Source organism: Achromobacter sp. 10T422, assembly GCF_056394065.1.
Window position 1 is genome coordinate 343,090 of sequence record NZ_JBFTHD010000008.1, and the last position, 57,671, is coordinate 400,760.

Consider the following 57,671-nt stretch of genomic DNA (forward strand, 5'->3'; position numbering starts at 1 on the left):
CTTTGTTCGGCAGCTGCGACACAGGAAGCGGTGGTGACGCTGACGTCTGCCAGGGCGCTACGCGCGTTGTCAACATCACGTCTGTTAGCGGGTGCACGGTCACAACCGAGACGCGCTTGAGTGGCCAGCTCATCGATGTTGGCAACTACGGCATCTGCAACTAACTAGGGAGAACCAATATGCGACCCCTCCGACACCTGCTCCTCCTCCTGGCGTTGGCACTCGCGCCGGTCATCACGCCGGCGTACGCCGCTGGAGCGCCCAGTGTCGACGTCGGTGACGTCCTGGAAGGCGACAAGCGCCTGGCATGCGAAGCCATTCTTTGCTTGTCCAGCGGCACCCGGCCCAGCGAGTGCGCGCCGTCCCTGTCGCGATACTTCGGCATCAACATGAAGAAGCTATCCGACACGCTGGAAGCCCGACGCGATTTTCTATCGTTATGCCCCGCATCAGAAGACTCCAAGGAGATGAGCGACTTGGTCCGCGCCATTTCACAAGGTGCAGGCCGATGCGACGCCGCTGCGCTGAACGTCGCACTTCAGACATGGCGCGGCGGCAACGACGACGGTGGCGCGATCATCAGCAACAAGCGGCCGGGCTACTGCAACGTGTACGCGGCGCATGAATACACAGCTTTTGACGATGGTCTACCGCTTTACGTTGGCACCCCCGTTGACGGGGGCTACTGGGTAGAGCCACGGGACTATGAGCGCGAACTAGCCAAGTATCAAAAGGCACTTGCCGAGCGCAAAGAGCGTGAACAAAGCGGCAAGGGCCCGGGCTTTGGCATGGTGGGGAATTGACGCATGGACTTTCCCACCCTCGCCCGGCAATGCGCGCCTGACGTGCATATCAGTACGCTGAGCGCTGTAGTGCGACACGAGTCAGCCTTCAACCCGCTCGCCATTGGTGTCAACGCCAAACCGCATGTAAGCATCCGCCCGAAGTCCAAGGAGGAAGCAATCCAGGCGGTGCGCGATCTGATGGCTAAAGGCGTGGATTTCGACGTCGGCTACGGCCAGATCAATGTGCGGAACTGGAAGTGGCTCGGTGTCACACCCGAGAGCATCTTCGACCCGTGCGTCAACCTTGCATCTGCCCAGCGCGTCCTCGTCGATTGCTACAAGCGAGCCGCCAAGCTGCACGGCCCCGGACAGAACGCGCTGTATGCGGCATTCAGCTGCTACAACACGGGCAACCTGACCTCGGGCTTCAGGAATGGGTATGTCGGCAAGGTCATCGCCGGCGCTGGCCTGGCTGTACCGGCCATCGTGAAGGAGGGCGGCGCGCCCGCCAATGCTGACACCAAGACGCGTAGCCCCCCGCGTCCGAAGCCGTCCAAACCCGATGCCTTTCAGAAGCCCCGCGACGACGCTTTTGTGGCGCCCCGCAAAGACGCATTCGAACCGCGCCCAGATGCCACATTCGGCAGGCCGATCCCAACGCCGTCCTCGCGCCTGCCGGCGCAGTAGAAGCGCACCCCTCGCCAGTGTTTAGCAGCTAAACACCGGCCCTCTCATCTACCTCAACGAATGCCGCCCCGCTCATCAGCCGGGTGGCATCACCCATTGGAGTTTCAAATGACCGCAGCATCCAATATCTCCCCTGGCGACTCGCAGCCCAAGAGCTGCCGCACGCTTGTCGCCCTGGCATACGCGACCCTTGCATTGCTCCTCCTGCTGCAACCGGAACTGGCGATGGCGCAGTTCGAGAAGGCCACCACTACCGTGCAGAAGATCAAAGACTGGCTGTGGCTCATCATCCCCGTCATCGGCCTTATTTCCGCCGGCATTATCGGCATCCTTTATTCGTTCGACGTGATTCGCAAGGAAACCGCCTATCAGTGGGCAGTGGGTATCGTCTTTTCCGGTGCCATCGCTGGCGGCATCATTAAGCTGGTCTTCGGTTGATGGCCACCTCGCCCAAGCAAAAGGCCAAAGCCCCAGCTGCAGCCGCCCCAGTCGCGGTGGGGTCAGAAGTGCCGCCCAACCGCTTCCCCCTTTTCAAGGGTGCCACCCGCGTCGCCACCGTCCCCGGGGGAGTGCCCACACGGGCATTTGCTGGACTGGTCTTTGTGACCGTCACCGCCGCTTCATTCACGCTGTGGGGCTGGCTGCTCTTTCCCGTCCTTTATCCGGTGATGGCCATTCTGAGCCGCCATGATGACCGCGCCTTCTGGATCTGGGAGCTTTGGGTCAAGACCAAGTTCTTGGCTAAGAACAAGCGCTTTTGGGGTGCGATATCCCTCACGCCAACACCCTACAGCCGGCGGCGCCCATGGGCCCGCTGGCTCGGAGTTCACGACCGATGAAACAACAATCCATCGTGACGTTGCCGGCGTATGAGCCGCCGGTCAGCACGTACGTTCCCTACTCGCACCACGTCACGCCCACCATCATCGCAACCCGCGACTGGGAGTACCTCTCGGTCTGGCGCATCGACGGGCGCACCTTTCAAGGCTACAGCGATGAGGAGCACTACCGCTGGGTCGAGGAGCTCAACAACGTGTTCCGGGGGTTCCCAACGGGATTCGGGATCTGGTCGCACCTTGTCCGTCGCAGGGTGTTCGAGTATCCCGAAAGCGACTATCCGGACCAGTTCTCCCGCGATCACGATGCCGCGTATCGCAAGGTCTTCGCCGGTAAGCCGCCGATGATCAATGAGATGTACTTGACCGTGCTGACACGGGCGCAGATCGATCCCGCCCTGCGCTTGCTGTCCAACTTTGAAAAGCGAACGGCGCGCTCGGCGCTTGCGTGGCAGAACCAGGCGATCGAAGAGCTCGATGACGTCAACCGCAAACTTCGCGGATCGCTCAAGCTCTATTCACCGGAGCTGCTAACCATTGTCGAGCGGGAGTCTCCGCACGACATGAGCGGCGAGGAGGCTCCGCGCCGGAAATCGCGGTTCTCGGAACCAGCCGAATTCCTCGGCTTTCTGCTCAACGGCAAGATGCAGCCGGTGCCGCTGGTGAACGCGCGCCTGTACAACTATCTGCCCACCAGTCGTCAGTTCTTCTCCACGCACGGCGAACTCGCCGAGATGCGGGGGCCTGACTGGACACGCCGCTACGTGATGCTGGAACTTCGGGAGTACTCCAACAACACCAAAGCCGGCCACCTGAACTGCCTGCTCAACCAGCCGCACGAGTTTGTGCTGTCGCAGTCCTTTGGCGCGATGTCAAAGCCCGATGGGCTGAAGGCGCTGTCACGCCAAATCAAGTGGCTGGAAGACTCTGGCGACTACTCCGCGTCCCAGATCGAAGATCTGAAGAAGGCCCGCGACGAACTGGCCGCAGGCCGCTTCGTCATGGGTGACCACCACGCCACTATCCAGGTGTTCGGCGATGACAGCGAGGGGGCCCTTCGGGCGGCCGCGAGTATCAGCGGCGCGCTGGCTGACGAAGAAATCATCGGTCGTCTGTGTGATCGCTCATCCTTGGCCGCGTGGGCCGCCCAGTTCCCGGGCAACTGGAAATGGCGCCCTCGCCCGGCGCCAATCACCTCGCTGAATTTCCTGAGCTTCTCCTCGATGCACAACTACCTCTTCGGAAAGCCGGCAGGCAATCCGTGGGGGCCGGCGGTCACGATGCTGAAGACGACGGGCGGCACGCCTTACTACTTGAACTTTCACGCCTCGCTTCAGGACGTTGACGAAACCGGCAAACGCCGCCTCGGGAACACGTCCATCATCGGCCAGTCCGGCGCCGGCAAGACGGTCCTCTTGGGTCATCTCATCACCCAGGCGCGCAAGTTCGACTACACGGGCATCGTGTTCGACAAGGATCGCGGCATGCAGGTGACCGTCATGGCGATGGGCGGCAAGTATTTCCCGCTGCGCCTGGGCGTGAAAACCGGCTGGAACTTCCTGCAACTGCCTGACACCGCTTCAAACGTCGCGTTCATGGCCAGCATGACGAAGCTGTTGGGGGCAAACGGGGACGAGGAGGCCAGTCCCTCCGAGCAGAAGCAAATCGCCATGGCCGTCAACCAGCTTGTGAAGCACATCGACCTGGAGGATCGATGCCTGTCCAACCTGGTTAATTTTCTCCCCGCCGCGCCTGCACCTGAAGGTCAGCTGAGCCTGAAAGAGCGCCTCAAACGCTGGTGCGCGGGCGGCGAGTATGGCTGGTTGTTCGACAACCCCAAAGACGAACTTGACCTGGCGGCTAACAACCTCTTTGGCTTTGACTTGACGGGTTCCTCGAACAAGGCCCCGTCCGTGACGCAGCAATAACGTACTTGCTTTATCGAACGGACCAGATGATGGACGGGCGCCGAATCGCCCTTTTCTTTGACGAAGTTCAGCACCCTCTGAAAGTGCCGTACTTCCAGGCGTCGATGCAGGACGCCAGCCGCACGGTCCGCAAGAAAAATGGTGTCCTCGTCTTCGCTACGCAGGAGCCCGCCGCGATCCTGGAGAACCCAGTAGGTCGCTCGCTTATTCAACAGTCCGCGACCGCCATGTTTCTCGAGAATCCCAAGGCCACTGCAGAGGACTACGTCGACGGATTCAAGCTGTCCCCCGCTGTCTTCAAGATGGTCAAGGATCTGCCGCCGTTCAGCCGCCAGTTTGTCGTCAAGCAAAACGAGTCTGCCGTCACGGCCGAACTGGACCTCGCCTCATGTCCCGAAGCGCTGCTGGTGTTCTCCGGATCCGAAGACCTGGCCGAAATTGCAGAGGCGGCAGTTGCCAAGCATGGTGACGACCCCGCCCTCTGGCTGCCCCACTACCTCAAGCTCGCCCAAGAGGCGACAAGGAGCTGAAAATGTCCCAGACGCACACCCCCAACCACCGCCCGAGCCACCGCTGGCGCGTGCGGTTCACCGCAACCCTGGCCGCAGTGCTTTTCTCCAACACCATGGCGCCCGCCAATGCCAGCGGCATTCCGGTAGTGGATGCGGCAAGCATCGCCGACCGGGCCATCAAGCACGTCGAAACGCTGGCCAAGTATGCCGAGCAGATTGCTGTCCTCAGGGATCAGCTTGAGAGCCAAAAGCGTCAGTTGGAAGCCCTAACCGGGACACGGAACCTGGGCGACATTCTGAACAACCCCGCGATTCGCGATGCACTGCCGGCAGACGCACGGGATATTCTTCGCGCCTCCAATGGCGGGCTGGGCGGGATCTCGGACGCTGTGGAGCGCATTGAGCGCGAGGAACGGTTAACTGGCAACTACGAACAGGACAAAAAGAACCTGGACGCCCGGGCCGAAAAAATCGCCGTTCGCAGTCAGGCGATGATGGAGCAGACCCAGAAGGCGATGACTGCGCGCGTCAAGCAGGTGGACCAGCTGCAGGCCAAGATCAATCAGGCCCAAGATCCGAAGGCCATCGCTGACCTGCAGGCCCGGCTACTCGTCGAGCAGGCGAACATCCAGGCGGACCAAACCCGGGCCGACATGCTCACCCGCCAGATTGAAGCTGAGCAAGCCCTAATGGAGCAGCAAGCCGAAAAGCTGGCCGATAGCTCTTTCAGCCTTGGCGCAATCCGCGCGCCGCTTCCTGGAGCGAGATAATGGCCACCACCGCGGTCAGTCTGGCCAGTCTTGGCGGGATCGCGAACTGGATCGACCAGTCGGTGACTAAGATGCTAACGAGCGTCATCACGCCAATGGTCGCGTCCGTCACCGCCAAGCTATTGCCGTTCGTGTCCGTTTCTCTGTCCGTCGCGCTGGTCTGGTACGGGTGGCTCATCTGCTCGGGCGCCATTCAAACTCCGGTCCTCCACGCATGTCGGCGTGTAGTCAACATAGCGATCATCGTGAGCATCGCCAGCGCAAATGGGCTGTACCAACAGCAGATTGTCGGCATCATGCTGGACTTACCTACCTCCGTGGCTAAGGTGTTCACGGGCACCGTCAAAACTCCATCCGAAATGATGGACGACGCGGCGAACAATGGCGCAGAGATCGGCACACGGTTGCAGGAGCGCGCACCAAGCGGTCTCAAGAAAATAGCGCAGGCTTTCGTATTCGTCGTGGTCTCCGTAATCATTACGATCGTCTCGGCAGTTATGAGCGCAATCGGGATGCTCGTCTTGATTACGGTGAAGGTCGGCATGGGGCTGGTCGTTGTACTAGGGCCGTTCTGCATCCTAGCTTTGCTTTTTGACGTCACGAAAGAGTTCTTCAAATCCTGGCTGCGGCAAGCCCTCTACTACTCGATATATGCAGGCCTATTTATGGTCGTATTCATGTTCATCATGGGCATGTTCGGCATGCTGCAACAAGGACTGATTGATCTCACGAAGGCGGATCAGATAAACATCTTCTCCATGCTCACCGCGATCGTGTTTTTCATGATGTGTTCCAAATACATGCTCGAACAGGTCTCCACCGTAGCGGCAAAGGTCACGGGCGGCGGTGGCGGCGGAATTTCCGTTCCCTTCCTCGGCAAGATCGGATAAGATTGATCAATAAATGCGCAAAGAGAGACTGAATCCATGCCTCCGATCACACCGCTGGGTAAACCGCTATCCCAAAATCCATTGATGAACTCGAGCGTGCCGCTTTCGCCCGCGTCGACAGTGGCCGGCGACCAGCCGATCTCTGCTTTTCAATGGGTTAGCCTGTTCAAAGCGGCATGGACCTGGATCGTCAGGCCTCTTTGGTACATCTGCTTTAAATGGCCCGCAATGATGGTCCTGCCTTCTGCCGCTTCGCGAGCCGGGCGGGAGGAAAGACTCAATAAGTTTTGGAAGGACCATAATCAACAGATGGACGACGAGTGGCGGCGTGAATACAACGACAGCCTAGATCGGGACCGCAACCGATAGGTTCAGTAGACGGTTCACTCCAGCACCAAATAGAAGTTCTCCAAGGCACAGCACTCGCTGTGCCTTTCTTATTCCGTCCCGCAGCTAGCCGGGCACGTCTGATCTAAATCCCCCATCTCTACGGAGAATCGATGAAGCACGCCATTCTGGCCGCGCTCGCCGCGGCACGCACTTTCACGTCCGTACGAAACGTGCGGCCCCATCACCTCGCTCGGCAATTGGAGGACCGACATGTCCTTTGAAGACCCGAAGCTTTCGCTTCAGCAAGAGCTGGATCGAAACCGGAGCCTAGATCAGGACTTCCTGACGGAGATCCTTTCCTCCAGATCGAAAGCATGGCGCGTGGCAGTTGGCGCATTCGTGCTGGCGTTCCTGGCGGTCGGCGCCCTGGCCTCACTGTTGCTGAGCTACACGCCCCAGCCACCTTATGTCGTGCGGGTCAACGATGCGACCGGCGAGGTGGAGAACGTATCCCAGCTCGGCGACGCACAGGAGGACTATGGCCCTCGGATCGCGCGCTACTTCGTCACTCAGTACGTGTTGTCTTGCGAAGGCTACGACTGGCGCACCCTGCAAAACATGTACGACCGCTGCGGACTGTTCAGCTCGCCGGACGTGCAACAGCAGTACCACGCCAAGTTTGAAGACGACCCCAGGACCGGCCGGGAAGCCCTGGACAAGAAGTATGGGGAGCACACACGCCTGGTCATCAACGTGCGGTCGATCACTCCGGGACCCAACCAGACCGCCACGGTCCGGTTTACGCGCAGCGAGATGGGCCCCCAGCGCTCACCTAACACTGAGCAGTTCATCGCCACCATCGCCTACAGGTTTGTCAACGCGCCGATGTCAGAAAGCGTGATCCGTGACAACCCGTTGGGCTTTCAAGTCATTTCCTACTCGACCGCTGTCGAAACGCTGAGGTAATCGTCATGCAAAAAGCACAGATCAACGAACTCGCCCGCCGCCTCGAAGATGCAGGGCGCATGAGCAACGCAGAGCGCACGGCACTGTTGCGCGACATCGAACGGTACGCGAAGAGCGATCTCTACGGCGCCGCGCGCCTCTGCAAGGACCATCTTCACAAGGACGCGAACCTTCGTCTTCCCACGCCTGTCTTGGCTGCCGATCGTATCGGCAAGCACTTTGAAGAGCGCATCCGCGAAGCGCGTCGGCCCGTGGAGCTGTACGGCGAGCAGGACCGGCAAATCCGTCAGCCGGAAGATGGGCGCGAGTACAAGGGTCCGATCGTAGGCACAACGCCAAACTGCTTGATCCAGCGTGACAACGAAACGGGGGACCTCATCGTCCATGCCCGCAACACGCTGAACCGATCCTTTGAGATGAGCGGAAAGGAAGAGGCGCTCGCCATCAGCTACCCCTTCAAGGCGGTAGGCGGCGTGGGCCTGGTGCGYGACGCTGACCACGACAAGCAGGCGGGGATGGGGATGGACCATCAACGTACGCACGAGTCGGCGCGCCAACGTGAAAGCAACCTCGAGATGGGACACGCCCGATGAACATCCGCTTCAGGCCTTTGGCCGTGGCGGTGCTGTCGGTCGTGCTTTGCGCGGCCTCAGCGCCTGCCTGGTCGCTTGACCGACCTGCAGCTTCGCCCAAGGATCAGCGAATCCGCTGGACGGACTATGACGCCGCCGACGTCATTCAGGTCGATACAACGCTTGGTGTGGCCACTCAAGTCCAACTGAACGATGATGAGGACTACGTGACGCACGCCTTTGGCGATTCGGCGGCGTACGACTTCCAGCAAGTGGGCAAGCACCTCTTGCTCAAGCCCATCGTCGAGCAAGCCGACACCAACCTCCTTTACATCACCACCAAGCGAAACTACTCGTTCCTGCTGAAGTATGAAAAGGCGCGTAAGAGCGGCGGCGTCTTTCGCGTGGTACTGCGCTATCCCGAACTGGAGCAGGCAAAATCTGCGGCCCAGGAGGAGCGCGACCGCGTGCAGCGCGATCTGGCCACTGCCGACGTCGCGATCAACTGGCAGGCCTATTCGATGAGCGGCGACACCAGCCTGGCGCCGGTCGCCGCATGGGATGACGGCGCGCAGACATGGCTTCGGTTTGCTCCTGGCCAGGATCTGCCTGCGATCTATTTCGTAGACGCGGACGGCCAGGAGGTGATTGTGAACCGGAATATGGAGGACGAGCAGACCGTTGTGCTCCACCGGGTCGCCAAGCGCTGGCACTTGCGTATGGGCAACCAGGTCTTGGCCGTTCACAACGACGGACCGCCTGTTGCACGCAGCCTGGCCACCGGAACCGTCTCGCCGCAGGTCGAGCGTGTCGTTCGTGAGGAAACTGCGCCATGAGACTTTTCAAAAGGCGAAAAAAACCCGGTCAAACTATTGACGCTGTGGCTGAGATCGAGGAATACCGGGCGCATATCGAAGGCCGCGGCCGCCCGGACCTTTCGGGCACTGCCAAGCCCATGCAACAGGGGGCCAAAGCCTTCATGTGGCTCATCACGTTGATGGCGTTGATGGTGATCGCCACGATGGGTTGGCGAGCATTCAATACGCCTGCCGCCGAAGAGGCCGCACCGGCGATGCAAGCCAAGATCGAGAACGTGCTTCCCGGTCTGAAGCTCCGCCCCGATCCACCACCACCCCCGCCAGCCCCGCCAGAGCCGCCTGAATCGGCGCCCAAGGTGCCCGGGCCGGAAGGCAAGGCGGAGCAGAAAGGCACGCTTTCAAACCTGGCAGAGACCGTTGCTGTCGATGCTGTCACACAACGACGCCTTAGCAGCGGGCTGCGAAACAGCAAGGGAGAGGGGGGCCAGTCCTCTGCTCAGCAAAGCTCATCCCAGCCGGAGCCTCGCGAAGCGGACAGCGGCCCGATGGCCGGCAAGCTCACCCCTATGAAGCTCTCCGCTTCTCGGGCTGGCCTGGTTGGCAATCGAGACATGTTGATCACGCAAGGATCAATGATCGATTGTGTGCAGGAAACCAAGCTCGTGACTGCGCAGGCGGGCATGCTCAGCTGCTTTGCGCCGCACGATATCCGCTCAACCAGCGGCCGCGTGGTCCTGATCGACAAGGGGACGCGATTCATCGGCTATCAGCAAGGTGTATTGGCACAAGGCCAGCCGCGTGTCGGCGTAGTGTGGTCACGTCTCGAAACTCCCAAGGGCGTCGTCATCCAGCTAGATTCTCCGGGCACGGGCCCCCTGGGTGAGGCAGGCTTGGATGGCTTCATCGACACGCACTTCGCTGAGCGATTCGGCGGGGCCATCATGGTCAGCTTGATCAGCGATTTGGGTACGTGGGCAACCTCGCGTGGCAGCAGCGACAACAGCCAGGTCCAGTTCAATACCACGGGCGAGGCGGCCACAAACGCAGTAACCACCGTGCTCGACAACACCATCAACATCCCGCCGACGCTTTACCGCAACCAGGGCGGCCGGCTGGGAATTTATGTCGCTCGAGATCTGGACTTCAGCTCGGTCTACACGCTCAGATCCGTCGCTCGGTAGCAGCGCGGTCGCGCGGCGCTAATGACGCCTCGCGCACAGACACCTCTTACTCGACCAAGCGCCTGGCCCCCTGACCATTCGGTAGCGGGGCCAGCGTTCATTGACTAGGCATCCCATGAAAGATTCTCACAACGCATCGCCCATCGACTCGGGCGGTCGTGACACCGCGTTACGCCAGATGATGCGACCCATCTCCGGCTACATGGCAGATGACGCCGTACGCGAGATCACCATTACGCGGCCTGGCGTGATTTTTACGCGCTCTCACGGGCAATGGCACGAACGCCATGATCCGAAGCTGACGTTCAGCTTCCTGGAAGCGCTGGTGTCGGCCATGGCCAGCTATAACAACGTCAACTTCAGCCCCATCATGTCGCTGCTGTTGCCCGACGGTGAGCGCGCACAGGTGGCCCAGCCGCCGGCCGTGATCGACGGCACGCTTTCGATCAACATTCGCAAGCACAGCAGCGTCGTGAAGACCTTGGACGAGCTGGCCGCCGAAGGAGCCTTTGCTAACTGGGTCGATGTGAGCGGCCCCATGGGTAGCGCCGGCAATCTGACCGAGCCCGACAAGGAATTGCTCGACCTCATGAAGGCAGGGGACATCCTTCAGTTTCTTCGACGCGCAGTCATTCAATGCCGCAACATCATTGTCGCGGGCAAGACCGGCTCAGGAAAGACAACGTTCGCACGCAGTCTCATCGACTGTGTGCCGTTCCTCGAACGCCTGCTGACCATCGAAGACGTGCACGAACTCTTTCTGCCCAACCATCCCAATCGTGTGCACATGATCTACGGCAAAGGTGCTGGCCGGATGTCGGCCACAGAGTGCATCGAAGCCGCCATGCGCAGCTCGCCCGATCGGATCTTCCTATCCGAACTGCGCGGTCCCGAAGCATGGGATTACCTAAACGCGCTCAACACGGGCCATCCTGGGTCCGTCACGACCACGCACGCCAACAGTGCGCGCGATACGTTCGAACGCGTTGCCCTGCTCGTCAAGCAGTCGGCAGCGGGAAACCAGATGGAAGTCGACACCATTCGGCGCTACCTGTTTTCCACGCTGGATATCTCGCTGTACTTCGCCGACTACAAGCTGACGCAGGTCTATTTCAACCCCGGGCGCGTGCAATGAATGCGCGTGTAGACGTCGAACTTCCGTTCATATCGCCGGTAGGACTGCCGGGTGTTCTGCGGCTCAGGCACGAATGCAGGAAGGGGAAAACCGCACTTCTTTCCATGGAGTGCCGTGACACGCTTGGCGGGCCGACGGGATCCGCATCCCTTACCGCTGCCGACATGCGCCAGCTTGTAGACGGTTTGATGGACGCGATCCACGCCATCGAGCGACAAGAGCGGCTGTAAATCCAACTCTGGCGTTGAGGCGCAGTTTTGCAGACGGGCAGATTCCGCTTGCCTGCACTGTGGCCCTTGAATCAAGTCGGACGAGCGTTCCACAGGCGATCCCTTTACCACCCTCTTTCACCTAGCGAGCGCTTTGCTCGCAGTCGGGAAAATCCATGTTGAAAAAATTCGAACCTTCCCTCCTATTTTGGCTTGGCGGGCCCGCCGTTGGCCTTCTGCTTATATTCGTCATCGGGACAGCGAGCGGTATGCCGATGATCGAATTTGGCATATCCGCCGGTGTTTTCGCGCTCTTTGTGTATTTCACAGCGGCGCGCTATGACCGCCAACTGCAGGGGCGAATTGCTGACCCGCAGCCCTGGATCTGGCAGGTCTCGGTGAATGACATTTCGATTGGCGCGATCACGGATGCGGATTACGCCGCCATCCTGCGCAAAGTCTTGCGCGATGGCAACATGGCGCTTGACCATCTGGTGTCGTGCTTGAGATGGACGATTGCCCTCGCCGCGAAGATGTTCTTCGTCTTTCCCGTGGTGGTCTTCTGGCTACTCGCGCTTCTTGCAATGATCATCCCTGATGAAGCGATGCCGTTTCTGACGAAGCTATATGTTGAGTGGAACGAACATGCCATGAAGAGCGTAATGCTGACGAACATTGTCGGCGTCATCGGCATGCTCAGCTTTTTCTTGGCTTTCCTTTCCATGCCCGCGCGAGCGCTGTCCAGCTACAAGCAGGCCACCGGCCGCTTGCTACGCCTGCACTTCAACACGCCTGCCGATGGCGATGTATACGTCAGTCGGTTTCCCCGGGGGTGCAGTGATGCTATCGGCAAATGAGCAAGGTCGGGCTGTCATTGACACCAAGGTGACAGTCCGCCGCTTCAAAGGCGCGCTGCGGTCTCACGACGAAGCTGCTTGCCTGGGTGTTATTGATACACGAATTCGTGGCTTGGTCGAAGCGTTCAATGTACCTGGCGTTGTCGCGAGCATCAGCAGCTGTGAAGGGCACCGCTACCTCGGCCTACCGATTCGCCGGCCGCCATTTGTGTCGTTTTTTACGACACCATCGATTGCCGCGCGATTCGCCGCCCATATTCGTCGCGACCAAGAGGGTTCGACAGCCCTGCATTACTACTGGAAGGTGTCTGGGACGTTCAACACGGAAAACATTCTGCTGTTCACCCTTGATAGCCCGGTGAAATTCTACTGGCGACGAAAACTGGATGCGGATATCGCCCGCCTTAGTTCATGGGCCGAGGAGATCTTCCAACCGGGTCCATTCCAGTAGCCTCGAAATATCGGGTGAACCCACGACGCCATCCAGCAAGCGTGCCGCCCCGCCGGGTGGCGCGTGGACCCTCTTCCTCTTAAGTCATTCCAGCGCGCTCGCCCATGTCCAGGCTTGCGCCGCCGTCGGTGGGCCATTTCTGCCGTCCCGACGCCAATTCCTCCCGGAGACTTCCATGACCCGAGCGAACCGCAAACGCGGCGCGCAGGAAGCACGCACCCGCATGGCTTACAAGATCATGCAAAGCGTCTTCGACCGCTGCAGCGCCGAAGGCCTCAGCGCCGAACAAACCCACCAGGCCATCAAGGACGCCTACCCCTGGGGCGAGCGCCGAGCGTGGCCCTACAAGGCGTGGCTAATGGCCCGCCGCGAGTTCTATGAAGCACACGGCCTGCCCTTGCGCGCACGCCGCACCATCGCTGAATCACTGGAGACGAACTCGTGACCGGCACGCTGTACCAGCAAGACCCATTACCCGGCAATAACTCGCAGCAACGCAAGGGGCGAACATGAGCGTCGAAGCATCCAAATGGGCCAGAATGGCCGACGTCCAGAAATCCTCATCCAAGCTCGTGTTGCTGAACCTGGCACAGCTCGTTCGTTACGATGCCGACCACTGGACGGTTTTCGCATCGATCGACTACCTGGCCAAGGTCACGCATCTGAATCGCAAAACGGTCATCGAAGCCCTCGGCCGCCTTCGCGACTTGGGCGCGATCCAGGACACAGGGCGACGTGCAGGCGACAACCGCAGCAGCATCATTTATCGCTTGTGCCCGAATGCGGTCCCCCTGATCGAACTCGCGACCTCCGGCGCCGTCGCCGGCGGCGAATCGCAGGCAGCGCAGCAGGATCTCGCGCTGCAGGACGGCTCTGAGCTTGAGGATGGAAATGCGCCACCGGCAGCTCCGGCCGGCGACAGCGGGACGACTGCCGACCAACGCTGGCCGTCTGAGCAGGATGGACCCGCGGTCGACGAATCTCTGTATCTTCCCAAGGGGCACGCACCTTCGCAGCACTGCGGCGGGACGGACGGGAGTATTCATTCAGCGGGCGCATCAACCGAAGCAACGGGGGCTGGCTTCGCAGCTGCATGCCTTCCCACTTCCCCTGCCGCAGAGCACAGGCCTGCCAGCAAGGCGCCCAGGGGAGCCAAGCGAAAGGGCCGAAAGCGCCCGCCCGAAGCGCGCGGTGCCGGCGCCGGCCCCACCAGCCTTCCAGCAACATGGGCCCTGCCGGAGCGGTGGCGAAGTTGGACGCAGCAGCAGCGGCCGCTCTGGACGCACGAGAAGATCGACGCCACGGCCGCCACCTTCAGCGCCTACATGCGGTCCAGGCCCGGGGAGCTGGGCATGTCGCCCGATTGGTTCGAGTCATGGCGGCTCTGGGTTTTCCGGGAACGTGACGCCGGAGAGACGGCGGGCATGGCCTGGCAGAACAGTTGGACCGGCATCGTGGCCACGGGCAAGAAGCTAGGCGTTGAACAGGCTCCGAACGAGCCGCCGCCCCATTTCAAGGCGCGCGTATTCCTCGCCGCCGGACTCGTGCCGTCTCATTAAAAGTTGTCCACAGCCTGGACCCATATCGGGACCAGTCCCAGTTTTGGGCCTAGCCCGAAAAGTATTTTTGCCCGTCCCAATATGTACGTTCGCCAGTACCGAAAACGGCTTTTTGCCAGTACCGAAAACGGTACCCAATAGGTATATATAGGTTTTATAGGTTTTAGAGAGAGTCGCGCGCGAGGCGCTGGCTCGTCGCGAACGCCGATCCGCCTACCCTCCGGTCGCTACGCTCCCTCCGCCCCGCCGCCTGCGGCGCCGGCCTGAACCCCTTAGCTTCAGTCCCCCTCCCCGCCGGCGCAATGCGCCGCCAGGCGGGGGAAACGCATCCCCCCGGGCGTCGCGGGCCGTTGGCCTCGCCCCGCCCCGAGCGCCACGACCTGCCTGCTGAACACCGTCAACGCCACACCACCGCTGCAGCCCTCCGAGGCTGCGCCGGTGTCTGCCGTGCGGGAGAAAAGGTCCGTCCCCTTCCCGGCGAATCCGCCGGGTGGGGATCGGCAGGCCCCAAAAGCGCGGGGGCTGCTGCCCCCCTGGCCGGCCGCCTGGCGGCGTCCGCGCTTCCGACCCCCCGGGGAACCGCAACGGTTCCCCCGCGCCCGCTCACGGGCGCGGCTCCCCCTCCTTCAACCCCACGGTTCTCCAGCAGGAGGGACACCACCGCCAGCGTCAACTTAACCCCACGACAGTGCGCGGCCTGGACCGTTTCGCACCATCACACACCCGAGGAAATCTCATGAAAATCTCCGACTGGAAAACCAAAGTCCAGGCGCTATTTCGCCCTGGCCGGCACGATCACGCGCCCGCTTCAAACGGCCCGCGTACCCTCGCCGCCAGCGCCGACCGCAAGCCGGTCGAAATCACGGTCATCAGCACCGGCGAGCGATTCGTCCATGCCCCCTCGCTCGAGGACGCCGTCGTCGATCCGCGCAACTTGTCGCCCGACCCGTATCACGACGACCTCGAACGCGCCGCGGCCGAGGGGCTCAAGCGCTGGGACGGAAAGTCCGTGCGCGACATCGACACGGAGCGCTTCTACGACCATTCGCATCTCGAGACGCACACGGCGCTGCAGGCCAGCGTGCCCGAGCAGGCGCGCGCGGAGTTCTGGAACCCGGCGCCGAAAGAGCCGGCCTATCGTTCCAGCATCACCGTGCTTGCGGTCGACCAGCTGGGCGAGGCGCTCGTCAAGGAGTACGTGGTCGATGACTCTCGCAATGCCGAAGGGTGGTCCTATTCCGTCATGTCTGCCGACCGTGCGGCCCAGCTCCTCCATGAGTACGGGGCGGCCGCAGAGCTGACGCTCGACGTTGCAGATGCCCTTTGGGACGGCTCGCTTCCCGTGCAGCCCGCAGCAACCGGCGCGACCTATCGCGGCCCGATACTCTCGATACGGGGCGAGAACGCGTATCAGATCGTTGGTGATGAGATCGCAATTGAACACAAGCTCGGGGCGCTGGCCATTCAGAACCCTCATCACTACGTGGGCCAGGAAGTCGAAATTAGCTATCCCTGCGGCACGGTAGGCCTCCTACGCCAGGTCGACACCCTTGCACTCGAAGCGACGGTTTTACAGAAGCCGGGCGCTGAAAAGTCCGCAGGCGCCTTCGAGCGCTAGGCAAGCCCCCTGAACACCAGCAACGGTGTAGCGATTCATCATGGAAAAGAAAAACACATCGCAGTACGGCGTTCAGCCCACCACAGTTCAGCGGCTAAACAACTTGGGGACCTCGAGCCGAAAGGCCCGGATTCGGGCATTGCTGCCGACGCTGGATGCGTTGCAAAGACAGGGCGTTCCGTATAGCGAGATGGCGGAGGCTCTCGCCATGGAAGGGCACGCGCTGAAAGCCGAGTCTGTCCGGCAGGCCCTTCTCCGTTGGCGGAAGCGTCAGGTCGGCCCGCCATCCTCCAACCAGGTCCCGACGAGCCCTCTATCGCAACATGACTCCGGCGCGACGCCGCCCTCCAATCCCCCTGCACATCCCGCAGTCCCGCCAACGATTACAAGCAAGGCCGACCTTGTGCGGCTTCGCAAAACCTCAGATCACATTGATCTCAATGAACTGGCCGAACTCGGCCGAAGAAAATAGGAACTCTCGTATGAAGATCGCAACCGTCAACTATTCCGGTTCTGTGGGCAAAACCATCACGACCAGCCACCTGCTGGCGCCCCGCATCCCGGACGCCGAGATCATCGCCGTTGAATCGACCAACGAAAGCGCAGCCGATCTGGGGCTGGATGTCGAACAGATGCGTGGCGGGCAATTCGGCCGCCTCTTTCGCAAGCTGCTCATGGCAGAAGCTGCAATCGTCGACGTCGGCGCCTCCAACATCGAGGACTTTCTGGCCGAGCTGGTGAAGTACGACCAGGCCCACCTGGAAATTGATTACTACGTGCTACCCGTTGTCGCTTCGGGCAAGGCGCAGCGCGAAACCATCAAAACAATCGAGATGCTCGCGCAGATGGGAGTGCCGGCAGAACGCCTGCGGGTACTTTTCAATCGCGTTGATTCGGATGTGCACGAGGAATTCGCCGCGATCTTTGGTTACGCACGTCGTTCGAATGACTTTCTGGCCAATCCGGAAGCAGCGATCTTTGAGAACGAGGTGTTCGATCTGCTGGCCAACAAGCGCACCACGATCAGGGAGATCCTTGCCGATMCGCGCAACTACCGTCAGGAGCTGCGCGAAGCTGATCGAAACGACCAGAAGCTCGTCAGCCATCTCAGCGACATGCACGCCCTGCAATCACTGGCGAGGCCCGTCGACATGCAGCTGGACAGGGCATTCGGCGCCCTCTTCATGTAGGGAGGCACTATGACCGCGATTCCGCCCGAAAGCCCGGCCACTTCCTCCGTCATTCCCCGCAGCAGAATGGAGCTTCTGTACCGCGACATGTTGCAGGAAAGCGCGCAGCTCGTCGTTCTGATCGAGCAGCTGACCGTCCGGCAACAAGAAATCGCGGAAACGATGCAGGCGGTTCCGGCCATGGTGCGTCAAGCTGGCTTGGACGCGGCTGCGCACGCGAGCGGCAACGCGGCGCGTGCTCTGCTAGAAGCAAGCCGGACGCTCGGAAAATCGGCCACAGACGCCCGTATCGCAACGCGCGTTGCAACTCGAGCATTGCCCGCGGCCGCGTGGCGAGCTGGCGTGCTTTGCGGCGTATGCGCGCTCGTCGGAAGCGGGATCGGCGGCGCGTTGGTGGCCCTCGCTCTTCGCTAGTAGCCCTCGCAGGCCCAATCTCCAAGGCGCCCCGGGGCGCCTTAATCATCTTCCAAAAGGACTTCATGGCACCCGACATACGCCGGCGAATCATCAAATTCGTCCTCTTATTCCTGCCCCTTTCTGCCTGGCTTCTCACTGCCAAGATCATGTCAGGCATTCCGCTCTCGCACGTTACCTGGCTAGTCCTGTCGCATTGGGTCATATCGACGCCGGACTACCCCGCTCTGATCGCGGCGCCGAGCATCGGCTTCGTTCTGGCCCTGGCACTCTCGCTCACGCTCAAAAAATACTCGACCAAAGAAGGCTTTGACGGCGCGGGGTACAAGAAGCACATACGCGGCACCGAGGCGGTGCCGATTAGAAAGCTCCAGAAGGTTTGCACAGAGCGAGACAGGCAGCAGATCGATGTGGCCGGCGTCCCGATGCCGACTAGCATTGAGAACCTCCACATCCTTCTGAACGGCGCGACAGGCAGCGGCAAGTCTGTCCTCCTACGAAACCTCGTCTATTCAGCCCTCCGCCGGAGCGATCGCATGGTCGTAGTCGATCCAAACGGCGACCTCTACGGCAAGTTCGGCCGTGAAAGCGATGTGCTGCTCAACCCATACGACCAGCGTACCGAGGGGTGGTCGTTCTTCAACGAAGTCCGCGCTGATTACGACTGGAAGCGGTTGGCGCTGTCAATTGTCCCGCTTGGCAAGGACGCTAACGCTGAAGAGTGGAACGGCTACGCTCGTCTTCTTTTGCGAGAGACTGCTCGCAAGCTCAACGAGCTGGGAACGCCTTCAATCGACGAGCTTTTCCGATGGACCACTATCGCCTCGGACAAGGACCTGCGCACCTTTCTGTCTGGCACGCTGGCTGAATCGCTATTTGCCGGCTCCTCCGAGGCCAGCAAAGCCCTGACCAGTGCCCGCTTTGTCCTTTCCAAATACTTGGCAGAACACGTCACCATGCCCGCTGGCCAGTTCAGCATCCGCGACTGGATGGAAGACGGCCACGGCAGCCTTTACATCACTTGGCGCGAGGACATGAAGGAGGCGATGAAGCCCCTCATCTCCGCCTTCGTTGACGTCTTCTGCTCGGCGCTGCTCTCGTTGCCGGAAGACCAGGCTAGACGCTGGTGGCTCGTAATCGATGAGTTGGGCTCGATGGAAAAGATGGCCAGCCTCGAGGACTTCCTTACCAAGGGTCGCAAGAATGGCGGGCGCGCACTGGCCGGCCTGCAGTCCGTATCGCAGATGGACGATATTTTTGGAGAGAAGATGTCGCAGACATTGCGGGCTAGCTTTCGCTCGCTGGTGGTGCTCGGCGGATCAAAGACCGACTTTGAAACGGCCGAGATTATGTCCAAGTCACTGGGCGAGCACGAGGTATTGCGGCCCGACTACTCCGACAGCCGAAACCCCGGAAAGACGGCCAACACGACCGAGCGCATGGAGCGAAAGATCGAACGTGTCGTGACGGCCGCTCAGGTTCAAACATTGCCTGATCTCACTGGTTGGGTCGCATTCGCCGGCGATCGGCCAATCGCGAAATTCCTCCTTAAGCCGAGGAATTTCGCCATTCGCAACGCACCTTTCGTGGAAGCGAAGCGAGCCGGTGCGCGGAGCATGGCCAATGCTCCCACCGACGGTCCCCAACCTTGGACCGCGGTGGATCTGCCCGAAGATCCGACCATGGCCGCATAACCATTTCACGCCGGACCGTCACCTTGCATGGCGGTCTGCGCGTACTGGAAATCTAATGATCTCTTTGAAATCGATCCATCGGAGCGCTGCCACAAAGGCCTCGCATTACTACGCCGACCAGAAGGACGATTACTACAGCCGCGACGGGACCGCCGCCCAGTGGCAAGGCAAGGCGGCTGACGCGCTCGGATTGACCGGCGCCATTCAGCAGGAGGAATTTCTGCGCGCGCTGCGCGGTGACTTCGGCCCTGACGTCAAACTATCCCGCTCGATCAGGATGGATGCTGAGGCGCGTGCGGCACTGGATATGACGTTTTCACCGCCCAAGAGCGTCAGCATCCAGGCGCTGGCTGGCAAGGATCCATCAGTCATCGAGGCGCACGACCACGCGGTGAGCAAGGCGCTGGAATTTCTGGAACAAGAGCTACTGCGCGCGCGCCAGACGGAGCACAGAATAACCACGACGGAGCTGACGGGCAACGCGGCTATCGCGAAGTTTCGGCACGAGACGGCCAGGCCCACCGATGGTGCCTATTCGGATCCCCAGCTGCACACCCACGCGCTGTTGATGAACCTCACCCAACGGGCCGATGGGCGCTGGGTCGCCATATCGAACGATGAAATTTATCGATTGAAGTCCATGGTGGAATCGGTGTATCACGCCGAGCTGGCCAGCAGGCTGGAGAAGTCCGGCCATCAAATTCGCTACGAGGGCAAGAGCTTCGAACTCGCGCATATCTCTCGGGACCACATCGAAGGGTTCTCCAAGCGTTCGCAGGACATCAATGCCGAACTGGCGGCATTGGGTGAAACTCGCGAATCTGCGAGCAGAGCGCTCAAGCAAACTATCGCCCTCAAAACTCGCTTGGACAAGGCACCCGAAATTTCTCGCGAAGAGCTTCAGCGTGACTGGGAACGACAGGCGACTGAACTCGGCATTGATTTCAATGGAGCAAAGCAACCACTGGAAAAGGAAGCCGGATTGGAAAGCGGCAAGCCACCCCGTCAGGAATTGACGCTGGAGGCGGCTGCTCTGATTGCCGACGAGTGTCTCCGGTGGGCGATCAAGCACCACACTGAACGCGAATCCGTGATGGACGGAAAGGAGATGCTCAAGACCGCGCTGCACCGTTCGCATGGCATGGGGATAAAGCTGGGCGATCTCAGATCGGCCGTCAAGCGCTCACTTGATAAAGGCCATCTGATCCTTGGGACGATTCAGTACCGGCACGCGAAGGACAAAGACGGCGCCGGGAAATCACGATCGGACTTGATCGCCGCCCTCATCGTCGGTGGCATGAGCAAAAAACACGCGGAAGATAAAATCCGCATATCGATTGCTCGAGGCGAGCTTGTTCCGGCCGGCGCCAAGTACACCACCCAGGTGGCTCGGGAGCGCGAAAAGCGAATCCTTCAGATCGAGCGCGAAGGGCGTGACCAGGTCGCGCCAATCTTGGATATTCAAGCAGCCCAAAGCGCTATGGCTGGCCGCTCACTCAAGCCTGGCCAGCTGGCGGCCGCCAATCTGATCCTCAGCACGCCACACCGGTTCATCGGCGTCCAAGGCCTGGCGGGAACCGGAAAGTCGCACATGCTGGCTCAGGTCAAGGAGGCCGCTGAAGCCGCGGGCTTCAAGGTCCAGGCCGTGGCGTCCTACGGCAAGCAKATCGAAGCCCTGCGGGAACTCGGAATGGAATCCAGGACCGTAGCGTCTGTTCTGGAGGCACGTCAGAAAGACCGCTTCAAACTCGATCCGAAAACCGTCCTGGTCATCGATGAGGCGGGCGTGGTCCCTGCCCGCCTCATGGAACGCCTGATGAAAATGGCGGAGGCTGACGACGCACGCATCGTCATGCTGGGCGACACGGGCCAAACCAAGGCCATCGAGGCTGGCCGCCCGTTTCACCAGTTGCAGGTCGCTGGCATGGCCACGGCCCTAATGGGCGACATCATTCGGCAGAAATCGCCCGAATTGAAGGCTGCGGTGGAACTGGCGGCAAAGGGTCAGGCCTCGGCCTCCCTTGGCGTGTTAGATCAGAAGCTGAAAGCCGTGCACACCATCAAGGACGACGGCGAACGATACGACGCGATAGCGACGCGATACGCAACGCTGAACGACGATGAGCGGCGGGAGACGCTTATCGTGACCGGGACGAACGATTCTCGGAATGCGCTGAACGAGGCCACTCACCAGGCGCTCGGACTGGGCGGCCGCGGCTTTGAATTCAAGATGCTGACCCGACGGGACACGACGCAGGCAGAACGGCGCGTGGCCAAGTACTTCATCGCTGGGGATATTGTGCAGCCGGAGCGGGATTACAAAACCGGGAATTTGCGGCAGGGCGAGATGTACCGCGTTATTGGCACGCTTGCCGGAAAGCCCAATGACCTAGTCGTCGAGCATATGGGAAGTAAGGTCCGGACCACCTTCAATCCTGCCCGCGCCGCCAAGCTGTCAGTCTACGAACCGGTCAAGGCAGAATTATCCGCCGGCGATTGGGTTCGGGCGACGAGGCACAACGCGGCTCTCGATTTGGCTAACGGTGATCGGTTTGAAGTGCTCGCCGTCACGCCCACAACGGTCACCATCGGCGGCAACGGACGCCGAATCACGATGAACGCGGCAACAGCGCCGCTGCATCTAGATCGGGCCTATGCGTCCACGAGCCACAGCGCGCAGGGACTTACATGCGATCGCGCGCTGATTAACTCTGAGAGTTTTAGCCGCACCACGCAGCGCGACGTCTACTACGTGGCGATTTCGCGGGCGCGGTTTCACACGGAAATCTACACCGAGAATGCCGCAAAGCTGTCCGGCGCCGTGAACCGGCTGGAGGAGAAAACGGCCGCACTCGATATCGGTCTGGAATCCACACGCCCTTGGCGGCCGCAAAAAGACGCGCCAGCCAAGGAACTCAATTCTTGAAGAAACTACATCGCTACAACTCTCAAGGAGGATTTATGAGCCAGGATGTGAGGCTGGACAAGTTGTGCTCTGATTTAGGCATTCCGCCGTTGACACCAGACGTCCGCGATAGTCGGCTTCCGGCCAAGAGCGGTCGTTCATGCACCAGATGAACGGCGACCGTCCATGGGTCAAGCGAAGCATGCCGATCAGTCGCGCTAGCGCTCATCCACACGGGTTTGAGTATCCGCTGGTGGATCCCAGTAAACGAACTACTTCCCAACGTCTTCGCCCCTTCGGCTTCACGTATTCATGCCAAGCGGAGCTCGATACGAGGTGGCACGCCACTTGCTACGTCCCTCCATGCGCTGGGAGTGCGAAAATGGCTATCAAACGGTTCTATGCGTTAGTCAGACAAACGGTGACGAACTGGCTGGACGACTACGCACCCAGCATGGGTGCCGCCATCGCGTTCTACACGGTTTTCTCGCTGGCGCCACTACTTATTATCGTGATCGGAATCGCAGGGTTCTTTTGGGGCCGCGAAGCCGCGCAGGGACAGTTGTTAGCCCAAGTCAGCGCCTTGGTCGGCGCTGAGGGCGGGAAGGCGGTAGAAAGTGTCGTATTGGGTGCGCAAGAGCCCGCGCAGGGCATTGCTGCCACCGTTATCAGCCTCGTGATGTTGGCAGTCGGGGCGACGACAGCCTTTTCGGAACTACAGAGCGCGCTGGACCGCATCTGGAAGGTCAACCCCAAGAAGCTGTCCGGCATTTGGGCCCTGATCCGCGCGCGTCTTCTTTCCTTTGGCCTGATTTTGACATTGGCGTTTTTATTGGTCGTCTCGCTTGTCGTCAGCACAGTGCTGGCAGCACTGGGCAGTTGGCTGGGCGGCGACATCCCCGGCTGGGGGATGCTGCTCCAAGCGGTTAACGCAGCAATTACGCTGGGCATCCTCACCCTGCTTTTTGGGATGATCTACCGGTTTATGCCTCAAGTCTCAGTCGCTTGGCGAGACGTTTGGGCAGGGGCGTTTGTCACCGCCGTTATGTTCGAAATCGGGAAGTTTCTGATCGGCCTGTACATGGCTAAGGCGTCCGTCGCCTCCTCGTACGCTGCGGCGGGATCCCTGGTGATCGTGCTGATCTGGGTTTATTACGCGGCCCAGGTATTTCTGTTGGGTGCCGAATTTACCCGCGCTTATGCCGAAGCGCATGGATCCCGCCGAGACCGTAGCCCTGCTTCGCCTACCAGAAGCGATGCGCGAACCTAGCTCACCGGTTGCCTTGCAAACGGACAAGAGCCGCAAGGGTCAGGCGGAGCCTGTCCAACGTTTGTCTATTAGTGCTGGTCCAAGGGCCGAGCGCAGCGAGTCAAATGGTCGCTCAGCGGCCGTCCACATATCCACGGGTTCGAGTTACACGTCTTCTCCACAGTTCTCAGCGAGGCCGGGATCATCATGACGCGACTTCGCTTCCGGCCAAGATCGGACCTTTCGGAATTTATTCTGATGCCCGGCCGGAACTGAAAGCGAAGGATCAATTCGATCATCGCCTTAACTCTCGGACCTGTCGACATTCGCGCAGAAGTGGGGCGCAACGACGTAAGCGGCGTATCTCGAAAGCTGTTCTCCGCCAGAGCCTGCACCCGGAACCTTAAAAACTACCAAGTGAAGGCGTGCCGCGCACGTTTCAACAAAAGAGAACACGGGCGAAGAGTTATCGGTTGCGACACCTCTCTTTGCCCCAACTGCAAGATGGTTGAGTATCTGAAGTCTGATCGATTATCGGACCTGTCGTGCATCGACGCGGCAATCCGCAACCCTGGGGGGCCGCCCTAGTGCAATTGTTCTTGGTGGGTCACATCACCTTGACGATTTGTGGTGGACTCCAAGTTCCTTTCCCCGGAGGCAGGATGGAAGGCGAGTCTGTCCTAGGCCAGTAGAGGCGCATTACCAAGTACATGAGATCGTTCGGTGCTGGCAGCCAGTTGTTCTCCTTGTCCGCGCCGGGAGACGCTTTCTGAAGGTAGAGCGTCAGCGAACCATCCGCTTCTTTCGTCATGCTGGAGAGCATGGGCGAGTTAATGAGATAACGATCAATCGAGTTTTCAATTAGCAATTGCGTCTTGCCGTCGTACATGGTCACCGACCAGAAAGCATTGACTGGCGGCAGTTGTCCGTCGCGAAAGGTAATGGTGTAGTTGTGTTTACTACCGTCAAGCGGTTCGCCATTGGGCAAGGTCGTGGTCAGGGGGTACGTGGCTTCCTCGGCATCGTTGGCATATATGCCCGCCTGCGCCACAGCCGCTCGCTTCAGCCAGTCTCCGTGGTAGAAGGCCCTGTCGCCGCCAGCCCCCACGATGTTCCAGCCGTTGACTTTCGTGCCCAGATCCTTGATAGCATTTTCGACCTTGGCGTGCCCATCCTGTATGCCCTGAGCGACGGCGCTCTTTTGTTCAGCGGACAGCTCCTCGAAGCTGAACTTCTTGTCCGCGCCAATGCCCAGAAGAGCAAGCTTCGCACGGATCGCCACTTCGTCCGGTGCGGCCGGGCTGAATTGCAAGGCGAAACCCAGGTACGTGAAAAAGTCTGTCTTTGCCAGATCGTTGTTGATCCTTGGAAAGGCGATCGCAGGCGCGGCAGGAGGTGCCGGCTGCTTAAGATATGCAGAAAGCGGCTGTGCTTTGTAGCCCGATTGAATAGCTTCGACGTTGGGCATGTCGGTCGGGTTGAACAGTTGGGTCCGGAAGACCGCGAAAGGGAGCTGCGTTGCGGAACGAAAGACCTTCCTTACACTTGGTGGAATGTCGCCGTTCCAGTTGGGGCCAGCGATCATGTAGTCGCCAGCCTCATCCCCAGTGGAACGGCTTCCGATGTAGCCGAAATTGTAGGTGTTGCCGTCAATAAGTTGCACMGAGTAGTACCGAGGCATTTTCACCGCAGGCACTGATAACACAATCGGCTCGCTGCGCAAGTCCATGAACATCATGGAATAGGGCGTGTCGCTGTTCGGCGAGATGATGGCGGTGTCCTTGTAATTGGCGACATGGTGCAGGCTGCGAATCTGGTTAAACGGTGCCTTGTACTGGCTTGAGTTCCTGTCGACGGCGTACTCGTACATGATCGCGTAGTTCATCACAATAGGCAGACCGTAGATGTACCCTTCTTCCGCTATTGCCCGCGTTTCGGAGGGGCTGATTTCCGCGCAGGCATAGGAGGATGTGAAGGACGCAATCACCAGCATCGCGTGACAAAGTGCTTTCGGTAGTTTGATGTCCATGAAGCTCTATTCCCTTTATTAAGTTTAATTGGGTGGATCGGCTCACCACTGACTAACGACAGGATGAGTCGAGGCCAATCACGACTTCATAACTGAAGGTGCACCCGGCTTCATGTGAACCTCCCCGCGAGGTGATGCCACGGAACAGCCACCGGGCCCAGAATTCCCCTCTAAGTTGGAGGCGCACGCCCGCTATGCGTAGGGGAACGACCTATTTGCACGGCTCGTCGGAATCCCTATAAGTGCTTCGTGACTTCATGCGGCTAATCACATGGCACGGACCGAGTCTGAAAAGCATCTTTTTAAAAGCGGATGGTCAAGCCAGCCATTGGGCCGAGAAGCACAGCATCGAACTTAAAGCCGCCGGCACTGTAATCCACGCCCAACGCACGGTAGCCGACAGTCGCTGAGAAGCTCTTGCTGATGTTGTATCCAATGCCGATTCCAACATCCCAATCCGCATTCGCGCCGCCCGCGCCTACTAGCCCCCATCCTGTCGCATATAGCTTTGGAGTGAAAACGTAGCCTCCCCGCACTCCTACCACAGCATCGACCCATGTCGCGCCATCGCTGCGTTTCCTGCCGTTCAGGCGTGCCCCCTTGAGCGTGATGTCGGTGTCTACCGACCAAACACGCAGACCCGCCACAACATCAAGGCTGTGGGGCGACTGATCAAAGACCGAATACCCCGCGCCCAGCAGCCCCGTGAACGTCTTGCTGTGGACGTCCGCACTAGTCGCTACAACCTCCCGCGGCGTGTCGCCCTGTGCCCCGACCTTTGCATAAATAAGATCGCCGAAAAGGCTGTACCGGCCTTTACGTGCTTCGCCGGTAAGCATGGCCGCGAAATCTAGGTTATCGAAGATCTGATCAAAGCTCGTGTCTACATCGATGTCCGGCAAACCTCGGTGAGACACTTTTCCAGACAGCGCCGGTGCCCACACATAGGGCGTGACTGAAAACTCCCATTCGCTTGTATGCCGGAGGTCTAACGCAGGCGTAGCATCCCGTTCGGCGCCAAAACCAGAGTCGGCGTAGAGGAGCCCGCCAATCAGACATCCTATGATGAGCTTTATCATCGTCCCGCCTCGGCCCGCAAGAGCCAGTGAATAATTCACGGCAGCACCCCGAGGGGCTCTATCGAAACGACATCACTCCGGGAATTGCATATTCAAGCACGCAATGCGTTTACGCGATGCTCCAACAGACCGATTTCGGCAGATATGACTTTCAGTGATTCCCTTTTCTTCATGGCGGCTCCCTCTTACCGGCTAAGGCACTTTATTCCTAGCAGGGCTTCGAAGGGAGTGAGGGGTTACCCCTTGTTGCTGCCGCGCGAACTGGCAAACGGAGAGGAAACCCCCTTGCAGTAGCCCGATGTGTTATTGGATGTGGGCTAAAGATGTATTGACCGAAAGGCTGGGTGGTGTCCCAATCGAGGCGCTGAACTTGCCAAGCCACTTCATCGGAGTCGCGCCATGCAAACGGTCTACACGAAGCGTCCTACAGTGTTGATTGCGGTAAGCCCAGATGGCACCACCTTTGTAATCGAGCGTCGATGCCGCTCGCTACCCTGCGATGATGGCGAGCAGGGGTTCTTCTATTGCTGCTTGCAGGATGGAAGCGCCGTGGCTTGGTTAGGTGAAAACCAATTCCAACTAGCCGACGGTACGACTTTACTCGCGGTCGCATGCCGCCTACCAACTGCCGGCGTTTAGCGATCTCCAACAGGCCTGCGCGGCGACAGTCTGGCCATTCGGCCGCCCCGCGCAATACAAAAAGGCCGCAATTGCCGTTTTTGGTCCAGCCGAACGGCGGATTTACAGAACGGGGCGCCGCACGCGAAACTCATAGGCACATCCTAGTAAAACAAAACAGGAAATGCGAAATGCCGGCAAACCCAGGTAAAAGCTCCATTGCAGTAGTGGCTATCGCGGACGATGGTCGGCGCTTCCGAATAGAGCGACGGGCACGCACGCTCCCCGGTGACAAGGGCGAAAATGCTTTCTTCTATTGTTGCCTCCCAAATGGCCAGACGGTGGGCTGGTTGGGATACGGCCAATATCAACTGCCCGACGGCACAGTAGTGCACACACCCACATCACGGCTTATCCCGTAGCTCATCCGGCGGTGCAAAACAAAAAAGCCCGCTGCTTTCGCTGGCGTGCCTTCACTCGTTTGGAGCGGGCTGCGGGAATCGAACCCACATAAGCGGCTTGGAAGGCCGCAGCCTGGCTGTGCGGCGCCTGTCGAGACGTCGCAGTTTTGCGTCACGTCATTCCATCGTGGATAGCTGGTGGAGCACTGCGTCTGAGTTACGCTGCAGCTGTTGTTGGTGCACCAACGCGTCGGTTTCGCGGCTCAGCGCCTGGTCTACTTCCTCGAGCGTGATGGGTTCCAGAGAAGCTGTGCGATCCGACTGTTTCACAATCACCTGGACAGGAACCCCCTGTCGAACGAAGTAAGTGAACGATTTCCGGTGGTACTTGATCCACCCCGCCTTGCGAAGATTTGCCATGAACGTCTGAGTGCTACCGTCGACGTGGCAAGCTTGGCGAGCTTCGCGGCTGTAGTCGTTACTACGATCCGGCCGACGCGCGCAGCGTGCGTCTTCGGTGTCGCGGTTGAACGTCAACAGCACGCTGCGATAGCTGAGTTGCTCGGGCGTCAAGCCGCGGACATCCCCATTACGGGGGCTTCCGGGTAGCGGTGCAGGATGCGCCCGCGCAATCAAGGGGACGCGGTAGTGCCATAAAGGCTACGCAGCACCGCCTGGTGCCATCTGCGCACGGTGCATCATCTCAGTCAAGGCTTAAGACGTTTCGATTTCTTCTCTCGACCAGACCTAGTGCCGGAGAATTTTTGCGGCGCGGCCGCGCCCGTCGCAGCCATCGATCTCTTGTTCTGAGCAAACTTTGAAACCGACATCCCTAGCTAGCAAGATCGCTGAGCGGCCGCTCCGGGTCGGGAGCGGCCGCAGTTTAATCAAGGCTCCCCGTCAACGTTGGCGTCTGATGCCACAAGCTACCCAGGATCTCAGCCCTTTAAACTTGAGGCATTGGTCAACCTTCGCTTGATGCACAAAGTCAGGGGGATTACTGATAATCGTTAGTCCTACAATACGGATGAGCGATAGCTTGCGGGGATAAGCGGATAGCAATAAAAACGCGGATCACTAGGTCACCCTCGAGGAGAACCGCGAATGCGCGACATTGATCTTCCAGCACTGCAGATCGCCTGCCGCACCCTAGCGAGACAAGCCTTTTGGTCTGAACAGGGCACACCAGAAATTCCCGTCGCTCAGCTTGCCGGCGAGTTCGTTCGACTCGCCAATGAACAAGTCGTCAGCGTGATCGAATCGGGCCGAGATCCCAACATAGTGACCCGCGCGATTGCTTACCTAACACATGCCCACGTCGTTCCATCCAACGGTTTGGCGAAGTGGTGGTTCGCCGAGATGCTAACCTGCCTGCTTGAACTTGCAGTCCCTACAATAATTCACACCTTCGAGTCGGGCTCCTTCCTTCATGATGTTCAGAAGGGAATTGCAGAACTGACGCGGCCAACTGAGACGCAAGAAGGCACGGATTGCCCCCCCCGCAGGCGTCGCGGCCGCATCCTCGCTGAGTAGCAAAACATCTCGGTGCTCCATGCTGTAGCTCCCGCAATCGGCACGGCCCGTGCAGCTGAGCGCAGCAGAATCCAGCCATTCCGGAATTGGAAAAATCGCTGGTTTGTGACTGGGAACGACGACGGCCGCCTCGTGCTGGGCAGTGGTCAATGCCCCATCGCTCAGAACGTCGCTCTGCGCAGCTGCAGTCGTGTTCCTAGTCGTTTCACGAGCAGAGCGCATTCTGTGGAATCCAACAACTCGATGGGAGACCATCATGGACACCACACCCGAAGCCACTCGACATGAGCCGTGGAATAAAGGAAAGATCGTTGGGCAGAAGGCCCCTTTCAAACCGAAGCATATCTGGGCACTGCGTGTTCGCTTTCAGATAGAGGGCCGTCTACGTGAACTGGCGCTGCTAAACCTGGGCATCGACAGCAAATTTCGCGGCCGCGACCTCGTCGCGCTCAAGGTCCGAGACATATGCCATGGTGATCAGATGGCAATGCGCACTATAGTCATGCAGCGCAAGACTCAGCGCCCCGTACAGTTTGAAATCACGCAAGCTACCCGGTAAGCATTACAGACGTGGATAAAGCAGGCCCGACTGAAGCAGGAGGACTTTCTCTTTCCCAGCCGGCTTCACGCCTCACCGCATTTGGGAACCCGCCAATACGCCCGAATTCTCGGAAACTGGGTCGACCAATTGGGTTTGGACCGCGCCAACTACGGAACTCATTCGATGCGACGCACGAAGGCGACCCTCATCTACCAGCGTACGAAGAACCTGGGGGCCGTGCAGTTGCTCCTCGGGCACTCCAAGCTGGAATCGACAGTGCGGTATCTCGCATCGAGGTTGATGATGCCCTAGAGCTCTCCGAGCAGACGGAAATCTAAACCACTCTCCACTCGTTCAGAAGACGGGTCGCTGGACGACATGTCGAACTTTTTGCTGTCCAGCGATGATTCAAGCTCACGCTCCCGACGAGTAGCAGTCATTCAACCCTACCCTGCGGGCTCTGAGCCAAATGCGGTTGGCGAACGATTGGCCTCGGCTAAGCGACCGTCCCGCGCTCCCCCTCGGACTTAGCCATCGCCCCTGGTGAACTGGTGCTGGCGCACCGTGACAAATGCGCTATTTGGTCACGATGATCATGCGGCGCATACTGATTGCTACAACGGCCTAGGCTATTGGCATGGTCAGCCGCAATCCTTAGGCCGGTAGAGCGCCATTGCAGGAGTGCTCATGAGCATAGCTAGCTTCATTCGCGAGCATCGCGAAGATCTGATTGATGACTGGATTGGATACGCCAGGCAGCTTCAGCCGGCAGCAGGGAATTTGTCAGAGGATCAACTTCGTGACTCCGCCGCCGAAATCCTGATGTCGGTTGCTGCCAATATGGAGGGATTACAAAGCGAAGCGGAGCAGACGGCGAAATCCTTTGGCTCGAAGTCAGAGGGAGACGCAGGCTTCGATTTTGTTTCCGTTCTGCACGCTGACGACAGGCGCACCCAGGGATTTGGGCTGAACGATGTGGTTGCCGAGTTCCGCGCCCTGCGCGCGAGTGTGCTGCGCAGATGGCAAGCTCTCGGTACGACTGACCGAGAGTCATTTCAAGAAATAATTCGCTTCAACGAAGCGATCGACCAGGCGCTCAGCGAATCGGTACAGCAGTACACCAGCAGGGTAGAGCGAGCTCGGGACTTGTTCGCCGGCGTGCTCGCGCACGATCTGCGGGCTCCTCTGGCAGTGTTGCAATACGCGACGGAAATATTGGTACGCGACGATACGATTTCTCCAGCAGGAGTGCGTGCGTCCGCGATCGTGCAACGCTCAGTACTGCGAATGCGCGCGATGATTGACGATTTGCTGATATTTACACGCGCGCGCCTGGGTCAGATCCAGGCGACAAACCACACCTTATTGTCGATGCATACGTTGTGCAGCTCCGCGATTGAAGAAGCGCGGGTGCTCTTCCCGGAAGCATCAATCACACTGAGCTGCAGCGGCAACCCGTTAGGGACGTGGGACGCCGGGCAGATGGGACAAGTGTTGTCGAATTTGCTCTCCAATGCGGCTCGCTATGGAGATGGGACGATCAACCTTAGTGTTGAGGACCAAGGTGAGTGGCTCGGGCTGACAGTTTCCAACGGCGGAGAACAGATCCTATCCAGCGCCCTCCCCACCCTCTTCGACCCGTTGACCCGCGCAACGCCTTACCCGGACCGCCGAATTTCGGCGGCTGGCCTCGGACTCGGCCTGTTCATTTGCAAGAGCATCATCGACGCTCATCACGGCACCATAGGCGTTGAATCGACTGCTGAGCAAACGACATTCACCATCCGTATTCCTCGGCATCCGCAATGATGAGCCGGGGCACCCAGCGTCGACCGGGCGGTAAGCTGTACGCCCCGCGTGCCGGGTCACCACGCCGAATCAACGTCCTTATGAGGCCGTAGGAATAAGGCTTGCTGACCGTCGCAGTCGGGCCCACGTGGGCGACCTGTGCCTAAGCCGACTATGCAGGCCGTTTGCAGCCGCAATCCCATTGAGAAACAAAACTGATGCCCCGCATTCAAGCGCCAGCTGGAGCTCCGCCTGTACTCGTAGTGGACGATGACCCCGACGCCCGCTGGCTCTTGGCGACGCTACTGACGGAGGCAGGATACGTCGTCAGTGAGGCCAGCAATGCGGACGACGCACTGCGGCGCCTTGCGGACCGGCCCGACATACAAGCGATGCTGATGGATATCCAAATGCCCGGAACCATGGACGGTTTCGAATTGGCGATGCGCGTAAATAGGCAATCGCCAGAGATTGCGGTCTTACTTACATCGGGCCGCGAGCACCCAGATGCGAACGCACTGCCCGCAGGCATGAAATTTCTACTGAAACCTTGGGCGCCTGCAGAGATGCTTGACCAGCTGGAATTGCTCCTGAACGGGAAACAAGGCGCAGCGTGAACCAGGGTCACTGCGATCCGATTGTAAACATGCCGGCAAGCGGCCAGAAACCGCCATTCAGTCCGGAGTCTGCTCGTTAATCATTTGGCGCACATTTCCGCGCAGCCATCGCAGATAATGGGGTATTGTCCTCTTAGCTGGTGGCCTCCGTGATCAACGCGCTGACGTCATCCGCAGACTGAGAGCAGTAATTTGCATTACTGCTGGGCAAACCGGACCAGGGGTTTCTCCCGGTGTCTGGCCCAGTGCGCAGTGGCATTCTCCACTTGTATAGGAATTTTTTCTGACCCAGGAGAATCACTTGGATGGAACGGTGGTCATCAACGGAGTTCGCGCGACATATAGGATGGTTCGCGCGGCGGACGGAATTGGAGTCATAGCGCACGTGCAGTATGCCGTTAACGGGCCGTGGGTAATTGTGGGTGGACCCGCTGTTGTTTTCCCTGATGACGCCTCCGCTCGCCATGCGATTCAAAGTCAGGTTGCTGCAGATTGGTCGAGGAGACGCGGCACTGGCCCCATAATATAAGCAGGCAAGGCGACCAAAAATGCCGAGGCGTTGCCCCCGTGGAATGTCCGGCCGAGCGTCAAGTTATCTGATACGTTGACGCCAACAACCCATACAATCAGGGGCCGCTTAGCGGCCAGGCGTAAGTCGAGCATGTCGGAGGATCGCAGAATGTGTTTCCAATGACATAGCAAATCCCCCCCATCCATGCAAGCAGATAGATTCGACCCGCTAAAGACATCTGCCACCCCGATTTACATGCAAATATAGATCTGGACAGCGCCTAGGCCGCGTCTCCGATTAGGACCGAAGCGCAGCGTCCATGTTTATTTCCGCAATATATCGTCAGCTCTCTTGCGTGGAGGCTTGGATGAAATTGCAGCACTTCGAGTCGTTTGATTCGTACGCGGCCGCTCTCTTCCACGCCGACGCACGGGTATTCCTGCTCGGCTCCCGAGACGGGGGCTGGCGAACCGGACATCTGGATGTGGATGGCATCGACGTGCAACGCGGCGTCACCCAGGTACCCAACCTGTGCGAAGCCTCGGGCTGGGCGACACACCTGACCTTGCTATTGCCGGAACCCGCGCCCGCCCGGGCATGGCTGAATGGCGTCCCTTTTGATCAGGATTCGATGGGTGTGCTGGCGCCTGGAAAAGGGTTCGTCTTCCGCGCCGCTGGTCCCAATGACTGGATCACTATCGCGCTGCCGCTCGCGTCCGATTTATTGATAGACGACACCTTCGCGGCGCAGACGCTGCGGCGCTGGGCTAACGCGGCTGACATGGTGAAGACGGACCCCGTGCACGTTGCCGCACTGCGCGAAGCCGCGCTCCTCTCGATGGCCCCAGCCTGCCCGCCCGCGCTGGGGCGCCGTCTGATCGAGCAGCGCTTGCGTAATCTGATCGCCGACCGTGTGCCGCACGACAAGAACATGGGTCGGCCCAGCGTGCGCTTGCCCAAGGTGTGCGCGGTGGCGCTAGCGATCTTTCGCGACGCGCAGCGGGCCGTGCATGTTGATGAATTGTGCAGGCGCATGAAGATCAGCGAACGCAGCTTGCGTGACGTTTTCCAGGTCTGTTTCGGCATGAGCCCAGCCCATTACCTAGCCTTGAGAAAACTCCACGACGTCTATCTGGACCTGGCATACAGCACCCATGAGCAGACCGTTGCCGATTGCTTTCTTCAGCATGGCTACCCGTATTCCACGTACGCGGCCGCGCGCTATCACGCGCTGTTTCTTGAAACGCCTTCAGAAACGCAGCGCCGTCTTCGTCCGCATATCAATCCAAGCTGACGATTTTTCGTCGGAATCGAATAGGCGGATGCGACGCAAGCCGGAGGGCTCAGCTGTGATCGGCGAGCTGCCAAGGCTGATCATATCCGCGATCACGTCGCTAAGGTCCAGAAGCCATCCGCGACAGCAGATTACATGTGTACGGCTTCGTCGCTACCCGCGCAGGCCGCCGTCGGCTAGCTGCCGTCTCGCCCTCCCTCCATTCACTAAAGCCCCGGCTCATGCCCCGCGTGCGGGGTTTCGGCAGGCGCCGAGCCTGATCCTCGTCAACCCTATCCCAGGCCCAAAGCCTTCGCCATGGTCGCCACAACCATCCGTTTCATCGAAGAACTCATTGACGCCTTCAACTTGGGCAGCAGCATCAACAAATGACTGAAGTTGCTCGCTAGTCTCCAGGGCCACCTCCAGTTGGAGATCGCGGCGATAACCCGGCCATCCGAGCCGCCGAAAGCGGGTTTCGGCCAGTGTTGCCGGTCAGCGCTTACCGAAGCCAATAAGCGCGTTTCAGCCGCGCCCATAAGAGAGCAAGGCACAGCGGTAGATCTCGGTGGTCCGCTGTCGGTCAGAAGCGGCCATTGAAGAAGTCATGGCGAGCCACTGCTTGCGCTTCGAAAAATTCCACTTTGAGCCCGGTACACCACTTCGATCCTAGACCGTCCCACGCGGTCTGGGGTCCATGTGAGGGCTCGTCGATCCAGCCAACCGTACCTGTATCAATTCCAGCAGCGCCCGGACGCGCGCCGTCACGGAATGGCGATGGCTGTATGCCCCCAGCAATTGCAAGGGGGCAGGAAGAAGGTCGAGTGGTACTTCCTGCAATCGACCCGTAGCAAGGTCTTCCTGGCAGGGATAAGCCGCCACAATCGCGAAGCCGATGCCTTGCCGTGCGCCAGCCACGGCCAGTTCTCCGCTGTTGACGCGGTAGCGGCTGCGGACCGGTACCTTGACGATTTCGCCCGCAACGTCCTGAAACTGCCAGGGTTGGCCCTTCAGCGCACTGAGGGTGGTGATGCAGGGCAGAGACTTCAGCTCGCGCACATGGCGTGGAATGCCGGTCTTGGCCAGCAAGGAGGGGGCGGCAACCACGATGCTGGGCAGGGTGGCGAGTTCGCGGGTGATGAAAGCGCTGTCCTCCTGATGGCCCCGGTGGAAGACGATGGAAAGGTCAACGTCCTCTCGAAGCACTTCCAGTCCGGTCATCCGGGTATCGCATTCGAGCTCGATCCCCGGATGGAGGCTACAGAATTCGGCCAGGATGGGGGCAAGCAGCCTTGGTGCCTCGCCCGGCATGCACATCTTCAGAGGACCACGCAGTTCGCGCTGTACCGCGCCAAGCTCTTCCTGCGTGGAGAGCAGAGTGTCGAGCAAGGGCTTGGCGCGTTCGTAGAGCAGCCGCCCGGCTTCAGTCATGCGCAGATGGCGGGTGCTTCGTTCCAGCAGGCGTGTGCCAAGTTTGCGTTCCAGTGCGGCAACGTGGCGACTGACGTTGGACGAAGGCATGGCCAATAAACGTGATGCGCCAGCAAAGCTCTGCTCATCAACAACTGCCGCATAGACACGGACAGTATTCAGATCGAGTGCACCGCGCATTGATTATCCCGTTTGAGGTATGAAAACGTCCAATTTTTGCACGCTAGTAATCTGGAATGGCGAAATTTAACATGCCCTTTTGCCTGATGTGACGCGGTGGACCGTGCACCGGGCACCGTATGAACAGGAGAGATTCAGCGTGGAAATTGGAATACTTGGCGGCGGCATTGCGGGCCTAAGCGCGGCACTGGCATTGCGCAAGCAGGGTTACAACCCTCGAGTCTATGAGCGCCGTGCGGTGCCAACAACCATGGGGGCCGGCGTAACGCTCTGGCCCAATGCCAGCTTTGTGCTGGAAGAACTTGGACTGCTGCAAGACATCGAGGCCATTGGCGGTCGGCCGCTGACAATACGTCGCCAGGATGCTGCGGGAAATGCATTGGGAGGCCTCGATATTGGATTGCTGGACCGGACGATGGGATACCCAACCTACACGGTGCTACGCAGGCACTTGCAGGAGGTGTTGCTGGACCATGCGGCACGGGCGGAGATTCCGGTGGAGTTCGGGCGCCGGGCGATGGCCATTGAGCTGGATGCTCAAGGCAGAGCCGTGGCGCATTTCGAAAATGGCGCGAGTATCCGCCCGGATCTGCTCATTGGCGCCGACGGCCGTATGGATTCGGTGGCGCGCAAGTTTGTCGCGGGTGACAACACACCTACCTATCAGGGCTTCGTGAACTGGATCGGCGTGGCGCAGGGGCAGCAGGCGCTGGTGGACGATATTTCGATTCAGGATTTCTGGGGGGCTGGCGAGCGCTTTGGTTGCGTGGCGATTCGACCCGAACTGGTGTATTGGGCCGCGGCGCAGGCTCGACCCCTATCTGAAGCTATACCGACCGCAGATAGACGTAAGGAGGTCGAGGACCTGTTCGCGGGATGGCCTGAACCGGTCGCGCATATCATCCGGGCCACGCCCGCGAATGCCATCCGGCTGATTGCGGTGCATGACTTGGAGCCGCTGCATACATGGAGCCGAGCGAACGTACTGCTGGTTGGTGATGCCGCTCATGCGCCGTTGCCGACTTCGGGGCAAGGTGCGTGCCAGGCGCTGGAAGATGCGTGGCATTTGGCCCGGTGCCTGGATGGCGCCAGTGGTGGCTTGGACGACGTCTTCGAGGCGTTTTCGAGAATCCGTGCCCCCAAGACAGCAAGGCTGGCGGAACAGGGCAGGGTCTTCGCACGCGGATTGTTCGCCACCGATCCTGAAATCTGTCGCATCCGCAACGAGCGGGCCAAGGCCTCCGATCCTGTGCTTGATGTGCAGGTCTTGGCCGCCGGATGGGGACGGAGCCTGCCACTGCCTGGTTGCACCGAGGGCACATCAGTTCAGGAGGCTGGCTTCGGTAATCTGTACCGTATGGAATGACGTGCGCGAGGTGTACTGCATCGGGTTTTACGCAAACGMCTCTTTCCACGCATCCAGTCAGCTCACATGCGGGCGCCGGCCAATAAGCTCTGCATAGTAGACGAACGGCTGCAACGGGTCGGAAGAGGTCTGCTGGCTCGAGGTACTTTCCGCCCAGGTTACGGCCAACTTCAGTAAACCATGCTAAGAATCTGCCCCGGGTACTACGTAGGGCGCGCGTCCATACGCCGTCCAATCGTCACACTCCTCGCGGCGTCTCAGCCTCTCGAATTCCGATTTCCCCGGTTCCGATAATGCCGCGATTTCGACATCTGGGCGGCCGGAGCCGGAGGCCGCCCGTTGGCGGGCGGCAGTGACGAGGTTCAGCGATCGCAGTTGTGAAAAGGTTGCCGCCTTCTTGACCCAGGGAATCTGGCGCATCCGTACCTGCCGAAGCTCAACAAGGACGTCACGGTTCGAAAAGATCATATGCAGTAATTCCCAATCCCAACAATTGACCAAATGTGGACTTCTGTCCACGCCTCCATCCTGGCATTGCGCCGCGAGCAACTGTTTCTCGCTTGGAAAAAGGACGTTCATCTCGTCCGGTAGAAAAGCGGTGCTTGAAGATAGACGAGCCAGGGTAAAGACCTTAGCGTTTAGGTACTCCTGCACTCGCCGAGTCGGGCGCGTGCAACACGTGCGTCAAAGTTTCAAGCGAATACGGTTTTTGCATCACCGGAAACGGGACGACCTCTTGGCCAGTGATTGCGTCACTGTACCCGCTGGCGAGTACCACCCGTATGTCAGGCCATTGCGCTCGAATACGGCGACCCAATTCAACGCCATTCATACCAGGCAGGACGACGTCGAGGATCGCGATGTCACAGCCCCCCCTTCCCTCCGTCAGATGCGCCAGCGCAGCCTCCGCGTCGAGAAGCCAGGTCGCATCTTGGCCCATGTCCTTTAACATCGAGACCACCACCTCGCCCACCATGCGATTGTCTTCGACCAGCAGGACGCGATTTCGGACCTGCGGGTCATCAGACTGCCGAACGCTCGCATTGTTGGGTTTGGTTGCGGGTTCCGCAGCTGGGAGATAGAGGGTAAAGGTCGTTCCCTGCCCCAGCCGGCTGTGGACTTCAACATCGCCGCCGGACTGCTGGACGAACCCCTGCACCTGGCTCAAGCCCAGGCCCGAATTTTCGTGCTGGCCTTTAGTTGAGAAGAAGGGTTCAAAAATATGCTTGGCCACCTCATCTTCCATCCCGATGCCAGTGTCCTTAACCGCTACAGCAACGTGCGGCGCATCCAAATCCAGACTTGCGCCTAGCGTAGGCGGCCGCTCTATTCCTTGCACCGAAATAGTGAGGCGACCGCCGGCGGGCATCGCGTCCCGGGCGTTGATCACTAGATTCAACAGCGCCGAGTCAAGCTGCGCCGGATCTGCATAGATAGTCGTATTTCCTGGGCCCACCTCATAGGCTAGGGCAATGGACGATCCAACAGAGGCCTCGAACAGTTGACGAAGCGATGACAGGCTGTCGCGCACGTCAAACACATGCGGTTTTAGAGGCTGTTTTTTTGCGTATGCCAAGAGCTGGCGGGTGAGTTGTGCCGCCTTCTCCGTAGTGTCGGAAATGATCCCGACATAACGCATCAGAGAGGCGGGCATCTCGCCCGATCTTTTCAAAAATTCGGCGGAGAACCGGATAGCCGTCAAGAAATTATTGAAGTCGTGGGCAACGCCTCCGGTCAGGCGTCCAATTGCCTCCATGCGATGTGCGTGGTGCATCGAATCACGCGCTGCTTGCAGTTCTTCCCGATGCTTTTTCTGCTCAGTGACGTCGCGCGTGATCTTCGCGAAGCCTACATGTTGACCTTTGTCATCATGGACGGGGTCAATGACTACGCTACACCAGAAGCGAGTGCCATCCTTTCGCACGCGCCAGCCTTCTGCCTCGAAGCGCCCATCTTTTCTCGCCGTTTCCAGCGCGCGCGGGGGTACTCCAGAGGCGCGGTCTTCCTCAGTGTAAAAGACAGAGAAATGCTGACCGATAATTTCCTCTTCTTTATAGCCCTTGAAACGCTCGGCGCCTGGGTTCCAACTGCTAACCCGACCCTTCGTGTCCAGGAGATATATGGCGTAATCCATCACGGCATCTACAAGGAGTCGATACCGGTCTTGTTCGGGAAACTCTGAAGGTGATTGCTTCATGCTCGTTCTAGATGGCCGTAAATTGGTTCGCATCCCCGCAGGCAGTACTGTCTAAGCGCCCTGGTTTCGTGATCGTACGCTCGGAACTCCACATCGAAAATGGTGACAACCCCAGCCATGTTAGTTTGCCGCGAAGTTGGCACAAGACCGCTTTCCGCGAGCACATGAACGTTTGGTTCTTGGACCTTTCAGAAACGTGTTCATCACCCGGTCCTGGGGACTATCTAATGGGGGGGGTCGGGCGCATTTCTGACATCTGACTATTGGCCTCGTGGCGCATGTTCACGTAACTCCGCACATGCTATGAATGAAGTGCCACGGGAAGGCGCGGACCGCCGGCAAATTGGACGGATCCCGATACGGCCGCGCGATCTACAGGAAGGGCGAATTATGGCCTCCGGCTCACGGTTGTCCGATGTCATCGTAAAGCTGCCTGACCGATCGACTTGCAGGGTGGAAAGGCGCCTGGTAATTAAACGTAGCCCCGAAGCATCTCAGGTGCACCAGTACGTTTGCACGCTTCCGACCGGCGAGACAGTCATCTGGCTCGGGGAGGGCAAATACCGCCTGCCAAATGGGAGCATTGCCGTGGCTGTAGCACACAAGCGTCCTTGAGTCGCCCTTTGGCTGTAGTCGGTATCGGCGGCCGGACAAGGGGAGCCATCCGCGGAACATCAAGGAAACGTTCCACAGGCATGTCCGGGGATAGCGCCCGACGTAAAGGTGCGTCGGCCTCGACATCTTTGACCCACTGTCGCTGGAGTTTTGAGGAGGGCAACAGTCGACGCTTTCACCGGCGCTATTGGACGGGAGGGGGTTCTGCAACGATGCGTCACAAACTCATCATCTACCCGTGCACCACACTATTGCACCACCCCGTTTGGTCCGGCAATAATCACCTCCGTGGATCTTCTTTTGGAGGTGCTGCCGTGTATGACGACATCCAAAAGCAGGGAGCTGAGGCCGCCCGAAAAGGGCTGAGTATCCTCAATTGCCCTTATCTACGAGCGGACGCAATGCCCGCTCACACTGGAGAGCCGATAGCCCAATGGCGCGGACGGGTGGAAGCCTGGGAGGCGGGATGGAAAAAGGTGCGTGCCGCCCCTCAGATCAGTGCGCCGTGGTCGCCTTCCACGGTGCACGCAAAGCGCGCTTCCACTTCGCAGCCTATTCGCTGACTTCGAAGACTCCGGCCAACGCATCAGCCTTTTTGTGGCGCGGGCGCTTCCGTGGACCAGCGAGGCTTAAACCTGATAGCGGTTTAGCGGCTAAACACTTGACCTGTGCGGGTGTCTTTTGACTTCTTCATTGACGCCCGCTCTCCCCGATCCCTGAACCCCGGCCATATCGAGGACATTGCAATGCGCATCCTTGTAGTCGATGACGACAGTTCTACGGCAGAACTGATTGCGGAATGCCTGACGCTTGAAAGCGGGGCTACCGTCGAGATCGCCCGTAGTGGCAGTGAGGCATTGCGCGCCTGCCGTGCATTCCGTCCTGAGACCGTTCTTCTTGACGTCGAGTTGCCCGACATTTCTGGATTGGAGCTCGCGGGCCAAATATCGGCGCTCTGCCCCGATGCGCGAATCGTCGTTCTCAGTGGGCTTGTCTCCGAACATGGTACGAAAAACCCGCCGCCCGGGGTGGAAGCTTATCTCGTCAAACCTATCGATTTTGACGTCTTACAAGAACATGTTCTTCGCTGACCGAGGCATCGCGCCCATCCCGCTTGCGATGGCCCCAGCAACGAATGCGCCCGCACGTGCTTACCCTATGGGATAGCGCGTGGACTATCTTGGGGCATGAAAGTTGCTCCCCTCCCCCTGCTCGCACTAACGCGATCGCGATTCCGAGGGGATACCCATGAAAGCACTTTGCTGGCACGGTAAACATGACGTGCGCTACGACACTGTTCCCGATCCCATTCTGGAGCATCCACGCGATGCGATCATCAAGGTGAGCGCGTGCGCGATTTGCGGCTCCGATCTTCACCTGTTTGACGGCTTCATGCCGGAAATGAAATCCGGCGACGTTCTGGGCCATGAATTCATGGGCGAAGTCGTGGAGGTCGGACCCGAGGCCAAAAACCTGAAAGTGGGCGATCGCGTGGTGATCCCCTTCACCATCACCTGCGGCCAATGCGAACAGTGCGTAAAGGGCAACTTCTCCGCTTGCGAGCGAACCAACAGAAACGCCGACAAAGCGGCCAAGATGTTCGGCCATACGACGGCAGGACTCTTCGGCTATAGCCACTTGACCGGCGGGTATGCGGGCGGTCAAGCGGAGTACGTCCGCGTGCCGTTTGCCGACTCAACCCATGTTGTGGTGCCCCCTGACCTCTCTGACGAGCAAGTCCTTTTTCTAGGGGACATATTTCCGACCGGTTGGCAGGCCGCGCTTCAGTGCGACATCGAACCCACGGACACCGTCGCCATTTGGGGAGCCGGTCCGGTAGGCCAGATGGCTATCCGAAGCGCCGTCCTGTTGGGCGCCAGGCAGGTGATCTGCATCGACAGCGTGCCCGAGCGCCTGAAGATGGCCGTCGACGGTGGTGCAGTCGCCATCAACTTTGAAAAGGAAAGTGTGGTCGAGCGCCTCAAGGAATTGACGCAGGGAAAGGGGCCGGAAAAGTGCATCGACGCGGTCGGGATGGAATCCCATTCCAGCAGCACGATGGAACAAGCCTACGACCGCGTCAAACAGGCGGTCGGGGCTGAAACGGACAGACCACACGTGTTGCGAGAGATGATCTACGTGTGCCGGCCGGCCGGCGTGCTGTCCATTCCGGGCGTCTACGGAGGGATGATCGACAAAATTCCCTTCGGTGCTTCCATGAACAAGGGCTTGACCTGGCGCATGGGCCAAACACACGTTCGGCGCTGGACGGACGAACTGCTTCAACTGATCATCGACAAGAAAATTGATCCTTCGTTCGTCATCACGCACCGCGCCAACCTTCAGGCGGGGCCGGAAATGTACAAGACCTTTCGGGACAAGAAGGATGCATGCATCAAGGTTGTCTTGACGCCATAGGCGCGCATGCTGGACGACATGCGCATCATCCGGCGGGCGTCCTCGCCCGCCGCTGCGGGCTCCTTCGCGTTAGGGGCCTACTGGCGGCAGGCGTTTGTGCTGGGTGGAGGTGTATTGGCGGCGAATGATGGCCTCCGCCTGCTCGGACACCGGCCGGCCCTCCAGGAACGCATCAATGTCGTCGTATGTCACACCAAAGGCGTCCTCGTCTGGACGTAATGGCGCAAGCGATTCGAGGTCGGCGGTGGGTACCTTGATGATCAATTCGGCGGGCGCGCCAAGAAGAAGAGCCAAGGCGCGCACCCGCCGCTTCGTCAATCCGGCAAGCGGAACAACATCGGCGGCGCCGTCGCCATGCTTGGTGAAGAAGCCCATCACCGCCTCCGCAGCCTGATCCGTTCCAATTACCAGACAATCCAAAGCCCCTGCTATCGCGTATTGGGCCACCATACGCTGACGGGCCTTGATGTTGCCGACCACAAAATCTTCCGCCGCATCATCTTTGAAGGCCAGACCTGCAGACAACAGCGCGTCACGTTGCGCATCCACGGCGGGCTTTATATCCACGCGCATCCGGTGATCCGGTGCCACAAATTCGAGCGCCCGGGCCGCGTCATGCTCATCCTGTTGTTCGCCATGCGGCAAGCGCACGCCCAAAAAGTTCGCGTTCCGCCCAGCGGCGCGAATTCGCTCCACCGCCAGCTGAGCCATCCTGCCGGCCACCAACGAATCCACGCCGCCGCTGATGCCCAGCACATACCCGGATTTATTTGCCGTCAGCAAGTAGGCGTGCAGAAAGTCTATCCTCGCCTCAAGTTCAGCAGCAGCATCGAACGCCTGGGGAACGCCCAGTGTGCGAGCTATCGCTGCGTATTCATTTCCGCTGCTGCCCTTTCGATTCATAGTCGAGTTCCTAAAGAATTAAACGCCCTATCCGCGATGAGCGAACTCGTGTTCCAAGAAATGCTCCACGATCCCCAGCAATGCGAACTCCGCGCTGGCCTCACGTATGCCGTTGCGATCGCCTGAGAACTGTCGAGTTGCGGTGTAGACCATCGGACTGGCATCCGCCCGGCCTCGCTTGAAGACCCAGGCGTAACACTGCGTTCCGCTCGGGATTCGGTCATCCACCGCGTTGGTCACGCCGGTATTAGCCACTGCCACGTTGGCCTGGCTCTTGCGCGCCGCACCAAGCGCCATGTCGAGGGCCACGGCCTCGCTCGTCAGATTATGGGCGGACAGGGTCGACTGCGGCACGCCCAGGCAACGGCGCTTGGCCTCAACCGAATAGACAACAAACGCGCAATCCAAAAGCTGGCCGGCCCCGGGGACATCCGCTAACTTTGCCGCAATCAGCCCCGCCGTGCACGACTCCGCTGTGACCAACGTAAGGTTGTGTTCAAGCATGAACTTGGCGACTCGTTCAATGGCTTTCATTTGCGTGCTCCCGATAGTTGCAATGCTGGGAGCAAGTCATATACCCGAGACGCCTGACGATGTTGAACCGGGATCTCAGCACCTACACGCTAATTGGTCACAAGCGGGCGGCCAGGCACAGAAGATGCTGCGGCGGGGTCGCAATGTTCGGTTCCGTGTGCAAATCGGGAGCAGTAATGAAGTTGATGAAGTACAAAAAAGGAAGCGTGTTAAGCCCCGAGCTTGGCGCGCTGTTTAAATATGCCGCGAACTGTCGGTCGATGGTGGGGCAAGACAATGTGCGTATGCCTTTGCAAACCGTTGTCGCCGTGCTGCTAGCCTGCGCATGGATGAACTGGTTAAACCTGCCAGAACTCGCGTGGGGCGCTTTCTCTGCGCTGTTCGTGGTGCGCGCCAGCGTCGAGGGAACGGTAGGTGAAGCCGCCGCCCGCGTCTTGGGCGCACTGCTTGGCGTGGCGCTTGGAGTGTCCCTTGTATTGGCAGGGCTAGCTACGGATCTAGCTTCGGAGTGGAGTATCGTCCTCGGCGTGAGCTTCGCTGCGTTTCTTTCGACTCGCTGGCCGAATCTCAGCTACAGCCTGGTTACTGTGACTATGCTGACCGTGGCGCCCGGCACTGACGTATTAGATGGCGCAACAGATAAAACCCTTGCGATTTTTGTCGGCTCCGCCTCAGGCATCCTCGCCGCCATCGCGGTGCTGCCTCTGTCTGCACGTCGCAGCATGCGGGAGAATTTAGCCGCCTCGATCCAAATTTACGGCGACCTGCTCCTCGAGTGGGCTGCCGCCCTGCAGGATGGGCGGGAACGCCCTCGGGAAAACAGCAACCCCGCGATGAAGCGAGCTCGCTGGCGCGCCAGCGACATGGCATGTCAGTCGCGCTCGCTTCCGCTAGACCTGCGCCGCGACGCAGCAGCCCACCGCCTTCACGACCGCATAGATGAATTGTGGCGGACGATTCCGCTCATGGAACGCGTGGGACGCGTCGAAGTGACGGAGAACGTTTGCCGTCAACTTGGACCCACCTTGAGCGGCGTGGCAACTGACGCAAAAAAACAGATCGACGAACTCGCAGGAGTCCTTCGCGAGGAACGCACGACACCGCCGCTATGCCGTACCGGTATTTCGCTCTACCAGCTTAGAGAGGTCATAAGCGAAACCACGGGTGCCGGCGCGTTCAATTCGTCAGAGCAAAAAGCGGTCGAGCTGATTTGTTGGGCGTGGCAACAAGTTGCGGACGAGCTCAACGAGATGTGCAATTGCCTCGTAGCCCAGCGCATTACGGTTTCGCCCATAGCGCCTCGATGAGGCTTCGAGACTCAGATCCTTTTCATATGGCGAGGGATGTAACGAACGATCTGCCAGTGGTGGCGACTAGTGTCGTCGGCCCATCCCGACAAGGATGGTCGGAAACTGAAACTCTGAGGACTAGCTTTCGAACTCTTGCCTCCAGCCTGCCTCCCACGCCCCACCCCGTGAGTGCCACGCTTCTACTGATCCTGCCGTCACACCGGGCATATGTTCAGCGCGCATGTAAGCAGTCGTGGAAACTCCCACCATTTCGGGCTGCCTGTGCGCCCTGTTTGCAGATGTCCTCGTGCATTGTCTGCCTCCGTCGATTCAAAACGTGGCTATGACGGCGCTCGCAACCGGGAGCGACACTATTGCACCGCGCCGTTTTCAGTTCAACATGCTTGACCGGAGCCTTAAAACGAGGGCGATGGCGCGGGCCGAATTTTGCAAACAAACGCTAGTTTGTTCCCCTCAGGATCGCGGCAGTAAGCAGCGAAAAAATCTCCCGCGTAATGGGGTCGTAGCGCTGGCGGCCCTTCGTCGGCTCCGTCAAGATCAATAGCCACAGCCCAACACTCGCGCACGATATCTTCGTTCGCAGCTTCGAAGCTCACTTGGGTGCCGTTGCCCCACGTCGCGGGCAGCCCATTGAAGGGTGGCGCCACCACGAAGGAGGGCCATCGCTGGCCGGGGCTTCCCCAAATCACTCCAGCCGGGCCTGCGTTTTCAATGGAGTTCCGCCGTGACAAGCCGAGCGGTGCGAGCACCGCATCGTAGAACGCCACCATATTCGCCCAATCCCGGGCACCAATTTGTATATGCGTAAACACTGTAATTCTCTAGGGACGGAGGGTAAGAATCCTACCGGCGTTTAGCGCTCCCATCGTGCCGGAAATGAAATCCGGTGCGTCCAGTAAATGGCACTTGCGGCCAACCTCACGATTGCCGTGGCGTCGCCCTACATTCAGGATCGGCGACGGAGGCCACCCATATATCGCCAAGGGCAGGGAGCACCAGCGCTTTCGTGTTTGAATCCTTCCAGCTCAGGATCGGTTATCGACCGGAGGAGCATTTGGGGTGGCCCTGCCCGGGTCCCACACGTCTTCGGGATCCATGCCTGGCGGAAACTGGCGGCCCGCGCCGGTGCGGTTGGGATCGGCCGGGTGGTCCGACAAGGTGCGTTCGCCTTTTGGCACGGGTCTGTGCGCAGCTTCAGCGGGCGCGTCCTGATGCGAATGGGGTTTGATGCTCATGATGGGTGTCCTTATTCGAAAAGGCCAAGGTGACATCATGCCAATCCGTGATATTTCCTGCCGATTTCCATAGTGGCTTGGTAAAAGCCTTCTTTGCTGCCGCAGTCGTAGCGCGTGCCGTCGTACTCGTAGCCAAATACCGGTCGCGCCGCCATCAGGCTGGCGATGGCGTCAGTCAACTGAATCTCGCCGCCCACACCAGGCTGGGTGTTACGCAATGCCTGGAAAATGGACGGGTCCAACACATAGCGCCCTACCACCGCCATATCAGACGGGGCGTCGGCCGGATCAGGTTTTTCCACGATGCCGGACAGCCGCAAAACGTGCGCTGCCGCCTTCTGGCCTGACACGATGCCGTACTGCCGCGTGGCCGCCGCGGGCACGCGCTGGATCGCCAGCACACTACCCTGGAACTCTTTCGCCACCTTCATCATTTCGCCAATCACGGGCGAGTCCGCATCGATCAAGTCATCGGCCAGCAGCACCACAAACGGTTCGTCGCCAACGATCGATTCCGCGCACAGGACTGCATGCCCCAGGCCCAATGCGGCCGGCTGTCGCGTGTACACGCATTTGACGTGGTCCGGGATTACGCTGCGCACAGTATCTAGCAACGCCACCTTGTTCTTGGACTCCAACTCCAATTCCAACTCGGGGACCCGATCGAAGTGGTCTTCTATCGCCCGCTTATTCCGGCCGGTCACGAAGACCAACTCAGTAATCCCCGCCGCCACGGCCTCTTCCACGGCGTACTGAATCAGGGGCTTGTCTACGACGGGTAGCATTTCTTTGGGCATGGCTTTCGTGGCTGGCAGGAACCGCGTGCCCAGACCTGCAACGGGGAACACCGCTTTACGTATAGGGAACATAAGTGCCTCTGTCTCGTGATCAATCGCCCGTAATCGATGGGGCGCCCCTGGCGATTAGCAAATCACGTGCCCAACATACGAGCCGTCAAAAATAGTGACCTCGCCTCAGCTTTGTCAGCGCTGTCCGGGACGGTCGCGCATCGAGGGCCGCTCTCGGCCATAAACAGCCGGTTATGGACACCGCTCAAACGACTGGTTTGGGACAGATTGCGGCCATCGCGAATGACCCTGAGATATAAATCGCATTCTTTAAAGCAAGCGATCGAACATACAATGTAAATTTTCCCGATGGGAGGCAGGAAATAATGCCAAGTACGCTTGTAACGATCAACGGTGCAGATATCTTGGTCGAGATTGATGAGCCAGGCACCACGGTAGCGCGGCAAGGTGGGTACAACAGTTACGGGATAGAAGGCCTCGAGCCCACTGGCGTCGCTCAGCAGATTGTTGACGCCGGAAGTGACATCCGCACCATCATCAACGCGGTGACCGGTTCGATTCAGCAAGCATTCGATGAGTCCAAGCCGGAAGAGTGGTCAGTCGAACTATTGATTGGCTTCAAAGGCGAAGCGGGCGTTCCATTCGTGACCAAGGGAGAGGCAAACGCGTCGCTGAAGCTTACGGCCAAGTGGAAGAAGGCCTGACGGTATGAATGCGCCGGTAGTCGTTTCGATTTGGTCGACCTGGGAGGGGGAAAACTCGTTCCTTGCGTCGGGGTGTTTGTTGGATTCACACCATGTCCTGACAGCAAGGCATATCCTCCCTCAGAGCGCGGTTTACGTCAAAGTCGAAGGTGATTGCCGACGTATTCGAGCCCGGTCTATATGCGTGCACGGACGATACGACGCCGCACTTTTGGAGCTGGAAGAATCTTCCTATCAATCAGTCCCTGCACCCGCGCTGCTCCGCGAACCGCAAGGTCTTATCGGAGAGCTGGTCGCAATACACGTAATAAGTCCGACACATAAAAAGTTTCACAAGGTTCCTAATTATGCAATCGGGAGCTATGACGAAAAAAATGGGCACTATGAGCTGTCACCCGAAAATGCGGAGGGTCACAGCGGCGGAGTCGTCGTATGGCGCAATATGATTGTGGGCCTGCTGGTCGCGCGTGCTAAAAACCAGCCGCTTTGCAGGGCGATTTCGCTCGATCGGCTGTTTGCTTGGATTAGCTCGGCCCTACCTGACATTGAGTTCCCTCCGGAACCATCCATATGGCGAGGGGGGGCCTCGCACCTGTTGTCTCGTGTTACCGCGTTTCGTGAGAGCTACCTCGTCGAAGGAAATCATGCTGAGCCGTTCGGGGGGCGCGACGACGAGATGTCGGACCTCGATTCCTGGCTGGGCGGCAACGAAATGCCAAGCCGGATGTTGGTATCAGGCCCGACCGGTCGGGGGAAAAGTGCGCTGCTCGTTCGGTGGACTGAACGGGTTGCGCGGTCTGCCACCTGGAAAGTTGTATTCGTGCCGATAAGCATCCGGTTTGAAACGCACCGGGCGGAAGTCTATTATGAACTCCTGGCTTCCCAACTCGCGTCCATTGCTGGGCAAAACTTGGTGCCCCCAGCGTTTGACCCCGAGGGTTTCTTCCTTGGAACATCAACCTCGCTGATCCGGGAGCTTGCCGAAAAGGGTCAAAGGGTTGTGATTGTAATTGACGGCGTCGATGAAGCTCTCGACCTGCAGTTCAACGGTACGATTTTCCCTCGCTCACTTCCGCCTAACGTCAAGGTCTTATGCAGCGCGCGTGAGCAGGCAAATGATGATGGCGCAAACGGGTGGTTACGACGGCTTGAGTGGGAGCGAACCGGATTCGCAGCCAGTCACCGGCTCGCTCTTTTTGGAGAAAACGAGGTCCGAGATATTCTCGAAAGCGTGAAGCTGCCTCTGACCGATGCCGACGGACTCGTCGCACGAATTACCGAGCTGTCAGAGGGGGAACCGCTTCTGGTCAAGCTTTACGCCGAAGATCTTGTCGACGCAGTTAAGCGTGGGCACCCGGTCACAGCAGATCAGCTTGCCGGTTTGGCCAAAGGTTTCGAACCATACTTCGCGCGTGCAATTGAAAACCAGCGAAAAGCTTGGGAAGAGACCGGTTCGAAAGTCAATCAAGATACCATTGATGTGACGCTGGTCATTCTGGCGACTGCCTTCGGCCCATTGGCGAGGAAATCGCTCATTCGGCTGGTCTGTGACTTGGGCGAAATACCAGAGCCTCTTTCGGTAGACCGGCTCATAGCACCAATATCGCGCTTCGTCTCTGGGAATGGGCAGGAAGGCAGCGGCTATGTGCTGAATCACCCGAAGCTCGGTCAATTCCTCAGAGAGGAGAAGTTTGAAGATGCTGCGCTTCGACGCGCGCACTCCTCCTTTCTGCGATGGGGGCGCGACGAAGTTGCCCGGCTCAATGAGGATTCTCGGTTTTCAATCGCACCGTACCTGCTGCAGTATTTTGCGCGGCACGTCGAACAAAACAACGACAGTCCTAACGACCTATGGCACTGCCTTTCGGACGGCTGGAGGATCGCGTGGGAGCGATACGAGGGCGGACATCACGGGTACGCGAGTAGCCTACTCTCCATTTTGAGCACGTTAGACGGCATGGAGGAGCATTGGTCTTTCTCGCAGTCCTTGCATTTCCGGATTAAGCTAGCGCTGTGCGTTTCCAGCGTCAAATCTATTGGCGCAAACGTTCCGGCGGAGTTGTTACGACTCGCGCTCGAGACTCAACAGCTGACCTCGCGCCAGGCAATGCTTTACGTTCAGCTCCAGTCCCTCGAGAACCGGCCTAGCTTCTACGCAGAGATATTCGCACATCTTGAAGAGAACGAAATCGATCGGGCCCTGAGCTCAATCCGCGGCGTTGAAGACGGTGGCAACCGCGCACATTTGCTCGCGCGCGTAGCATGTTATCTGAAAGATGAGCGTCGTGGTCGAATCTTAGACGAAGTGCGGAGCCTAGCTGTGCCATTCGAATCGGCCCAGACTTTTCCGATCTGCGTTGAGCTTGCAACTTATGTCTCGCCAGAGGAGCTTCAGGCTCTAGTGTCGCATTCGGAAGCGTTATCGCCACAGCGCGAACATGTACCGCAATGTGTTCTCTCCCTTGGAAAACTATCGGCGATTTGTTTACAGCGGGGAGATGCCAACGCTCACGGTCGGGTTCTGCGATGCTGCCTCGCAATGCTGGATAGTATTGTCGCCCCGTTGTCTCGCGCGGACGTGCTGTGTCAACTATCGGACCTAATTCCCCGTGCCGAGGTGGAGTCCCGCATCGTAGAACTGCGGGCAGCGGTCGAGGACACTGCTCGCGATCCCGATAAGCATGTTCGACCCGGAAGACATCAGTCCAAGACGATCCTTGAGATGGAGCTGGCTCAAGTCCTCAAAGTCTGCATCGGCTTTGAGTTGCTACGGACGCAGTTGGACCCTGCTGCACAAATTGCGACTGGGTTGGAGGCCCTCAACAATCTGGCACAGCGCGTTGACGGCTTCCATCTTTCGGATGTTTTCGCCTATGTCCTGCCGCTGTTTGCCAATGCGAACAGACCGAAAGTTGCAATGATGGGCTTCGAATTTGGAAGACAACTTCCGACAGGCAATAACCGTGCGCACGCGCTGCTATCGCTGGCAAAGACATCTCCTACTCATCTTCGTCCGGAATTCGTTAAGGAAGCGCTGATTAGCGCTCGGCTAATCGAAGATGACTTTTCGCGTTTACGTTCCCTCATCGACCTCGCATCGCAGCTGCCGGAACCCGAGAGGGGTATCCAAGTGCACGTCTTGCGACGGGAGATGGACCAAATCCGCTACGTTTTACATCGAGGAGAGATAGCTCTACGACTGGCGTGCCTCACCCAAAATGGGGCAGAACTGCAAACTTATGGAGTTGCCCTGATTAAATTGACCGCTAGTCGCGATTTTTCGGTAGGCCCGTTGTTGAACGCGTTGAACGAACTGCCGGATAGCCTTCGCCGGGCGACGTTCCGAGAACTCATGGACGAGGGATTTAGGCCGGAGGATTACACGACATGGTTTCACATAGCGCTAGCGGCCGACGTTGCCCCGGATTTATGGACACAATCGGATTTATGGAAAGCCTTGGCCGGACTTCGGTGGTGCACGGACCCGTTTCTCAGGGCGTTCAGTCTGTGCTCTCTTGCGGCAGTTGCTTCGCGATTGGGTCACCCACCGGTCTTCGATGACGCGGTAGCGGCTGTTAACGAGATTCCGAATCCGGGGCAACGCTTGACACAAATGGCCAAGCTCGTAGCGGTGCTGTCAGAGAACGATGGGCGCCGTTACGTCGTGGACGATGAGTGGGTTCGATCGGTAAATGCCGGTGTCCAGTTTCAATATAGTGAGGTGCTGGTTGCTTATCCTCACTTGAGCGTCGCGAATCAGCAGGATGCCTGGAAGCAGTTGCTGCAGAATGTTGATGCGGGCAATGACTCTGACGGCAATCTTCGCATCAGACTTGCCGGAATCTGTACGGATGGTCGAGAGCGCGTGAGGTTACTTCAAGATGCAATAGTCGTTGTGTCGGAGTCCAGAGGGGAATCGAGATGCGGAGTGGCGGCCAACCTGGTGCACGCATGCGAGGCTGAGGCCGACCAGCGTCGCGCCTTATTTCTTGCTGTTGGGGACCCGTCGGTAAGTAGGTCCTCGATATTGATGGTGATCGAGCGGACGGCTCCGGTAATAGCGCGACTTGGCTCTGTTGATTTGGTTCGGCGACTCATGTCGGATATCCGCGAGACTGCTTCGTGGTGGCCGTGACGCCGGGACAAGACGACTCTGCATGAGGCGGTGTGCCGCTGGTATTGTTGTCGCAGCTCCTCAGACGCATGCCGAATCTGATGTGCTCGCCGCGCGATCGCATTGGAGGCGGCCAACAGAGAGCGGCACTTAAGCGCCGTATCGAGTTGACCGTTTATGATCTATGACGTAATCCGAGAAGTGCAGGCAGCGTGAGCATGGGGCACGAGTGTGCCGGTTTGAAAGCGAGGCAATTGTTTCCAATTCTCGAAGTGGAAATCCGCGAGCGTCTCGTGTTGGTCGGCTAGCGTACGGTCGTAGTCTTCGCCCGAGTGGCTCCTACGGGTCGAAAGCGGTCTGCTGGCTCGAGGTACTTTCCGCCTAGGTTACGGCCAAATTCAGTGAACCAAATCTCAAGTCGAATGAAATTCGACAGTAGTGCCAATGGATCTTTCGGATTCAAATGACCTGACGTTTTACGTGACACAACCGGGTGACTACGGCGGGTTCAATGACGAAGACGTGATTCTGGAAGGTGACACCCTGTTCCCTCCAGTTGGCTGGGGCCACGTCACCATGTAACCGCGAACACGCTTCATTGCGCTGCAATGGGTACATGATTGGCTTGCCACGCGAAGCCCTGCCCAGATCAAGGATTAAGAAATGTGGGTTCCTGGATATGATTTCGCGCTTGTGTCGCGGATATGTCACGGTCATGTGGCGGATATGTGGCGGATATGTCGCGGGTATGTCGCGGTTATGTCGCGGTTATGTGGCGGTTATGTGGCGGTGATGTCACGGTTACGTCGCGGTTGTGTCGCCGGACTCCTGCCATTCGCGTCCGAAACCTATCTTGTATACGAGGACACGGCCTCACCAGCTCGAAGGCACGCGGCCTTCGTCGCCCTCAGCGTTTTCGTTGTCAGACAAAAGAAAACGACTGCTTGAGCGAAAAACCCAAAAAAATCAAAGAGATGAACCCACCCGGAGGGTGCGTCCTGTGTGGTGGCTTTAAGGGACCCGCCGCCGCCTGGCGGTGGGGGCCTTAAGGGCACCTGTGAGCGTCCGGGGGACGCTCACGAAGTCCGCAGGACGGCCCCGCCGGCGCAGCCGGTGGGATAGGCCGCCCCATACCAAACCCGTTGGTACATCCAAAGCAAAAGGCCGCCCTAGGGCGGCCTTTTGCTTTGGTGGATGGTTTAGGTCAGTGCGCTGCTGCCGTTGAGGCCAAGAGCCGAACGGGCGGCTGCTCATGCTGTAGCGCCTGCCACAAATCGTAGTTGGCCTGCATAGCGACCCAAGCCTGGGCAGTACTGGCCCCAGCATGTTCAAGCCGAACAGCCAGATCCGGGCTGATACCAGCCTTGCCGTTGAGTACCCGTGACAGGGCCACCCGCGACATAGCCAGCCGGTCAGCAGCCTCGGTCACAGATAGTCCCAACGGGGCAATTACATCCTCCCGGAGAATTTCACCGGGATGCGGAGGGTTGTGCATCATGAATGGCTCCTAGTGGTAGTCCTGATAATCGACCAGTTCGGCACCGGCCTCTGTAAAACGAAAGGTCACGCGCCAATTGCCGTTGACCCAGACTGACCAATGTTCGGCTAGACCGCCCTTGAGCGAATGCAGCTTATAGCCAGGGATATTCATATCCTGCGGTCCCTTCGCCACATCGAGCAGGGCCAAGATGCGGCCCAGCTTGCTGGCGTGTGCGGCCTGAATTCCTCGGGTTGAACCGGTGCGGTAGAAGGTCTCAAGACCTTTGTGGCGAAATCCAATGATCATGCGTTATTGTATCCCGTAACGATACACGATGCAATAGAGACACACGCGAAAAATAGCGTGCGTCCCTGCTTCCCTCCTGATGAATTACCCGGCCGTTGCCGCCTCCGGAGAAGTCGGCTCMGGCTTGGATAGCAACGGCTTCCCGCGCATCAGTTCTGGCACCCATCCCTTGCCGTCGAGCAACAGTTCGGCAGCAGCCGCAGCCTGGGCTTTTTTCATCGCCAGCAGCGGCTGTGCCTGGTCGGCGTCCACGGCAGCGGTAACGACCGCAGCGATCCTGTCCTTGGACACGTGCGCGAGATAGGACTGCGCCGTGGGCTTCCACCAACTGCTCATGTCCAGGCTTACCATTTCTCCCAGGCGGTCCAGGTGCTTCGTTTCCGATCCGCATGCATGGCTGCGATGGCGGTAGATCGAAACGCTGGCCAGTACCGCCAACAATGCAATCAAATCGGCGTGCGATTTTTCGAGCAGCCAGGGCAGCACGGCTGCGCCGTCCTCGGGCACGCCCTTCGTCGCGGCTTCGATATGCTCCTGCACCGCTGCCCACGCCGGGCTGGCCTTGATGTCCGGGTCGGTATTCGCCAGCTCGTGATGCGCCGGCCGCAACGAAAAGTCGAAAGTGTCGCCGCTGCTGGGACGCCGGTTGAATTCAAAATCGCCCAGCATCTGTTCGATAAGCAGGCAAAGTGCCAGCGTAGGACGCGCCATGACTTCGGCTTGAATGGCGATCACGCGCTGCGCGTGAAGGCGATTGGTCAACGCTTCAGAATGGACGGGCCGTGTTTTGACGGGGGGCAAGTCCACGCCCGCCATCGTGTCACCCTCTCCTGCTTTGCTGCGCACGATTTGCGCCACCGCCTCGCGTTCGTCCTGGCGGATCAGGCCACGGGTAACGGTCAGCTCACCTTGATAAGTCAGGTGCAGGACTGCGCCAGCCAGGGCTTTGAGGTCGGAGGGGTAATCAGCGAATGAGTCGCGGAGCGCTTGGATTTGCTCTTGAAGCCGTTCATGCTCGTCGATCAACTGGCAGTACTTGTCGTCGTCGCGATCATCGTCCTGTTCCAACTCACCAAGGCTCTCGCCAACCTTTTCCAACTTGGATTGCAGCGCCTTCATCGACTTCGCCTCGTCTTTGGTCGGCTCACGACGCGCGCGTGCGATCTCTCCAAGATTATTTTTGTCCTGGTCCGTGAACGACACTTGATAATCCACCCAGAGCCAGCCTTCTGCCTCAATTGCCTTATTGCGCTTGGACCGTTGCATCTTCGCCTTAACCATCGAGCGAACCATTTCCGAGTCGGTCAGATACACGTCGTCTTCGAAAAGATCACGGCGGACGTCCCCGCCCGCCTTCTCGTAGGCAGCGACCGTCACGTAGCGGGCAGCGGCCGAGTCGCTGCGGATTTCGGATTCCCCCAACAGACTCCGGATGTAGTGAGKCCGGTTCCAGTATTGCCCGTTTGCCGACTTCCATGCGGCTTCTTGGCGGGCATGGTCTGCGACGGAAGCCAGCGCTTGCATATCCACCAATTCCATCTTGCCGTCGCGATAAAGCTGCATCAACGCGGGGGAAACGCTGCCCAGCGCAAGCAGCTTCTTCACTGCCGATTCGGTCGCGCCATGAGCCGCCGCGATAGCCTCTACCGTCCAGTTATCGGCGCGCAGTTGCGCATACCCCGCATACACGTCTGCCGGGTGCATCGCCTTGCGCCCGATGTTTTCGATCAGGCTGGCGTGGTATGCGTAAGCGGCCGGAATCACGAGGCAAGCGACCGGGTAGTCGGCAGCGAAAACTCCGTCTTCGATCAGCAGGCCGAGGGCCGTCCAACGCCGCCCGCCCGCGCATACTTCATAGGAACCGTCCGGCGCGGCGACGACAACCAGGTTTTGCAACAGCCCGCCCATGGCCCGAATCGTTGCCTTCAATTGCAGGAGTTCAGCATCGTGCTTGCGGTCTTGTACGCCACGAGCCTGATACGTATCGCTGAGGCGCAGTTGCGAATGGGGAATGTCCATGCGAATTGCGGCGGCGTGGACGGCGGCGAGTTCGTTGGAATCGAGTTTCATAGGTATGTACTCCAGTTCAATATCGGGATCAGTGCAGTTGCGGCGCGGCGGCAGGCTCGTCCAGCGCGGCGATTAGGACGGTGAGTTGTCGCATGGTCATCGCGGGAATGCGAAAGCCCAGGCCCAGCAAGTGAGCGCGGCGCATGTCGTTCGCCAATCTGATAAAGTCGTGGTTCATCACGATTCTCCTAGTCCGAGGGTTGCGGGTGATGGCCCTTGTCGGTTGCTGCCGACAGGGGCCTTTTACTTAATAGCCCAGCCAGTTCAGCAGGTCGCGCCCGCGATATAGCGGGTGGTTCCCGTTGTCGGTGAAAAAGTCTTCGGCGCTCAGTTGGTGATCACGTATCTCGTGCATCACCTGAAGCCGGGTCAACACGGCTTCCTCTGCCGCGTCACTTTCGCGCAGGCCGTCCGCAGCGACCGGGCCGGTGTCCAACAAGTCGGCCAGCAGTTCGATCATGTCGGGACGGTGGCCTGTCCAGGCGACCAACTCGTTTTCGATGGCGACGGCCAAGACCGGCGCGGTGTCATAGCCTTTTGCCGCGAGCGCCTGCGCAAAGTCGGCGGCGCTGAGTTCGGTGAACTCGATGCCGCGTGCGGCAAGATCATCTTTAGAAAGCTCGCACTGGGCGCAAGCAAGGTGGGTGTACAGAACGACGTCGCTAGACATGGTGGATTTCCTTGTTTGACTAGACTTCGGTTGAACCGATCCAGGACGTTCCCAGAAACGCATCGCAGCCGATCACGGCCGATTCAGGTTGCACATCGCAAAGCGCCTCATGTGTCCAGCCATGTGCCGGTGCCTGCTGGACGTGTAGGGTCGATCCATCCAGGCCACGCAGGAGCAAAGGCTGATGGCGGAGCGCGGCCAAAATATCCGGCTCGCCTTCCATCTGGTCCGTTACGTACTTGATAAGCATCTCGGCTCCCCTCTCAGCCGTGATGCGGGCAAGGATTGCCGGAGCCGTCGTAGCAGCACAAACATGCGGCCATGGCTACGGATTCCTCTGCCGCGTTCCAGCCGTCCGCCCATGCGCTTGCCAGTTCGGCAACATCCGCCAGCAGCGGCGGTACGTCTTCGGCGTCACGGCCACGGGCAAAGTCTTCCCGGCCCTGAACGTGAGCCAGCATTTGCGAGTAGCCAAGCTCCATGTAGCGACTTTCATCGTCGAACATTCCGGTGGCCTTAGTACGAGCCACTCGGGCATCCAAGCCGCGAAGGAACACAACGAAGGGCTTCGGCGTTGCAGTTATCTGTACAGTGTTTGCCATGGCTATTTCCTCTGCATCAAAGATTGTTTTGAAGTGCTGACCGGGCCTGAAGATCGTTAGCCCGATCGTGAACGGCTGGAATCGCTGGACTTTGTCTTCGCGGTGTTTGCCGCCAGTCCTGTTAGTCGCCGAGCCCGTGCCGATCTGGATCATGGAGAGAGGAGCGGAAAGGGGCAGGAACGGAGGCCGCAGCCTTGCGCGCAGCGCAAGGACCGGGCGAGTACCTGGCGAAGCGAACCCCTTGGAGGGGCGAACGCAGTGATACAGTCGGCGTTTCTAGGGCGCGGGGACTGACAGGGCGCCAGGCTTGCGTGAGATAGCCAGAGAGGCGCAGGCGTGCCGCGCGGCGAGCGCCCCAAGCCCGTAGGGCTCAAATTCGGCCGGAGGCCGTTGGCAAGCGGCAGCGCGCAGCGCCGTCAGGCGCGGAGGCGTGAGCCGACCAGCGGGAGGGACGGATGGAAGCCCCCACGGGGGCAAGACTGGCGGGGTTGGCCAGGCTTGACGCGCAGCGCGAGAGCCCGACCCGTAGGCGCAGCCGGAGGKGCACGCCTAATGGGGAGTCGTGATCAGAACTTCACTGCTGAGATTGGGACGCCGGCGGCATCGAAACACTCAGCAGATCCAGGGCCTTATTTGCCCTATCCCGTGCGTCCCCCATGATTTCATTTTGCCGAACGATGTACTCGTACAGAGCTTTGGGGCTCTTTTCGGCTTCGACCAAACCCTGCTCGTTGATGATCTCGGTGCACAGCTCAACGCACTCGTCACAGATCGTGAGCGC

Annotated in this window: 53 protein-coding genes and 1 pseudogene (2 of these 54 only partly in view); 37 read left to right on the forward strand and 17 right to left on the reverse strand. The window is 59.2% G+C overall.

The window, feature by feature from the left end; all coding sequences use genetic code 11:
- From AC1DB0_RS23075 to AC1DB0_RS23195, 25 genes are all read left to right on the forward strand, one after another.
- Window positions 1-164, forward strand: partial view of a hypothetical protein gene (locus AC1DB0_RS23075; RefSeq protein WP_476757850.1) — the end only. 667 nt of this gene lie to the left of the window's left edge; 164 of the gene's 831 nt are visible here — the last part of the coding sequence; its start codon lies beyond the left edge, outside the window; it ends in the stop codon at window positions 162-164.
- A 15-nt stretch (window positions 165-179) separates the two neighbouring features.
- On the forward strand, window positions 180-803 hold the full coding sequence (locus AC1DB0_RS23080) for a TrbM/KikA/MpfK family conjugal transfer protein (protein WP_050445752.1): 624 nt from the start codon (window positions 180-182) through the stop codon (window positions 801-803).
- A 3-nt stretch (window positions 804-806) separates the two neighbouring features.
- Window positions 807-1,472 (forward strand): lytic transglycosylase domain-containing protein, encoded by a 666-nt coding sequence (locus AC1DB0_RS23085; protein ID WP_476757851.1) that lies wholly within the window; start codon window positions 807-809, stop codon window positions 1,470-1,472.
- 108 nt (window positions 1,473-1,580) lie between these two features.
- Window positions 1,581-1,910: a TrbC/VirB2 family protein gene (locus AC1DB0_RS23090; protein WP_476757852.1), complete on the forward strand. Its 330-nt coding sequence runs from the start codon at window positions 1,581-1,583 to the stop codon at window positions 1,908-1,910.
- Complete coding sequence (locus tag AC1DB0_RS23095; protein WP_259252512.1) at window positions 1,910-2,311, forward strand: VirB3 family type IV secretion system protein; 402 nt, start codon at window positions 1,910-1,912, stop codon at window positions 2,309-2,311. Before AC1DB0_RS23090 ends, AC1DB0_RS23095 begins: the two co-directional genes overlap by 1 nt.
- A complete protein-coding gene (locus AC1DB0_RS23100; protein WP_476758746.1) occupies window positions 2,308-4,236 on the forward strand; it encodes a VirB4 family type IV secretion/conjugal transfer ATPase in 1,929 nt (642 codons plus the stop codon). The genes AC1DB0_RS23095 and AC1DB0_RS23100 overlap by 4 nt, the downstream gene beginning before the upstream one ends.
- Window positions 4,237-4,262: 26 nt before the next feature.
- A complete protein-coding gene (locus tag AC1DB0_RS23105) occupies window positions 4,263-4,766 on the forward strand; it encodes a hypothetical protein (RefSeq protein ID WP_476757854.1) in 504 nt (167 codons plus the stop codon).
- Window positions 4,767-4,768: 2 nt separating this feature from the next.
- A complete protein-coding gene (gene virB5, locus AC1DB0_RS23110; RefSeq protein ID WP_476757855.1) occupies window positions 4,769-5,518 on the forward strand; it encodes a P-type DNA transfer protein VirB5 in 750 nt (249 codons plus the stop codon).
- Complete coding sequence (locus AC1DB0_RS23115) at window positions 5,518-6,408, forward strand: TrbL/VirB6 family protein (RefSeq protein ID WP_476757856.1); 891 nt, start codon at window positions 5,518-5,520, stop codon at window positions 6,406-6,408. Before virB5 ends, AC1DB0_RS23115 begins: the two co-directional genes overlap by 1 nt.
- A gap of 36 nt (window positions 6,409-6,444) precedes the next feature.
- Window positions 6,445-6,777 carry a hypothetical protein gene (locus AC1DB0_RS23120; protein ID WP_476757857.1) on the forward strand — a complete coding sequence of 111 codons (333 nt, stop codon included), beginning with the start codon at window positions 6,445-6,447 and terminating at the stop codon, window positions 6,775-6,777.
- Between the two features lie 231 nt (window positions 6,778-7,008).
- Complete coding sequence (locus AC1DB0_RS23125; RefSeq protein ID WP_476757858.1) at window positions 7,009-7,704, forward strand: VirB8 family type IV secretion system protein; 696 nt, start codon at window positions 7,009-7,011, stop codon at window positions 7,702-7,704.
- Between the two features lie 5 nt (window positions 7,705-7,709).
- Entirely contained in the window at window positions 7,710-8,297 is a 588-nt protein-coding gene (locus AC1DB0_RS23130) for a hypothetical protein (RefSeq protein WP_175171966.1), read from the forward strand.
- Window positions 8,294-9,112 (forward strand): TrbG/VirB9 family P-type conjugative transfer protein, encoded by an 819-nt coding sequence (locus tag AC1DB0_RS23135; RefSeq protein WP_476757859.1) that lies wholly within the window; start codon window positions 8,294-8,296, stop codon window positions 9,110-9,112. Before AC1DB0_RS23130 ends, AC1DB0_RS23135 begins: the two co-directional genes overlap by 4 nt.
- Complete coding sequence (gene virB10, locus AC1DB0_RS23140; RefSeq protein WP_447577097.1) at window positions 9,109-10,275, forward strand: type IV secretion system protein VirB10; 1,167 nt, start codon at window positions 9,109-9,111, stop codon at window positions 10,273-10,275. Before AC1DB0_RS23135 ends, virB10 begins: the two co-directional genes overlap by 4 nt.
- A gap of 115 nt (window positions 10,276-10,390) precedes the next feature.
- On the forward strand, window positions 10,391-11,410 hold the full coding sequence (virB11, locus tag AC1DB0_RS23145; RefSeq protein WP_476757860.1) for a P-type DNA transfer ATPase VirB11: 1,020 nt from the start codon (window positions 10,391-10,393) through the stop codon (window positions 11,408-11,410).
- 385 nt (window positions 11,411-11,795) lie between these two features.
- Window positions 11,796-12,476 (forward strand): hypothetical protein, encoded by a 681-nt coding sequence (locus AC1DB0_RS23150; RefSeq protein ID WP_476757861.1) that lies wholly within the window; start codon window positions 11,796-11,798, stop codon window positions 12,474-12,476.
- Window positions 12,460-12,927: a hypothetical protein gene (locus AC1DB0_RS23155; RefSeq protein ID WP_476757862.1), complete on the forward strand. Its 468-nt coding sequence runs from the start codon at window positions 12,460-12,462 to the stop codon at window positions 12,925-12,927. The genes AC1DB0_RS23150 and AC1DB0_RS23155 overlap by 17 nt, the downstream gene beginning before the upstream one ends.
- 175 nt (window positions 12,928-13,102) lie before the next feature.
- Entirely contained in the window at window positions 13,103-13,372 is a 270-nt protein-coding gene (locus AC1DB0_RS23160) for a hypothetical protein (RefSeq protein WP_476757863.1), read from the forward strand.
- A gap of 64 nt (window positions 13,373-13,436) precedes the next feature.
- Complete coding sequence (locus tag AC1DB0_RS23165; protein ID WP_476757864.1) at window positions 13,437-14,486, forward strand: helix-turn-helix domain-containing protein; 1,050 nt, start codon at window positions 13,437-13,439, stop codon at window positions 14,484-14,486.
- Between the two features lie 736 nt (window positions 14,487-15,222).
- Window positions 15,223-16,104: a KfrB domain-containing protein gene (locus tag AC1DB0_RS23170; protein ID WP_476757865.1), complete on the forward strand. Its 882-nt coding sequence runs from the start codon at window positions 15,223-15,225 to the stop codon at window positions 16,102-16,104.
- Between the two features lie 482 nt (window positions 16,105-16,586).
- Window positions 16,587-17,294, forward strand: a complete 708-nt coding sequence (gene stbB / locus AC1DB0_RS23175; RefSeq protein ID WP_476758747.1) for a StbB family protein — start codon at window positions 16,587-16,589, stop codon at window positions 17,292-17,294.
- Window positions 17,295-17,303: 9 nt separating this feature from the next.
- Window positions 17,304-17,708 carry a hypothetical protein gene (locus AC1DB0_RS23180; protein WP_207472310.1) on the forward strand — a complete coding sequence of 135 codons (405 nt, stop codon included), beginning with the start codon at window positions 17,304-17,306 and terminating at the stop codon, window positions 17,706-17,708.
- Between the two features lie 65 nt (window positions 17,709-17,773).
- On the forward strand, window positions 17,774-19,402 hold the full coding sequence (locus tag AC1DB0_RS23185; RefSeq protein ID WP_207472314.1) for a type IV secretion system DNA-binding domain-containing protein: 1,629 nt from the start codon (window positions 17,774-17,776) through the stop codon (window positions 19,400-19,402).
- A gap of 55 nt (window positions 19,403-19,457) precedes the next feature.
- Window positions 19,458-22,328, forward strand: coding sequence for a MobF family relaxase (gene mobF / locus AC1DB0_RS23190; RefSeq protein WP_476758748.1), 2,871 nt, complete (start codon window positions 19,458-19,460; stop codon window positions 22,326-22,328).
- Window positions 22,329-22,689: 361 nt separating this feature from the next.
- Window positions 22,690-23,577, forward strand: coding sequence for a YihY/virulence factor BrkB family protein (locus AC1DB0_RS23195; protein ID WP_476757869.1), 888 nt, complete (start codon window positions 22,690-22,692; stop codon window positions 23,575-23,577).
- A 586-nt stretch (window positions 23,578-24,163) separates the two neighbouring features.
- Here the strand turns inward: AC1DB0_RS23195 and AC1DB0_RS23200 are convergent.
- The 3 genes from AC1DB0_RS23200 to AC1DB0_RS23210 form a co-directional block, all read right to left on the reverse strand.
- Entirely contained in the window at window positions 24,164-25,585 is a 1,422-nt protein-coding gene (locus AC1DB0_RS23200; RefSeq protein WP_476757870.1) for a DUF1254 domain-containing protein, read from the reverse strand.
- Window positions 25,586-25,887: 302 nt separating this feature from the next.
- The gene (locus AC1DB0_RS23205; protein WP_175170250.1) at window positions 25,888-26,664 is read right to left on the reverse strand and encodes a hypothetical protein; all 777 of its coding nucleotides are present in this window, start codon (window positions 26,662-26,664) and stop codon (window positions 25,888-25,890) included.
- Between the two features lie 1,196 nt (window positions 26,665-27,860).
- Window positions 27,861-28,256: a hypothetical protein gene (locus AC1DB0_RS23210; protein WP_175170251.1), complete on the reverse strand. Its 396-nt coding sequence runs from the start codon at window positions 28,254-28,256 to the stop codon at window positions 27,861-27,863.
- Window positions 28,257-28,787: 531 nt separating this feature from the next.
- Here AC1DB0_RS23210 and AC1DB0_RS23215 point away from each other — a divergent pair.
- From AC1DB0_RS23215 to AC1DB0_RS23235, 5 genes and pseudogenes are all read left to right on the forward strand, one after another.
- Window positions 28,788-29,216, forward strand: coding sequence for a hypothetical protein (locus AC1DB0_RS23215; RefSeq protein ID WP_476757871.1), 429 nt, complete (start codon window positions 28,788-28,790; stop codon window positions 29,214-29,216).
- A 256-nt stretch (window positions 29,217-29,472) separates the two neighbouring features.
- Window positions 29,473-30,095, forward strand: a pseudogene (locus AC1DB0_RS23220) (tyrosine-type recombinase/integrase).
- A gap of 349 nt (window positions 30,096-30,444) precedes the next feature.
- Complete coding sequence (locus tag AC1DB0_RS23225) at window positions 30,445-31,566, forward strand: ATP-binding protein (RefSeq protein WP_476757872.1); 1,122 nt, start codon at window positions 30,445-30,447, stop codon at window positions 31,564-31,566.
- Between the two features lie 242 nt (window positions 31,567-31,808).
- On the forward strand, window positions 31,809-32,162 hold the full coding sequence (locus tag AC1DB0_RS23230) for a response regulator (protein ID WP_476757873.1): 354 nt from the start codon (window positions 31,809-31,811) through the stop codon (window positions 32,160-32,162).
- 878 nt (window positions 32,163-33,040) lie between these two features.
- A complete protein-coding gene (locus AC1DB0_RS23235) occupies window positions 33,041-33,967 on the forward strand; it encodes a helix-turn-helix domain-containing protein (protein ID WP_476757874.1) in 927 nt (308 codons plus the stop codon).
- A gap of 648 nt (window positions 33,968-34,615) precedes the next feature.
- Here AC1DB0_RS23235 and AC1DB0_RS23240 read toward each other — a convergent pair.
- The gene (locus tag AC1DB0_RS23240) at window positions 34,616-35,557 is read right to left on the reverse strand and encodes a LysR family transcriptional regulator (RefSeq protein WP_476757875.1); all 942 of its coding nucleotides are present in this window, start codon (window positions 35,555-35,557) and stop codon (window positions 34,616-34,618) included.
- Between the two features lie 139 nt (window positions 35,558-35,696).
- On the opposite strand from AC1DB0_RS23240, the gene AC1DB0_RS23245 reads away from it, so the two are divergent.
- Complete coding sequence (locus AC1DB0_RS23245; RefSeq protein WP_476757876.1) at window positions 35,697-36,923, forward strand: FAD-dependent monooxygenase; 1,227 nt, start codon at window positions 35,697-35,699, stop codon at window positions 36,921-36,923.
- A gap of 631 nt (window positions 36,924-37,554) precedes the next feature.
- On the opposite strand, the gene AC1DB0_RS23250 is transcribed toward AC1DB0_RS23245, so the two are convergent.
- Window positions 37,555-39,120 carry a PAS domain S-box protein gene (locus AC1DB0_RS23250; protein ID WP_476757877.1) on the reverse strand — a complete coding sequence of 522 codons (1,566 nt, stop codon included), beginning with the start codon at window positions 39,118-39,120 and terminating at the stop codon, window positions 37,555-37,557.
- 827 nt (window positions 39,121-39,947) lie between these two features.
- Between AC1DB0_RS23250 and AC1DB0_RS23255 the strand changes: the two genes are divergently transcribed.
- From AC1DB0_RS23255 to AC1DB0_RS23265, 3 genes are all read left to right on the forward strand, one after another.
- Window positions 39,948-40,298, forward strand: coding sequence for a CrpP-related protein (locus AC1DB0_RS23255; protein WP_476757878.1), 351 nt, complete (start codon window positions 39,948-39,950; stop codon window positions 40,296-40,298).
- A 183-nt stretch (window positions 40,299-40,481) separates the two neighbouring features.
- Window positions 40,482-40,826, forward strand: coding sequence for a response regulator transcription factor (locus AC1DB0_RS23260; RefSeq protein WP_054427222.1), 345 nt, complete (start codon window positions 40,482-40,484; stop codon window positions 40,824-40,826).
- 157 nt (window positions 40,827-40,983) lie between these two features.
- On the forward strand, window positions 40,984-42,153 hold the full coding sequence (locus tag AC1DB0_RS23265) for a zinc-dependent alcohol dehydrogenase (protein ID WP_476757879.1): 1,170 nt from the start codon (window positions 40,984-40,986) through the stop codon (window positions 42,151-42,153).
- 69 nt (window positions 42,154-42,222) lie between these two features.
- Here AC1DB0_RS23265 and nadE read toward each other — a convergent pair whose 3' ends face one another.
- A complete protein-coding gene (gene nadE, locus AC1DB0_RS23270; protein ID WP_476757880.1) occupies window positions 42,223-43,056 on the reverse strand; it encodes an ammonia-dependent NAD(+) synthetase in 834 nt (277 codons plus the stop codon).
- 27 nt (window positions 43,057-43,083) lie between these two features.
- Complete coding sequence (locus AC1DB0_RS23275; RefSeq protein ID WP_476757881.1) at window positions 43,084-43,590, reverse strand: CinA family protein; 507 nt, start codon at window positions 43,588-43,590, stop codon at window positions 43,084-43,086.
- 176 nt (window positions 43,591-43,766) lie between these two features.
- Here AC1DB0_RS23275 and AC1DB0_RS23280 point away from each other — a divergent pair, with 176 nt between their 5' ends.
- Window positions 43,767-44,897: an FUSC family protein gene (locus AC1DB0_RS23280; protein WP_476757882.1), complete on the forward strand. Its 1,131-nt coding sequence runs from the start codon at window positions 43,767-43,769 to the stop codon at window positions 44,895-44,897.
- Between the two features lie 1,028 nt (window positions 44,898-45,925).
- Here the strand turns inward: AC1DB0_RS23280 and AC1DB0_RS23285 are convergent.
- Together AC1DB0_RS23285 and galU are read right to left on the reverse strand one after the other, a co-directional pair.
- Entirely contained in the window at window positions 45,926-46,135 is a 210-nt protein-coding gene (locus tag AC1DB0_RS23285) for a hypothetical protein (RefSeq protein WP_476757883.1), read from the reverse strand.
- Between the two features lie 35 nt (window positions 46,136-46,170).
- Window positions 46,171-47,004 (reverse strand): UTP--glucose-1-phosphate uridylyltransferase GalU, encoded by an 834-nt coding sequence (gene galU, locus AC1DB0_RS23290; protein ID WP_476757884.1) that lies wholly within the window; start codon window positions 47,002-47,004, stop codon window positions 46,171-46,173.
- 305 nt (window positions 47,005-47,309) lie between these two features.
- Here galU and AC1DB0_RS23295 point away from each other — a divergent pair, with 305 nt between their 5' ends.
- Together AC1DB0_RS23295 and AC1DB0_RS23300 are read left to right on the forward strand one after the other, a co-directional pair.
- A complete protein-coding gene (locus AC1DB0_RS23295; RefSeq protein ID WP_476757885.1) occupies window positions 47,310-47,648 on the forward strand; it encodes a CU044_2847 family protein in 339 nt (112 codons plus the stop codon).
- Window positions 47,649-47,859: 211 nt separating this feature from the next.
- Window positions 47,860-51,783, forward strand: coding sequence for an AAA family ATPase (locus AC1DB0_RS23300; protein WP_476757886.1), 3,924 nt, complete (start codon window positions 47,860-47,862; stop codon window positions 51,781-51,783).
- A 1,183-nt stretch (window positions 51,784-52,966) separates the two neighbouring features.
- On the opposite strand, the gene AC1DB0_RS23305 is transcribed toward AC1DB0_RS23300, so the two are convergent.
- From AC1DB0_RS23305 to AC1DB0_RS23340, 8 genes are all read right to left on the reverse strand, one after another.
- Entirely contained in the window at window positions 52,967-53,257 is a 291-nt protein-coding gene (locus AC1DB0_RS23305; protein ID WP_476757925.1) for a HigA family addiction module antitoxin, read from the reverse strand.
- Between the two features lie 12 nt (window positions 53,258-53,269).
- Window positions 53,270-53,548: a type II toxin-antitoxin system RelE/ParE family toxin gene (locus tag AC1DB0_RS23310; RefSeq protein WP_476757887.1), complete on the reverse strand. Its 279-nt coding sequence runs from the start codon at window positions 53,546-53,548 to the stop codon at window positions 53,270-53,272.
- Between the two features lie 84 nt (window positions 53,549-53,632).
- A complete protein-coding gene (locus tag AC1DB0_RS23315; RefSeq protein ID WP_476758749.1) occupies window positions 53,633-55,618 on the reverse strand; it encodes a ParB/RepB/Spo0J family partition protein in 1,986 nt (661 codons plus the stop codon).
- 28 nt (window positions 55,619-55,646) lie between these two features.
- A complete protein-coding gene (locus AC1DB0_RS23320; protein ID WP_175171238.1) occupies window positions 55,647-55,796 on the reverse strand; it encodes a hypothetical protein in 150 nt (49 codons plus the stop codon).
- Window positions 55,797-55,865: 69 nt separating this feature from the next.
- Window positions 55,866-56,288, reverse strand: coding sequence for a thioredoxin domain-containing protein (locus AC1DB0_RS23325; RefSeq protein ID WP_476757889.1), 423 nt, complete (start codon window positions 56,286-56,288; stop codon window positions 55,866-55,868).
- Window positions 56,289-56,307: 19 nt separating this feature from the next.
- Window positions 56,308-56,538, reverse strand: coding sequence for a hypothetical protein (locus tag AC1DB0_RS23330; RefSeq protein ID WP_476757890.1), 231 nt, complete (start codon window positions 56,536-56,538; stop codon window positions 56,308-56,310).
- A 13-nt stretch (window positions 56,539-56,551) separates the two neighbouring features.
- Complete coding sequence (locus AC1DB0_RS23335; RefSeq protein WP_476757891.1) at window positions 56,552-57,043, reverse strand: hypothetical protein; 492 nt, start codon at window positions 57,041-57,043, stop codon at window positions 56,552-56,554.
- A gap of 421 nt (window positions 57,044-57,464) precedes the next feature.
- On the reverse strand, window positions 57,465-57,671 hold the 3' portion of the coding sequence (locus tag AC1DB0_RS23340; protein ID WP_476757892.1) for a ClpX C4-type zinc finger protein. 129 nt of this gene lie beyond the right edge of the window; only the last 207 of its 336 coding nucleotides appear in the window; the start codon falls outside the window, past its right edge — the gene reads right to left on this strand; it ends in the stop codon at window positions 57,465-57,467.

What these genes read in the sequence shown, in the direction of transcription:
- AC1DB0_RS23330 (WP_476757890.1), bottom strand. Translation starts at nt 56,538, where the DNA reads ATGCTTATCAAGTACGTAACGGACCAGATGGAAGGCGAGCCGGATATT.
- AC1DB0_RS23180 (WP_207472310.1), top strand. Translation starts at nt 17,304, where the DNA reads ATGACCGCGATTCCGCCCGAAAGCCCGGCCACTTCCTCCGTCATTCCC.
- AC1DB0_RS23255 (WP_476757878.1), top strand. Translation starts at nt 39,948, where the DNA reads ATGCGTCACAAACTCATCATCTACCCGTGCACCACACTATTGCACCAC.
- AC1DB0_RS23135 (WP_476757859.1), top strand. Translation starts at nt 8,294, where the DNA reads ATGAACATCCGCTTCAGGCCTTTGGCCGTGGCGGTGCTGTCGGTCGTG.
- AC1DB0_RS23215 (WP_476757871.1), top strand. Translation starts at nt 28,788, where the DNA reads ATGCGCGACATTGATCTTCCAGCACTGCAGATCGCCTGCCGCACCCTA.
- AC1DB0_RS23185 (WP_207472314.1), top strand. Translation starts at nt 17,774, where the DNA reads ATGGCACCCGACATACGCCGGCGAATCATCAAATTCGTCCTCTTATTC.
- nadE (WP_476757880.1), bottom strand. Translation starts at nt 43,056, where the DNA reads ATGAATCGAAAGGGCAGCAGCGGAAATGAATACGCAGCGATAGCTCGC.
- AC1DB0_RS23125 (WP_476757858.1), top strand. Translation starts at nt 7,009, where the DNA reads ATGTCCTTTGAAGACCCGAAGCTTTCGCTTCAGCAAGAGCTGGATCGA.
- AC1DB0_RS23305 (WP_476757925.1), bottom strand. Translation starts at nt 53,257, where the DNA reads ATGCACAACCCTCCGCATCCCGGTGAAATTCTCCGGGAGGATGTAATT.
- AC1DB0_RS23165 (WP_476757864.1), top strand. Translation starts at nt 13,437, where the DNA reads ATGAGCGTCGAAGCATCCAAATGGGCCAGAATGGCCGACGTCCAGAAA.
- AC1DB0_RS23085 (WP_476757851.1), top strand. Translation starts at nt 807, where the DNA reads ATGGACTTTCCCACCCTCGCCCGGCAATGCGCGCCTGACGTGCATATC.
- AC1DB0_RS23095 (WP_259252512.1), top strand. Translation starts at nt 1,910, where the DNA reads ATGGCCACCTCGCCCAAGCAAAAGGCCAAAGCCCCAGCTGCAGCCGCC.
- AC1DB0_RS23155 (WP_476757862.1), top strand. Translation starts at nt 12,460, where the DNA reads ATGCTATCGGCAAATGAGCAAGGTCGGGCTGTCATTGACACCAAGGTG.
- AC1DB0_RS23265 (WP_476757879.1), top strand. Translation starts at nt 40,984, where the DNA reads ATGAAAGCACTTTGCTGGCACGGTAAACATGACGTGCGCTACGACACT.
- AC1DB0_RS23335 (WP_476757891.1), bottom strand. Translation starts at nt 57,043, where the DNA reads ATGATCCAGATCGGCACGGGCTCGGCGACTAACAGGACTGGCGGCAAA.
- AC1DB0_RS23250 (WP_476757877.1), bottom strand. Translation starts at nt 39,120, where the DNA reads ATGAAGCAATCACCTTCAGAGTTTCCCGAACAAGACCGGTATCGACTC.
- AC1DB0_RS23160 (WP_476757863.1), top strand. Translation starts at nt 13,103, where the DNA reads ATGACCCGAGCGAACCGCAAACGCGGCGCGCAGGAAGCACGCACCCGC.
- AC1DB0_RS23310 (WP_476757887.1), bottom strand. Translation starts at nt 53,548, where the DNA reads ATGATCATTGGATTTCGCCACAAAGGTCTTGAGACCTTCTACCGCACC.
- AC1DB0_RS23275 (WP_476757881.1), bottom strand. Translation starts at nt 43,590, where the DNA reads ATGAAAGCCATTGAACGAGTCGCCAAGTTCATGCTTGAACACAACCTT.
- AC1DB0_RS23195 (WP_476757869.1), top strand. Translation starts at nt 22,690, where the DNA reads ATGGCTATCAAACGGTTCTATGCGTTAGTCAGACAAACGGTGACGAAC.
- galU (WP_476757884.1), bottom strand. Translation starts at nt 47,004, where the DNA reads ATGTTCCCTATACGTAAAGCGGTGTTCCCCGTTGCAGGTCTGGGCACG.
- AC1DB0_RS23240 (WP_476757875.1), bottom strand. Translation starts at nt 35,557, where the DNA reads ATGCGCGGTGCACTCGATCTGAATACTGTCCGTGTCTATGCGGCAGTT.
- AC1DB0_RS23150 (WP_476757861.1), top strand. Translation starts at nt 11,796, where the DNA reads ATGTTGAAAAAATTCGAACCTTCCCTCCTATTTTGGCTTGGCGGGCCC.
- AC1DB0_RS23295 (WP_476757885.1), top strand. Translation starts at nt 47,310, where the DNA reads ATGCCAAGTACGCTTGTAACGATCAACGGTGCAGATATCTTGGTCGAG.
- AC1DB0_RS23235 (WP_476757874.1), top strand. Translation starts at nt 33,041, where the DNA reads ATGAAATTGCAGCACTTCGAGTCGTTTGATTCGTACGCGGCCGCTCTC.
- AC1DB0_RS23225 (WP_476757872.1), top strand. Translation starts at nt 30,445, where the DNA reads ATGAGCATAGCTAGCTTCATTCGCGAGCATCGCGAAGATCTGATTGAT.
- AC1DB0_RS23080 (WP_050445752.1), top strand. Translation starts at nt 180, where the DNA reads ATGCGACCCCTCCGACACCTGCTCCTCCTCCTGGCGTTGGCACTCGCG.
- AC1DB0_RS23205 (WP_175170250.1), bottom strand. Translation starts at nt 26,664, where the DNA reads ATGATAAAGCTCATCATAGGATGTCTGATTGGCGGGCTCCTCTACGCC.
- AC1DB0_RS23325 (WP_476757889.1), bottom strand. Translation starts at nt 56,288, where the DNA reads ATGTCTAGCGACGTCGTTCTGTACACCCACCTTGCTTGCGCCCAGTGC.
- AC1DB0_RS23090 (WP_476757852.1), top strand. Translation starts at nt 1,581, where the DNA reads ATGACCGCAGCATCCAATATCTCCCCTGGCGACTCGCAGCCCAAGAGC.
- virB11 (WP_476757860.1), top strand. Translation starts at nt 10,391, where the DNA reads ATGAAAGATTCTCACAACGCATCGCCCATCGACTCGGGCGGTCGTGAC.
- AC1DB0_RS23115 (WP_476757856.1), top strand. Translation starts at nt 5,518, where the DNA reads ATGGCCACCACCGCGGTCAGTCTGGCCAGTCTTGGCGGGATCGCGAAC.
- AC1DB0_RS23120 (WP_476757857.1), top strand. Translation starts at nt 6,445, where the DNA reads ATGCCTCCGATCACACCGCTGGGTAAACCGCTATCCCAAAATCCATTG.
- virB5 (WP_476757855.1), top strand. Translation starts at nt 4,769, where the DNA reads ATGTCCCAGACGCACACCCCCAACCACCGCCCGAGCCACCGCTGGCGC.
- AC1DB0_RS23170 (WP_476757865.1), top strand. Translation starts at nt 15,223, where the DNA reads ATGAAAATCTCCGACTGGAAAACCAAAGTCCAGGCGCTATTTCGCCCT.
- AC1DB0_RS23260 (WP_054427222.1), top strand. Translation starts at nt 40,482, where the DNA reads ATGCGCATCCTTGTAGTCGATGACGACAGTTCTACGGCAGAACTGATT.
- virB10 (WP_447577097.1), top strand. Translation starts at nt 9,109, where the DNA reads ATGAGACTTTTCAAAAGGCGAAAAAAACCCGGTCAAACTATTGACGCT.
- AC1DB0_RS23320 (WP_175171238.1), bottom strand. Translation starts at nt 55,796, where the DNA reads ATGAACCACGACTTTATCAGATTGGCGAACGACATGCGCCGCGCTCAC.
- AC1DB0_RS23285 (WP_476757883.1), bottom strand. Translation starts at nt 46,135, where the DNA reads ATGAGCATCAAACCCCATTCGCATCAGGACGCGCCCGCTGAAGCTGCG.
- AC1DB0_RS23100 (WP_476758746.1), top strand. Translation starts at nt 2,308, where the DNA reads ATGAAACAACAATCCATCGTGACGTTGCCGGCGTATGAGCCGCCGGTC.
- AC1DB0_RS23280 (WP_476757882.1), top strand. Translation starts at nt 43,767, where the DNA reads ATGAAGTTGATGAAGTACAAAAAAGGAAGCGTGTTAAGCCCCGAGCTT.
- AC1DB0_RS23105 (WP_476757854.1), top strand. Translation starts at nt 4,263, where the DNA reads ATGATGGACGGGCGCCGAATCGCCCTTTTCTTTGACGAAGTTCAGCAC.